This window comes from Flavivirga rizhaonensis, assembly GCF_004791695.1.
In the GTDB taxonomy this organism is placed as follows: domain Bacteria; phylum Bacteroidota; class Bacteroidia; order Flavobacteriales; family Flavobacteriaceae; genus Flavivirga; species Flavivirga rizhaonensis.
In genome coordinates, this window is the sequence record NZ_SRSO01000025.1 from 1 (window position 1) to 57,671 (window position 57,671).

Annotated in this window: 40 protein-coding genes (1 of these 40 running past the window's edge); 8 read left to right on the forward strand and 32 right to left on the reverse strand. The window is 32.8% G+C overall.

Translation table 11 applies throughout. From position 1 onward, the window contains the following. Positions 1-354: 354 nt before the first annotated feature. Complete coding sequence (locus EM932_RS15870) at positions 355-3,291, reverse strand: FAD-binding and (Fe-S)-binding domain-containing protein (protein ID WP_135878187.1); 2,937 nt, start codon at positions 3,289-3,291, stop codon at positions 355-357. A gap of 158 nt (positions 3,292-3,449) precedes the next feature. Between EM932_RS15870 and EM932_RS15875 the strand changes: the two genes are divergently transcribed. Beyond that, the gene (locus EM932_RS15875; RefSeq protein ID WP_135878188.1) at positions 3,450-3,941 is read left to right on the forward strand and encodes an outer membrane beta-barrel protein; all 492 of its coding nucleotides are present in this window, start codon (positions 3,450-3,452) and stop codon (positions 3,939-3,941) included. A gap of 150 nt (positions 3,942-4,091) precedes the next feature. Here EM932_RS15875 and bshA read toward each other — a convergent pair whose 3' ends face one another. The 8 genes from bshA to EM932_RS15915 form a co-directional block, all read right to left on the reverse strand. Continuing rightward, positions 4,092-5,228: an N-acetyl-alpha-D-glucosaminyl L-malate synthase BshA gene (bshA, locus tag EM932_RS15880; protein WP_135878189.1), complete on the reverse strand. Its 1,137-nt coding sequence runs from the start codon at positions 5,226-5,228 to the stop codon at positions 4,092-4,094. 82 nt (positions 5,229-5,310) lie between these two features. After that, positions 5,311-8,229: a glycoside hydrolase family 3 N-terminal domain-containing protein gene (locus tag EM932_RS15885; protein WP_135878190.1), complete on the reverse strand. Its 2,919-nt coding sequence runs from the start codon at positions 8,227-8,229 to the stop codon at positions 5,311-5,313. Between the two features lie 497 nt (positions 8,230-8,726). After that, positions 8,727-9,950 (reverse strand): phosphoserine phosphatase SerB, encoded by a 1,224-nt coding sequence (serB, locus tag EM932_RS15890; protein WP_135878191.1) that lies wholly within the window; start codon positions 9,948-9,950, stop codon positions 8,727-8,729. 519 nt (positions 9,951-10,469) lie between these two features. Beyond that, complete coding sequence (locus EM932_RS15895) at positions 10,470-10,955, reverse strand: ABC transporter ATPase (protein WP_135878192.1); 486 nt, start codon at positions 10,953-10,955, stop codon at positions 10,470-10,472. Between the two features lie 47 nt (positions 10,956-11,002). Next, complete coding sequence (locus EM932_RS15900) at positions 11,003-11,794, reverse strand: (Fe-S)-binding protein (RefSeq protein WP_135878193.1); 792 nt, start codon at positions 11,792-11,794, stop codon at positions 11,003-11,005. A gap of 45 nt (positions 11,795-11,839) precedes the next feature. Further along, on the reverse strand, positions 11,840-13,147 hold the full coding sequence (locus tag EM932_RS15905) for a (Fe-S)-binding protein (RefSeq protein ID WP_135878194.1): 1,308 nt from the start codon (positions 13,145-13,147) through the stop codon (positions 11,840-11,842). Between the two features lie 5 nt (positions 13,148-13,152). Then, entirely contained in the window at positions 13,153-14,085 is a 933-nt protein-coding gene (locus EM932_RS15910; RefSeq protein WP_135878195.1) for an MlaD family protein, read from the reverse strand. Positions 14,086-14,134: 49 nt separating this feature from the next. Next, complete coding sequence (locus EM932_RS15915; RefSeq protein WP_135878196.1) at positions 14,135-15,232, reverse strand: N-acetylmuramoyl-L-alanine amidase family protein; 1,098 nt, start codon at positions 15,230-15,232, stop codon at positions 14,135-14,137. A gap of 168 nt (positions 15,233-15,400) precedes the next feature. Here EM932_RS15915 and EM932_RS15920 point away from each other — a divergent pair, with 168 nt between their 5' ends. After that, positions 15,401-18,178: a putative LPS assembly protein LptD gene (locus EM932_RS15920; protein ID WP_135878197.1), complete on the forward strand. Its 2,778-nt coding sequence runs from the start codon at positions 15,401-15,403 to the stop codon at positions 18,176-18,178. A 63-nt stretch (positions 18,179-18,241) separates the two neighbouring features. After that, positions 18,242-18,622 carry a RidA family protein gene (locus EM932_RS15925; protein WP_135878198.1) on the forward strand — a complete coding sequence of 127 codons (381 nt, stop codon included), beginning with the start codon at positions 18,242-18,244 and terminating at the stop codon, positions 18,620-18,622. A 451-nt stretch (positions 18,623-19,073) separates the two neighbouring features. Here the strand turns inward: EM932_RS15925 and EM932_RS15930 are convergent, their stop codons facing one another. The 9 genes from EM932_RS15930 to EM932_RS15970 form a co-directional block, all read right to left on the reverse strand. Continuing rightward, a complete protein-coding gene (locus tag EM932_RS15930) occupies positions 19,074-20,180 on the reverse strand; it encodes an ATP-binding protein (protein ID WP_170179823.1) in 1,107 nt (368 codons plus the stop codon). A gap of 677 nt (positions 20,181-20,857) precedes the next feature. Further along, positions 20,858-21,718, reverse strand: coding sequence for an N-acetylglucosamine kinase (locus tag EM932_RS15935; protein ID WP_135878200.1), 861 nt, complete (start codon positions 21,716-21,718; stop codon positions 20,858-20,860). A gap of 74 nt (positions 21,719-21,792) precedes the next feature. Continuing rightward, positions 21,793-22,794 (reverse strand): type I glyceraldehyde-3-phosphate dehydrogenase, encoded by a 1,002-nt coding sequence (gene gap / locus EM932_RS15940; RefSeq protein ID WP_135878201.1) that lies wholly within the window; start codon positions 22,792-22,794, stop codon positions 21,793-21,795. 17 nt (positions 22,795-22,811) lie between these two features. Further along, on the reverse strand, positions 22,812-23,798 hold the full coding sequence (pfkA, locus tag EM932_RS15945; protein ID WP_135878202.1) for a 6-phosphofructokinase: 987 nt from the start codon (positions 23,796-23,798) through the stop codon (positions 22,812-22,814). A 172-nt stretch (positions 23,799-23,970) separates the two neighbouring features. Further along, positions 23,971-24,801: a CvfB family protein gene (locus EM932_RS15950; protein WP_135878203.1), complete on the reverse strand. Its 831-nt coding sequence runs from the start codon at positions 24,799-24,801 to the stop codon at positions 23,971-23,973. A gap of 135 nt (positions 24,802-24,936) precedes the next feature. Then, positions 24,937-25,275: a DUF2853 family protein gene (locus tag EM932_RS15955; protein WP_135878204.1), complete on the reverse strand. Its 339-nt coding sequence runs from the start codon at positions 25,273-25,275 to the stop codon at positions 24,937-24,939. A 93-nt stretch (positions 25,276-25,368) separates the two neighbouring features. Then, complete coding sequence (gene menD / locus EM932_RS15960) at positions 25,369-27,123, reverse strand: 2-succinyl-5-enolpyruvyl-6-hydroxy-3-cyclohexene-1-carboxylate synthase (protein WP_135878205.1); 1,755 nt, start codon at positions 27,121-27,123, stop codon at positions 25,369-25,371. A 48-nt stretch (positions 27,124-27,171) separates the two neighbouring features. Beyond that, entirely contained in the window at positions 27,172-28,290 is a 1,119-nt protein-coding gene (locus EM932_RS15965) for a chorismate-binding protein (protein ID WP_135878206.1), read from the reverse strand. Continuing rightward, a complete protein-coding gene (locus EM932_RS15970; RefSeq protein ID WP_135878207.1) occupies positions 28,290-28,718 on the reverse strand; it encodes a PaaI family thioesterase in 429 nt (142 codons plus the stop codon). Before EM932_RS15970 ends, EM932_RS15965 begins: the two co-directional genes overlap by 1 nt. A 296-nt stretch (positions 28,719-29,014) precedes the next feature. Here EM932_RS15970 and EM932_RS15975 point away from each other — a divergent pair, with 296 nt between their 5' ends. Then, positions 29,015-29,650, forward strand: coding sequence for an alpha/beta hydrolase (locus EM932_RS15975; protein ID WP_135878208.1), 636 nt, complete (start codon positions 29,015-29,017; stop codon positions 29,648-29,650). A gap of 68 nt (positions 29,651-29,718) precedes the next feature. On the opposite strand, the gene EM932_RS21440 is transcribed toward EM932_RS15975, so the two are convergent. Continuing rightward, positions 29,719-29,820 carry a hypothetical protein gene (locus tag EM932_RS21440; RefSeq protein WP_211344301.1) on the reverse strand — a complete coding sequence of 34 codons (102 nt, stop codon included), beginning with the start codon at positions 29,818-29,820 and terminating at the stop codon, positions 29,719-29,721. A gap of 176 nt (positions 29,821-29,996) precedes the next feature. On the opposite strand from EM932_RS21440, the gene EM932_RS15985 reads away from it, so the two are divergent. The 4 genes from EM932_RS15985 to EM932_RS16000 all read left to right on the forward strand — a co-directional run bounded on the left by EM932_RS15985 (position 29,997) and on the right by EM932_RS16000 (position 33,571). Further along, the gene (locus EM932_RS15985) at positions 29,997-30,605 is read left to right on the forward strand and encodes a DUF4159 domain-containing protein (protein WP_135878244.1); all 609 of its coding nucleotides are present in this window, start codon (positions 29,997-29,999) and stop codon (positions 30,603-30,605) included. Positions 30,606-30,691: 86 nt separating this feature from the next. Further along, positions 30,692-31,192, forward strand: a complete 501-nt coding sequence (locus EM932_RS15990) for a TrmH family RNA methyltransferase (protein WP_135878209.1) — start codon at positions 30,692-30,694, stop codon at positions 31,190-31,192. A 98-nt stretch (positions 31,193-31,290) separates the two neighbouring features. Then, the gene (locus EM932_RS15995; protein WP_135878210.1) at positions 31,291-32,379 is read left to right on the forward strand and encodes an AI-2E family transporter; all 1,089 of its coding nucleotides are present in this window, start codon (positions 31,291-31,293) and stop codon (positions 32,377-32,379) included. A gap of 10 nt (positions 32,380-32,389) precedes the next feature. Next, positions 32,390-33,571 carry a THUMP-like domain-containing protein gene (locus EM932_RS16000; protein ID WP_135878211.1) on the forward strand — a complete coding sequence of 394 codons (1,182 nt, stop codon included), beginning with the start codon at positions 32,390-32,392 and terminating at the stop codon, positions 33,569-33,571. Between the two features lie 34 nt (positions 33,572-33,605). Here EM932_RS16000 and EM932_RS16005 read toward each other — a convergent pair whose 3' ends face one another. From EM932_RS16005 to EM932_RS16070, 13 genes are all read right to left on the reverse strand, one after another. After that, positions 33,606-35,519 carry a coiled-coil domain-containing protein gene (locus EM932_RS16005; protein WP_170179824.1) on the reverse strand — a complete coding sequence of 638 codons (1,914 nt, stop codon included), beginning with the start codon at positions 35,517-35,519 and terminating at the stop codon, positions 33,606-33,608. Positions 35,520-35,691: 172 nt separating this feature from the next. Beyond that, on the reverse strand, positions 35,692-37,035 hold the full coding sequence (locus tag EM932_RS16010; RefSeq protein ID WP_135878213.1) for a GntP family permease: 1,344 nt from the start codon (positions 37,033-37,035) through the stop codon (positions 35,692-35,694). 2 nt (positions 37,036-37,037) lie between these two features. Then, the gene (gene gndA, locus EM932_RS16015; RefSeq protein ID WP_135878214.1) at positions 37,038-38,915 is read right to left on the reverse strand and encodes an NADP-dependent phosphogluconate dehydrogenase; all 1,878 of its coding nucleotides are present in this window, start codon (positions 38,913-38,915) and stop codon (positions 37,038-37,040) included. Positions 38,916-38,920: 5 nt separating this feature from the next. Beyond that, the gene (locus EM932_RS16020; protein ID WP_135878215.1) at positions 38,921-41,164 is read right to left on the reverse strand and encodes a glycoside hydrolase family 3 N-terminal domain-containing protein; all 2,244 of its coding nucleotides are present in this window, start codon (positions 41,162-41,164) and stop codon (positions 38,921-38,923) included. Positions 41,165-41,236: 72 nt separating this feature from the next. After that, positions 41,237-43,372, reverse strand: coding sequence for a beta-glucosidase (locus tag EM932_RS16025; RefSeq protein ID WP_407925221.1), 2,136 nt, complete (start codon positions 43,370-43,372; stop codon positions 41,237-41,239). A gap of 47 nt (positions 43,373-43,419) precedes the next feature. Next, positions 43,420-44,319, reverse strand: coding sequence for a carboxylesterase family protein (locus EM932_RS16030; RefSeq protein WP_135878217.1), 900 nt, complete (start codon positions 44,317-44,319; stop codon positions 43,420-43,422). 246 nt (positions 44,320-44,565) lie between these two features. Continuing rightward, complete coding sequence (locus tag EM932_RS16035; protein WP_135878218.1) at positions 44,566-47,847, reverse strand: VCBS repeat-containing protein; 3,282 nt, start codon at positions 47,845-47,847, stop codon at positions 44,566-44,568. A gap of 254 nt (positions 47,848-48,101) precedes the next feature. Further along, positions 48,102-49,652, reverse strand: a complete 1,551-nt coding sequence (locus EM932_RS16040) for a RagB/SusD family nutrient uptake outer membrane protein (RefSeq protein ID WP_135878219.1) — start codon at positions 49,650-49,652, stop codon at positions 48,102-48,104. Positions 49,653-49,662: 10 nt separating this feature from the next. Beyond that, complete coding sequence (locus tag EM932_RS16045) at positions 49,663-52,893, reverse strand: SusC/RagA family TonB-linked outer membrane protein (protein WP_170179825.1); 3,231 nt, start codon at positions 52,891-52,893, stop codon at positions 49,663-49,665. 229 nt (positions 52,894-53,122) lie between these two features. Further along, complete coding sequence (locus EM932_RS16050) at positions 53,123-53,335, reverse strand: hypothetical protein (protein WP_135878221.1); 213 nt, start codon at positions 53,333-53,335, stop codon at positions 53,123-53,125. Positions 53,336-53,456: 121 nt separating this feature from the next. Next, positions 53,457-54,005: a sigma-70 family RNA polymerase sigma factor gene (locus tag EM932_RS16055; protein WP_135878222.1), complete on the reverse strand. Its 549-nt coding sequence runs from the start codon at positions 54,003-54,005 to the stop codon at positions 53,457-53,459. 3 nt (positions 54,006-54,008) lie between these two features. Beyond that, positions 54,009-56,816, reverse strand: coding sequence for a Kelch repeat-containing protein (locus EM932_RS21090; protein ID WP_211344302.1), 2,808 nt, complete (start codon positions 56,814-56,816; stop codon positions 54,009-54,011). 3 nt (positions 56,817-56,819) lie between these two features. Next, positions 56,820-57,671, reverse strand: partial view of a glycoside hydrolase family 5 protein gene (locus tag EM932_RS16070; protein ID WP_246041115.1) — the 3' portion only. It continues 282 nt past the right edge of the window; only the last 852 of its 1,134 coding nucleotides appear in the window; its start codon lies off the right edge, out of view; it ends in the stop codon at positions 56,820-56,822.

Below are 57,671 nucleotides of genomic sequence, written 5' to 3' on the forward strand. Positions count from 1 at the left end.
AGTCTGGGATGTAGGTTATTAAAGAAATAGGGCAAAAAAAAATCGGAACTCAGATTTGTTCCGTAGGCTTTTATTGCAATAAAATAACATAATAATGCCTTTTTATTTGGTTTTTAACATAGAAACTCACGTTATTTAAGAAAGAGAACGACCTGTTCAAAAAGGTTTCTAAGCATCACGTTTCTAGTTTTTTTTGAGATTTCTAAATAATTATGTATACTAACATATCATTACAATGAGATTCTACTTTTGATACTTATTACTGTTTAGGGGTTATATTTCTGGGTATACCATAGCTTACTGAAATACGCTTATTTTAAGTCACTGTTATTAATATAGTTAACAGCTAAAATATCATATTGAAGTCACGTTAATCAACGCTTCTTTTAAAATAGTAACTGGGTGTTTTGCTTCTCGTTGTGTGCCATCTTTTATTTGATGCCTGCAACTAGTCCCATTTGCTGCAATAATAACATCCTTAGGTGCTTTTCTAACAGCAGGAAAAAGCGTTTGCTCTCCTATTTGCATGCTCACATCATAATGTTCTCTTTCATAGCCAAAACTTCCAGCCATACCACAACAACCACTAGGTATGATGGTTACTTTATAGTTTCTTGGTAAGTTTAAAACGGCAAAACTAGATAATTGATTCCCCATCGCCTTCTGGTGGCAATGGCCATGAAACTTAATAGTTTTTTCTTCTAGTGTAAATTGCTCTTGGGTTATATGACCTAACGTTATTTCTTGCTGAATAAATTCTTCTATTAAAAAAGTAGATTTCGCTATACTTTCTGCAGAGGTTTTATCGTCAGCTAATTTTAAATATTCATCTTTAAAAGTTAAAATAGCTGATGGCTCAATTCCTAATAATGGCGTGCTTTCTGAAACTTTGTCTTTAAAAATATCAATGTTTTTATTAGCAAAATATTTAGCTTGTTTTAGTAATCCTTTTGATAAAAATGCACGCCCGGACTCAACATTATCAATGATTTCTACAAAGTAATTTAAACGCTTTAAAAGCTCTAATGCGTCTACACCAATCTTAGCATCTAAATAATTGGTAAACTCATCATTAAACAAATACACTTTTTTAATATAATTACCTCTGCGCCTTTTTATTTTAAACATGTCGTAATAAGCGTTCAAACTACGTTTGGAAATTAGCGGTAGTTCTCTGCTTTTAGCGATTCCAAAAGATTGCTTTAAAATGGCGGATGTTAGCCCATTAGAAAATATAAAATTAGTAAGCTTAGGCAATTTACTTCCCAAGCTATTTAACTTATTATTATAAGCAAATAATTTTGTTCGCAATGATACACCATTTGCTTTTTGATATTGGTATTGAAATTCGGCTTTTAAGCTTGCAACATCTACACTACTAGGGCATTCACTAGCACAGGCTTTACAACTTAAACATAAATCGAAAACCGACTTTAGTTCTTTATGGTTAAATCGATTTGCTTTATCTGAATTCGTTAAAAACTCACGTAATGCGTTGGCTCTTGCTCGGGTTGTATCTTTTTCATCTCTTGTGGCTCGATAACTAGGGCACATAGTACCTCCAAATTCAGGAAGTTTTCTGCAGTCTCCAGAACCATTGCACTTTTCGGTTTCTCGTAATATACCTTGAGATTTTGAAAAATCAAGTAGTGTTTCTATTTCTGGTTCTTCTCTGTTGGAAACATAACGCAACGAGGCATCCATTGGAAGTGCATCAATAATCTTCCCCGGATTAAAAATGGTATCAGGATCGAATGCTGCTTTTATTCGTTTTAATATATCATAATTATCAGCTCCAATCATCATTGATATAAACTCAGAACGTACAATACCATCTCCATGCTCTCCACTCATTGAGCCTTTATAAGATTTCACCAAATGAGCTACATCTGTTGTTATTTTTCTAAACAACGCTACGTCAGTTTGCTTTTTTAAATCTAAAATTGGACGCAAATGAATTTCTCCGGCTCCTGCATGGGCATAGTATACGGCTTCTTGATTATAGTCTGCCATAAGTTTTGCAAAATCCATAATATAATTAGATAAATCTGGCAACGCCACTGCCGTATCTTCAATACAAGCAACTCCTTTTTTATCGCCAACTATGTTCCCTAAAAGTCCTAATCCTGCACTTCGTAAATTATTTGCTTTGTTAATATTATCACCTTCAAGTACTGGAAATGCATAACTTAAACCTGAAGATTTTATAGCTTCCAATAAGTTTTTTACTAAAACTTCTACATCGTTTTTATTATCTGCTCTAACTTCACACATTAAAATAGCCTTGGGATCTCCTTCAATAAAACGTCTGTTTTCTTGTTGTGTTTTATTATGTTTTGTACAATCTAAAATGGTTTTATCCATCATTTCACAGGTGTACAAATTATGCTTCATAACAGGCTCAACTGCTTTTAAGCAGCTTTCTATGCTATTAAAATGCGCCGCTACCATAATGCCTTCTTGTGGCGGTAATTTATCTAGTTTTAAAGTTATTTGTGTAGTAAAAGCCAATGTACCTTCACTTCCCGAAAGCAATTTACACATATTGAATTTCTCTGAAGTATCTGTAAACACTTCAGATTTTATTAATTCATCTATAGCATACCCTGTATTTCTTCGGTGAATTTCTGGGTTTGGAAAATTGTCAACAATCGTCTTTTGAGTCGTTTCAGAAATAAGTTCTGAATGTATCATTTTATAAATATGACCTTCTAATGACTGTTCTTTTGTTTTATTAATAAATTCATCTGAAGACATTTCTCCAAATATAGCATCGCTCCCATCACTTAAAACTGTTTGTAATTCCAGAACTTTATCACGTGTCACCCCATATTGTATTGATGTGGTTCCTGATGAGTTATTACCAACCATACCCCCTATCATACATCTGTTAGAAGTAGACGTATTTGGTCCAAAAAATAAGCCAAAAGACTTTAAATAGTTATTTAATTTATCGCGTACTACACCAGGTTGAACAGTAACAGTTTGCGCTTTTTCATCAAGACCTATAATCTTTGTGAAATATTTAGATACATCTACCACAATACCTTCTCCTACACATTGCCCTGCAAGCGATGTCCCAGCTGTTCTGGGGATTAAAGACGTCTTGTGAGTTTTAGCAAAGGTTATTAAAAGCTTTATATCTTCTTTGTCTTTAGGATATGCAACTGCCAAGGGTAATATTCTATACACGGAAGCATCTGTTGCATATATTGATTTTATTAAATCGTCATAATATAGCTCACCAGAAAGCTTATCTTTTAATCCTTGAAAATGTGGACTCAACACCATGTTTAATAAATATGTTTATAAATCTAAAAAGATGTTAAATATAAATACAATTTTGGCGTTATTTTTGTTTAACCGATCAAATCTTAATAGAATAATCTTTTTAATTAAAAATATCGTATATCAATCATATATCATTAATCAAATTAAACTTTAAACTTATGAAAAAATTACTTTTATTGTCAGTTGCCATTTTTGGATTCACTTTTATTTCAAACGCTCAAAGCATTTCAGATAATGCTATAGGGTTACGATTAGGAGATAGTGATGCTTTTGGTGCCGAAGTATCTTATCAGCGTGCTCTAGGTGATAATAATAGATTAGAAGTGGATTTTGGCTGGAGAAACGGAAGAGACTATGATGGTTTTAAACTTGCTGGATTATATCAGTGGGTATTTCCTTTAGATGGTTCTTTCCATTGGTATGTTGGTGCGGGTGGTGGCCTTGGATCTTATAGCATTGACCTTTCTAACAATAGAGACGAAACGGATACCTTCCTTTTTGCTGCTGGTGATATTGGTATTGAATATAATTTTGAAATTCCATTATTGATTTCATTAGATGCCAGACCAGAAATTGGTTTTGGTGATGATGCTTATGATAATGATGACTTAGATTTTGATATTGCTTTAAGTGTTCGTTATCAATTCTAAACTAGGAAAAACATGAGGTCTAAAAAGTGATTAATCTTGTCATTCAGAGCAACGCGAAGAATCTTATTCCACTCATAATCAGAGACATTTATTTTAAAGAGATTCTTCATTACATTCAGAATGACACTTTTTAGACCTCAATTATACTTTTTACAACACCAAGCACTTCGTTAAAGTATCTTCATAAATAGCTTCATACTGCGGCACTATAGCATGTAAATCGAATTTTAAAGCTTCTTTTCTTGCTTTGTCCTTAAAAGACTGCAACCTTTTTTCATCGCTTAAGATATGAAGGGCATTCCTTGTCATATCTTCTACATCTCCTACATTGCTTAAAAATCCAGATAAACCATGCGCATTTACTTCAGGAATCCCTCCTGTATTACTAGATATAACGGGTACATGAGACGCCATAGCTTCTAACGCAGCCAAACCGAAACTCTCCGTTTGAGAAGGCAGCAAAAACAGATCACTAAAGCACAGTATTTTATCTATTTCGTTACTTTTTCCAAAGAAAATAACTTTGTCCAAAATACCTAATTCTTGGCAACGGCGCTCTATTTTTTCACGTTCTGGTCCCTCTCCAACCAGCATCAATTTAGCTGGTATTTCTTTTTGAATATTATAAAAAACAGAAATAACATCCTGAGCACGTTTTACAGGACGTAAATTACTAATATGCGTAATTATTCTTTCGTGATCGGCTGCCATCATACCGCGTTGACAATCTGTAAAATCATGTTTATATTTATCTAAATCAATAAAGTTTGGTACAACATGAATATCATTTTTAATATTAAATAACCTCAATGTATCGTCTTTTAAACTTTGTGATACTGCTGTTACTGCATCTGATTTATTAATACTGAATGTGACTGCTGATTTATAAAATGGATGACTTCCTACAAGTGTAATATCGGTTCCGTGCAATGTTGTTACTATAGGCACATAAATACCTTCTTCTTGTAACATTTTCTTAGCCATATAGGCAGCATAAGCATGCGGAATAGCATAATGAACATGTAAAATTTCTATTTTATGAAGCTTTACCATGTCTACTAATTTACTCGACAAAGCCAGCTCATAGGGCTGATAATGAAACAACGGATATTCTGGAACGTTTACCTCATGGTAATGCACATTGTTACTTAACAATTCCAACCGTACCGGTTGTTTATAAGTAATAAAGTGAACTTCGTGCCCTCTTTTAGATAATTCCAAACCCAGTTCTGTGGCAACAACCCCACTTCCTCCAAATGTTGGATAGCAAACAATTCCTATTTTCATATTTTTTAATTCTGTATATATAAAGTTATAATAGTTTAAGTTTTTCAACTTTAAATACTATTAATTTAACTTTAAGTACTTTTTAATCTTCTATCGCTTCGTAAATCAAGCGTTGTATTTCGGTTCTAATATTTTCTCTCAACAATAAATTTTTCCCAGCTTTAGGATATGTTCTATTTGCTAAGAAAACATATACGATTTCTTCTTCTGGATCAGCCCAAGCATAGGTTCCTGTAAAACCTGAATGCCCAAAGCTTGTCATAGATATACAACCACATGTTGGTCCTTCCTCTCCCAACTGCGGCTTATCAAAACCAATGCCTCTTCTATTTCCTTCGCTACAATAATAACACGTATTGAACTTATCTATAGTTTCTGGTTTTAAATAACGTTTACCTCCATAAAACCCTTTTTGCAAGTACATTTGCAAAATTTTTGCTACATCGTTGGCATTACTAAAAATACCTGCATGTCCTCCAACACCATTTTGCATAGCAGCTCCCATATCATGAACAAAACCATGTACCTTTTGATGTCTATAATAATCGTCTACTTCTGTAGGTACAATTTTCTTACTACTTATTTTATAGTATGGGTTATACAATGTATAATTGGCTCCTAATGATTGATAAAAATGGTCTTGCACTAATTTATCTAGTGTTTTGTCGTAATGATCCTCTATAAATTTCTTTAAAATATAATATGGAAAGTCACTATACCTATATCTTAGTGTTGTTAATAATTCTGAGTCCTTAATAATGCCATTTATAGAGTCTTTATAATCAGACCTTAAGTATAAATTCTTAGTGACTTCTATATTGAATTTATTGGTTCTTTTTCCTCTATAATATTTTTTGCTTGGTCGTTTAGTAACGGTATCCAAAGTATGATAATAAAATGGTTCCCATGGTCTTAATCTCGCATAATGAGATAACATACTTTTTATTGTTATATCCTCTTTATTTGAGCCTTTGTATTCTGGTAATATTTTTGAAAGTTTGCTATTTAATGATACAATACCATTCTCTTCTAATTCCATTAACAATGGCAACGTAGCTAATATTTTCGTTAAAGATGCTACATCGTAAATATCATCAAACTGTACTTTGTTTTTTGCATTATAAGTATGTTTACCAAAATTCTTGTTATATATAACTTGTCCTTTTCTTGCTACCAATAATTGAATTCCTGGTGTCATTTTATGATTTACTGCATGCTGCGCAATAGAATCTAATCGTTTTAACTTCTGGGAACTCATACCTACACGTTCTGGAATTGTATACCCTAGTCTTTTAATAGTATTAATATTCAATCCATCGCCTTCATTAAAAAATGCTCCAATTGATACTGGTAAATGCCCTTTGGCAGGAATAGCGCCAAAAATGAGTTGTGCAGATTTTTGTTGTGCTATATCACTATTTTGATAACTAACTACTATACTCTCTATATTCTCAATACTCTCTATTTCTGAAAGTGCATAAGGTTTAACAAAAGCATCTAAAATAACGGTATGAGTTTGAGCTATTTCTTGTAGCCAAGCTAATTCCTTTTTGGTAAATTGATACTTCTTCCACGGGCTATCATTAGAACGATGCAAACCAATAATTACTGTGTTATATACACGAAGTTTTTTACTTAAATCGCTTAATTTTTCTGCCTCAATATGATGTACTTTTGCATACTTTTTTAATTCATTAAAAAATGTAGAACCACTATCATCTCCCAAATTAACATAAGCAATCGTTTTGGTTTCTAACTCCCTTAAAGGTATAAAATGCCTATCATTTTTCACAACAGTAATAGCATTTTCAATCAATTCTTCATATAAAATATCATCTTCTAACCTATTCAAATCTTTTGTTAAATTATATAGACCAATAGGTTTATAATCATACAATCCTACTTTATATTTTGCCTGTAATATCTTTTTAACCGAATGAGCCAAACGTTCTTCTGTTATATCTCCTTTATTGCAGGCTTCTATAATTTTAGAGGCCCCTATACCAACATCTTCGGACATTAACATCACATCGTTCCCTGCATTAAAGGCAGCTAAATCTATATCACCTGTTTCACTAAAGTCTGAAGCGCCTTTCATTGTAAGAGCATCAGTAAATATAAGCCCTTGAAAACCTAAAGAATCTTTTAAAATATCTGTAACAATATGTTTTGATAATGATGAAGGATACCCTGGGCGGGATTCTAAACTAGGCACATTTAAGTGTGCTACCATAACACTAGATAATCCTTCTTTAATAAGTTTTTTATATGGGTATAATTCTATAGAATCAATACGTTTTTCATTAAAATTTATAGTTGGTAATGTTTCGTGTGAGTCTTGATCTGTATCTCCATGACCCGGAAAATGTTTTGCGTTAGCCAAAACACCAGCCGTCTGCATACCTTTCATAAAAGCAGATGCCTTTTCGGTTACATTATCTCTATCTTCACCAAAAGATCGATTGCCTATTATTGGGTTTTTAGGGTTTGTATTAATGTCTACAACCGGAGCGAAATTAAAATGAACACCTAAGCGCTTGCAATGCTCACCTATCTTTCTCCCTGTTTGCTCTATAAGATCGTTATCTTTTATAGCTCCAAGCGTCATATTCCATGGAAATGAATAAGTGGAGTCCAAACGCATACTTAACCCCCATTCTGCATCCATTCCAACTAATAATGGTGTTTTAGAAAACGATTGTAATTCATTATTCAATTTTGCTTGTCTAACTGGACCTCCATTTGAATAAATTAAACCGCCTATATGATAATCTTTAATTAACTGAACAATTTTATTTTTTGAAGCAGCGTCTTGGTCGGACATGACTTGCACCATAAATAATTGTCCTACTTTCTCGGCTAAAGTCATGGATTCATAAATACTATCTACCCATTTTTTTTGAGCTGCTAAATCTTCAGCTAATAAAGGGTTTTTAGTTGTTTGACTAAACGTAGGTAAAATTGTAAAAAGGAAAGTTATTATATAAAAAACACGGTGCATAAAAGAATGAATTAGAGGCTTTAATAGCAATTAATTTGTCACTTACAATAATGCCAAATTAACACTTTTAAAGAGAAGATAAAAAGACTTTTAGAGAGTTTTTTAAAGAAATAGTAATCTCCTATTTTTAAACGTAGCTAAATTAGCATTTGTAAACAATAACTTACACGCCTTATTTGAACTCAAAACTATATTTTAAATATAACCGTTATGAAGACTATATTTTATAAACTAGAGTGTTTACTTCTTTATTTTGGGAGGTCAATAAAAAATTCTTGTAACCGACGATCCTCGAGACGAGCCATAGGGGTATTTCGTCAGTTTCATACCCAATCAAATTGAGCATAGATTTTGACTTTTAGGTCAAAAATTGAAATTTTGTATTTTTCCTCTCCCAGAACTGCCAAAAAAGACAGTTCTGACCTCTCTGAAGGAAAGGTGAATAGGAAACCCCGACACAAAGGTCGGAGAATTTTTAGAGTAAAGTATTTTGCCATCTAATCTATTAAATCTATATGCCTATCGTGATAGCCTAACAAATACAACACCCCGTCTAATCCTATGCTAGAAATAGAACTTTGCGCATTGTCTTTTACCGTTGGTTTAGCATGAAAAGCAATCCCTAATCCTGCAAGGTTAAGCATTGGTAAGTCATTTGCCCCATCACCAACAGCTATGGTTTGGCTAATATCTATATCTTCATTTCTAGCAATTTCTTTAAGATACTCTGCTTTTTTATTGCCATCAACAATATCACCAAGGTAGCCACCAGTTAAAACACCATCTTTAATTTCTAATTGGTTAGCATACACATAATCCATACCTAATTTTTCTTTTAAATAGTGTCCAAAATATGTAAATCCACCAGAAAGAATAGCTGTTTTAAACCCATAGCTTTTTAAAGTATCTATAAGTCTTTTTGCACCTTTAGTAATAGGTAAATTTACGGCGACTTCTTGAAGTACTTCTTCACTTAAACCTTTTAAGAGTTTCATACGTCTTTTAAAACTTTCTGTAAAGTCTATTTCACCTTGCATGGCAGATTCTGTAATGGCTCTTACTTCATCACCAACTCCAGCTAACTCGGCTAATTCATCAATAACCTCTGTTTGTATTAATGTAGAATCCATATCAAAACAAACTAAACGCCTGTTTCTTCTGTATATATTATCTTCTTGAAATGCTATATCTACATCTAATTCGCTTGAAATCTGCATAAATTTCTCAGTAAATTCAGACTTATTATCTATTTTTCCTCTAATAGAAAGTTGTATACATGCCCTAGGATATTCTTCCTCTTTAACAAGAGATAAACGCCCAGTAAGCCTTTTTATAGAATCTATATTTAAATTCTTTTCAGATACTATTTTTGTTACTTCAGATATCTGCTCGGCAGCCAGTTTTTCTCCCAAGATAGTAACAATATATCGATCCTTACCTTGTAGCGTTACCCAATTTTCATAATCATCGTGGGTAATTGGTGTAAACTTTGCCTGAATACCAAGTTCATAAGCTTTAAAAAGTAAATCTTTTAATACGGCTGCAGATTTTTTCCCAGATTCTATTTTAAACAGGATCCCTAATGATAATGTATCGTGTATGTTTGCTTGTCCAATATCTAAAACTTTGGCGTTATATTCTGCCAAAACAGATGTTAAACTAGATGTTAATCCTGGTTTATCTTGCCCTGAAATATTTAATAAAATAATATCGTTAGCCATAATTGCATGTTTACGCTTTAGAAGCATAAAAATCATTATTCTATTTGATATATGAAAGTTTTTTGAGGTTTAATACCTATACCTTCCCGAATTTTGTAGTTATCTTAAATTTTAAGATTTACTTTTAAAAATTAATTAGACATTCAATAAAAAATCGAAAAGAATAGCAATCCAGGTAAGGTATAATAAAATAACGTTAGTTTCTATTTATTTTTTTATAAAAACAACATTAAAGATATGATTTTCAAGTGTTTGTCATTTTTACAGAGCGAAGTATGAGCCTTTCGACTTTAGTTTATGCTGAGCGTAGTCGAAGTACTCAAGATAAACTTTCGAGAAATCTCATAAGGATGGGATTCCTCTTCAATAGCTACGCTATATACGTTCAAGTAAAATATATTTTACCCTCCATAGCATTCGGAATGACATAGTTTCTTTATTAAAACAATTAAACAACTGATTGTTAGGTTTTAATATATCTCACGTTAAAATATTATTCAAACCTACGAAAGCATTGAGCTATTTAATAAATCTGCTGTGCCAGCTTTCACTTGCAGGAACCTCCCAGTTTTCTTTAAATTCTGAAATATTTGTTACTAAATTGTTGAAGACAATAGTGTTTTTAGAAACCGCCTTATCCTTTGCCATTCTCTTAAAGTCAACAAGTGGCTTATATGCAATATATTCTCCTTGTTTGTAAGATACATTCATTTTGTCCATTAAATCGACATTATACTCTTTTTCTAATTGTTGAATAAAATGAACTGAAGCATCAATAGAGCAACCTGTTGCAGTATTCAAATTTTGATTTAAACCTATAATTATAAATCGTTTATACTTTATTAAATGTCCTGCTTGTAAATCACTTCCGTGTGCAGTCCAGTTTTCAATAAACATGTTTAATTTTGATTGAATTTCTTCTATCTCTTGCTCTGTAAATGAGCGATTGGCCTGGTATATCCAAACTCGTGATTCTTCTGGTAATGTATTGAAGTCTACTAACATTTTAGTCAATTAAATAAAGTGAATTCCTATTTGCTCTGCAATTAAAACTATAAATCCTGAGCATTAGCAATTAATTCTGCAATGTCCATAACGGCTACATCGGCTTCTTTTTCTTTAGCTTTAACACCATCTGTCATCATGGTATTACAAAACGGACAGCCAGCAGCAATGATTTCCGGCTTGGTTTCTAAAGCTTGTTCGGTACGCTCTACATTTACTTCTTTATCACCTTTTTCAGCATCTTTAAACATTTGAGCACCTCCTGCACCACAACATAAACCGTTACGTCTGCAATTTTTCATTTCAACGAGTTCTGCTTCTAATTTTTGTATAAGCGCTCTTGGTGCTTCATAAACATTATTGGCTCTTCCTAAATAACATGGGTCATGAAATGTAATACGTTTTCCTTTAAATTGTCCGCCTTCTACAGTTAAGCGCCCTTCATCCAACAACGTTTTTAAAAACTGCGTATGATGCATAACCTCATAATTGCCTCCTAATTCTGGATACTCATTCTTTATGGTGTTAAAACAATGCGGACAGGCTGTTACTATTTTTTTTACTTCATAGGCATTTAAAACCTCTATGTTAGTTACTGCCTGCATCTGAAATAAAAACTCATTCCCTGCTCTTTTAGCTGGGTCTCCAGTACAACTTTCTTCTGTTCCTAATACTGCAAATTCAACATTGGCTTTGTTTAATAGTTTAACAAATGCTTTTGTTATTTTTTTTGCTCTGTCATCAAAACTACCTGCGCAACCAACCCAAAATAGTACTTCTGGTTGTTTGCCTTGAGCCATAAATTCTGCCATTGTTGGCACTTTTAGTAATTCGCTCATCTTTTATTTTGATTTTTTGTATGATACACTTTAAGCATAAGTAAACTATTCATTTTTCCAATTTAATCGATCCATTTGATTGTATGGCCATGGTGCGCCATTGTTTTCAATATTAGTCATCATATTATTTAACTCTACAGGGGCAGCAGACTGCTCCATAACTAAATAACGACGCATCTCTAAAATGATTGATAGTGGATCTATACTTACAGGACAAGCTTCTACACATGCATTGCATGAGGTACATGCCCAAAGCTCTTCTCTTATTATATAATTATCTAATAATTGGTTTCCATCTTCTACAAATTCACCTTTATTGGCATCAATGTTTTTACCGACTTCCTCTAAACGGTCTCTGGTATCCATCATGATTTTACGAGGTGACAATTTCTTACCTGTTTGATTTGCTGGACACTCACTAGTACAACGTCCGCATTCTGTACATGTATACGCATTTAACAACTGAACCCAACTTAAATCTTGTACATCACTTGCTCCAAACTTAGAAGGCACTTCACCTTCTGCTTCTTCTGCTGGTGCTGCAAATGGATCAACGTTAGGATCCATCATCATTTTAACTTCTTTTGTAACGGCTTCCAAATTATCCATCTGTCCTTTAGGCTGTAACTTTCCGTAATATGTATTTGGAAATGCTAACAGGATATGTAGATGTTTTGAGTAGTAGAGGTAGTTTAAGAAAACTAATATACCAATAATGTGTACCCACCACGCCCCTCTTTCAATAAAATGCAATGTAGTATCTGATAAACCACTAAACCAAGGTGCTATAAATTGACTAATTACATTGCCTGAATTGATATCCTGAAAATGAATATCTGTAGCGTTCATAACTAAAAACAGGGTCATCAATACCATTTCAAAATACAGAATATAATTCGCATCATTTTTTGGCCAGCTTGTCATTTCCGATTTCCAAAAACGCTTCAATTTTATAATATTTCTTCTAATCCAAAAAAGGGTTACAGATACAAAGACTAAGACTGCCAATATTTCAAAAGCTCCTATTAAAACGCCATATAAACTTCCTATGGAAGCAAAAACACGATGTGTACCAAATAAGCCATCAATAATGATCTCTAAAACTTCTATATTGATGATTATAAAGCCAATATATACTACAAGGTGCAGAAAACCAGCAATAGGACGGCGTACCATTTTACTTTGCCCCAAGGCAATCATCGTCATGTTTTTCCATCTCTGCGATTTATTATCACTAACATCCACATCACGACCCAACTTAATATTTCTGGCAAGTTTTTTTACGTTCTTAACAAAAAAACCAATACCAATTATTAGTACAATAGCAAAAAGAATATTAGGTATATAATGCATATGGCTTATTTAGTTTCTTCCTCTTTATATGGAATTTCTTTTTTTGATAAAATCCTGAAATAACGCTTCGGGTGTAGTTTGATATCTTTTAACAACGCTTCCATTTCTTTAGTTGCTCCTTCTAAATTATTGTATAAGGTTTCATCTTTAAGAAGTTTTCCCATAGAGCCTTCTCCTTTATTAAGAGCTGCTAACATACCGTTTAAATTGTTAAGCGTTTTATTTAAAGTCTCTACAGTCGTACCTATATTAGCATTTTTTAATTCGGTACTTAAAGCAGCCAAGCCTTCACTGGTTGTTTTAAATTTTTCAAGAATACTAGCTAAATTCTTATCATTTTTAGAAAGCACACTATTAACTGTATTAGAGGTTGTTTTAAAGGATTTTAAAGTTTCGTTTAATTCTTTGATAGTGCTTTTTAATCCTGCTTCAGAATTATCATTAATAAATTCATCTAAACTAGTAAATAGTGTATCTGTAGCTCTTAATGTAGAATTTAACTCACTGCTAATTCCTGAAAAGTTTTTGGAAAGACTAGATACTAAGCCTGCTTCTACCTCAGATTTTAAAACATCACCCGATTTTGCAATGTCCCCATCTTTAGCTAATACTATGGCTATGGCATTCCCTCCCATTAAACTAGTTTCATAAAGTCTAACGACACTATTTTTAGAAAACTTCAACTCTTCATTTACAAAAAATGATACTCTGGTTTTTCCTGTTTTAAAGTCATAAGTAATGTCTTTAACTTTCCCTACAGGGTTACCTCGAACTGTGACTACAGACGATTGGTTTAAGGCATTATAATCAAACTCGGTGTAATAAACATTATTAGAATCGAATAGATTTTGACCTTTTAAATAATTAAATCCAAAAATAAATAGGATGATTCCTAATATTAATAAAATGCCTGTTTTAACTTCTTTTGATATTTTCAAACTAAAATGTATTAGAAAACAAATTTAAAATAAATTTGAAAGAAACCGCTTAATTGGTAGCTGTTTTTAAAGCGTCAACTAATGCTATCTTTTTTCCGTTTTTAAAAGCTACTATAAAACTAGAAGTATATCCTTTTTTTGCAGCTTCTGCTTCCAAGCCTTTTATTTTATCATAATTGGACGAAGCTCCATAAAAATATTTATAAACATTCCCATCCTTTAAACGAGAAACACCTTCTAATCCCTTAAAGTTATAGGGCTTTGTTTCAAGGGGGTTGGCACCTGCCGCAATCTGAACTTTAAAAATGATATCGCCTGTTATCAATTCAACAGGTTTTGTAGTATCATTTACAATAGAATAATCGTTCACATTTTTATCTAAGCTGTTTTTATATTCTAAAATAGCCTTAACTATAGAACTAGACATTTGTTGTTGTCCTTTTTTTGAATTTAAATAAGCCCCTTCTTTTCTATATGATAGAAAGCCTGTTTCAACTAAAACACTTGGCATGACAGTTTGATGCAAAACAATAAATCCAGCCTGTTTAACACCTCTGTTTTTACGTTTTAATGAATGCGTAAATTTATCCTGTATTAAGCTTGCCAGCATAATACTTTGATCTAGGTATTCTTCTTGACTTAGTAAAATACTCATAACAGATTCCGGTGAATTAGGATCGAAGCCTGCATAATTTTTTTCATAGTCATTTTCAAGAAAAATTACCGAATTCTCCTTTTTTGCAACTTCAAAATTTGTTTCGTTTCTATGTGTTCCTAACACAAATGTTTCTGTTCCGTGGGCTTGGGATTTATGCGAATTACAATGTACAGACACGAATAAATCTGCATTAGCTTTATTTGCTATCTGTCCCCTAACAAACAAATCAATAAACACATCTTTCTTTCGTGTATAGATTACTTTAATATCAGGATTTTTCTCAAGTTGCCTCCCTACTTCTAAAACAATTTTTAAGGCAATATCCTTTTCTTTATAACCATTACCTAAATTACCTGGATCATGTCCACCATGACCCGCATCCAAAACAACAACAAACTTTCCATTACCAAAATCCTCACCTTTTTTAAATGACGAAAATGTTAATACTATTATAAAGGATACGAAAAGTAATACTCTGTGCGTTTTCATGTGGTATATATAATTAATTTTAATCAAAAACATGCAACAACCTAATAATAATTATTATTGTTTTAACAAGGATACCAATGAAGGCTTCATCGATTAAAAAACTCAGTTTATTTTAATTTTAAATTTTTAATTGATTATTAAATCAATCACAGAAAAATATATGTAATTTTGGCTTTTCAAAAACCGAGCCATACTTTTACAAAAATACATTTAAAAGCGTTGCATACAAACAACTTTAAAATACTTTTTGCACTAAGTTTTACAGTGTTTATTAACACGTTAAGCTTTGCTCAAGATATTCCAAAAAAGGGTAAAACCATCAACCGAAGTATTAAGGATAGTGTGGTTGTTAAGACTGACAGTCTACTTATTCCTGAAACTTCTGAAAAAGCTCAAGATTCTACATTAACAGATTCTGTCGCACCTAAAAAAGAACTTTTAGAGCACATAGTTACTTATCATGCAGATGATTACACAAAATTCAATCAAAAAAAACAAAAACTCTACTTATACAATAATGCCAAGATTGACTATGGAGATATGAATATTACTTCTGGTAATATTGTTATTGATTATACTAAAAATACAGTATATGCAAAAGGAATAACAGATTCTATTGAAGGGTATACTCAAAAACCCGTTTTTACCCATGGAAATAATGTCGTAGAGCCCGATTCAATTATTTTTAATACTGAAACAAAAAAGGCTCTTATATTTAATTCTAAAACGGAACAAGGTGAAGGGACGGTAATTGCTCAAATTACAAAGAAGGAGAATGATTCTGTTTACTTCTTAAAAAATGCTAAATATACAACTGCTGAAGATCTTGAAGACCCCGAGTATTATATAAAGCTTCGAAAGGCAAAAATTGTTCCTGGTAAAAAAATAGTTACGGGATTAGCCAATTTATTTATATATGATGTCCCTACTCCTATTGGAGTTCCATTTGCTTTTTTTCCACAAACTGAAACACACACATCTGGAATTATAATACCAACTTTCGGTGAGCAAAATGACCGTGGGTTCTTTTTACAAAATGGCGGGTATTACTTTGCCATTAGTGATTATGTAGATTTAGCGGTTATAGGCGATTATTATACCAATGGCAGTTATGGTACGCGCTTGGAAAGCACATACTCTAAACGTTATAAATTTAGAGGTAATTTAGGTTTTAGATACGAAAACATAATTAATAGCGAACGTGGTTTTCCTGACTATTCTAAAAGTACTATTTATAATATACGTTGGTCCCATAGCCAAGATGCTAAAGCAAATCCTAACTCACGATTCTCTGCTTCGGTTAACTTAGGGAGTAGTACCTATTATCGTTCTTCGGTAAATCAAATTAATACCGGAGCCTTTTTAAATAATACATTATCATCGTCTGTGTCGTACTCTAAAACATTTCAAGGAGAGCCTCAGGTGAATTTTAGTTTAACGGCAACACATTCGCAAAACACAAATACTGAAGTAATAAACATGACGCTTCCTACATTTCAAGGGAGTGTTGGCAGAATATACCCTTTTGCTTCAAAATCCGGATCTAAAAAAGGGATTATTCAAAATATGAACTTGCAGTACAATATAAGGGGAGAAAATAGAATTCAAACAACTGATGAATTTTTCTTTAAAAAAGAAATGTTTGAAGATGCAAGTGCTGGTTTTCAACATTCTATTCCATTAAGTACAAATTTTAAAATATTCAAGTATTTCAGCCTTAGTGCTTCTACTAATTATAATGAAGTCTGGACTTTTAAGACTATTGATAAAACTTATGATGTTGAGGAACGTAATTTTGTAAACGATACCATTAAAAAGTTTGATGCTTTTAGAACTTACAATTTCAGTACTAGTATAGGTACAACTGTTTACGGAATGTTTGATTTTGAAAAAGAAGGTAAAGATCGAAAAATAAAAGCTATTAGACACGTTGTTAGACCTTCTGTCAGCTATAATATAAATCCTGCTTTTGACAAATATTATGAAAATGCCGAAGTTGTAAATGCTGATGGCTTGACTGAAGGAGAATTGGATGTTATTTTAGATAATGTGAATTTAGAGTATACGCGTTTTCAGCAGGCATCTATTTTTGGAACACCTAATAAAAACTTCTCGAGTTCTATGGGCTTATCCCTATCTAACAATCTAGAAGCCAAAGTTCGTGATAAGGATAGTACAGCCACAGAACCAAAAAAAGTGGTTTTATTAAATAACCTGAATTTTTCTACTTCTTATAATTTTGCTGGTGATTCGTTGCAATGGAGTCCAGTTAGAATGAGTGGTGGTACACAGCTATTTGATGGCAAGATGAATGTGAATTTTGGTGCCACTTTTGACCCTTACGCACTGGACAACAATAACAATAAAATTGACAAATTTAATATTGACAATGGCGGTAGCCTTTTTAGGCTAACAAGTGCAAACCTAACTACTGGTTGGTCTATATCTAGTAAAAAAGGGGGCAAAGAAAAAGATAAAAATCTTGAAGAGAATTTGCGAAGCGGTGGCCGTGCTGATGATCTGTTTGGCGTTTCTGAAGATTTTGCTAACCAACAGATCGATAGTAAAAAGGATGGTGATAAAGAAGAACCCCCAAGCGAGCACTATAATTATAAAATTCCTTGGAATTTGCGTATAGCATATGCCGTAAACTATTCAAATTCCAGACGCCAAAATGAAATTTCCTCGCATTCTCTTATGTTTTCCGGAGAATTAGAGTTATCACCCAAATGGTCTATTGGAGCTTCATCGGGTTATGATTTAAAAAATGCTGGGTTTACTTATACACAACTGCGTTTTGAGCGTGATTTACTAAGTTGGCGCATGAACTTTAGTTGGGTTCCTTTTAGTTCAAGAAGTTCTTGGAATTTCTTTATTGGTATTAAATCAAGTATTTTACAAGATTTAAAATATGAAAAACGTAGACAGCCAGATATTCAACTCTAGATATTAAGTTTAAATAAATTATTATAAGATTTCCGCTTTGCGGAAATGAAAAATATATTTTTTATGAAAAAGATAATTACTACACCTAAAGCCCCTGCTCCTATTGGCCCTTATAATCAAGCTGTGTTAAGTGGCAATACATTATATACTTCGGGACAAATTGCCTTAAACCCAGAAACAGGAGTGCTTATTTTGGATGACATAAAAACTGAAACGGATCAAGTCATGCAAAATTTAAAAGCAGTTTTAGAAGCGGCAGATATGACTTTTGAGCATGTTATTAAAACATCTATTTTTATTAGTAATATGGACAATTTTACTCAAATTAACGAGGTTTATGGCAGTTATTTTAATGATGAAACTGCTCCAGCTCGAGAAACTGTACAAGTTGCCAGACTTCCTAAAGATGTTAATGTAGAAATTAGCATGATTGCTGTTAAGTAAAGGTTTACGTTTTATTTATTATTTACTTTTCTTTGCGCGTCCAAAGAAAAGTAACAAAAGAAAAGACGCCCCTTCGATAGGAATTTCTTCTCTTAGCTTACGCTTGAGAAGAACCAAGCACAAAACTTCGACGTCGCGCCAATGCGACATCCTATACTACGCTCCTGGCTTTTGAAGCTTTTGTACTTTATTCTTACGAAGGGTCGGGGATTGCCTGATGGTCATTTCTTAACGAGCAGCTTAAACCCTTTTTTTAATCTTATAATCATCTATTTAGGTGAGAACGACCTGTTCAAAAGGTGTTAACATTTTCGGTATACTTAGCTATCGATAAGGCAAGTTTACGAGAATGACAATTTCAACGGAAATCCTGCTTTTGCCAGTTTACCAAGTCATAGGCATGGCAGGCTGACCCGAGGCTCTGCGGGGAGTTCTTTTCGATTAAAACATCTTAAGTCGAAGAATTTTTCTTAGAGTATTTAACTAATAACTCCTTTAGTCTATCTGTTTCTATTGGTTTTGCCAAAAACTCATCAATTCCTGCTGATTTTGCGTGATTAATGTCTTCTTCAAAAGCACTTGCAGAAACAGCAATTATAGGTGTATTATTTTTAATATATTTTTCAGTCTCTTGAATAGCTTTAGTTGCCTGATAACCATCCATATCTGGCATATAAATGTCCATAAAAACCATATCGAAATCTAAAATTTTATATAAATCTACAGCTTCAATACCGTTTTTTGCAAATGTACAATCGGCTCCTTGGCGCTCCAGTAAAAATTTAATTACTTTTTGATTCATCCGGTTATCTTCTGCAACTAAAACACTAAATTTATCTAAAAGGATTGGTTGTTGCTCGGTATTCTCTGTTTTTATATTCAATGTCTTTTTTAACTGTAAGCTAAAGTAGAAAGTAGATCCTTCATTTTCTTTACTTTCTAATTTTAAATCACCACCCATTAATTTTACTAATTGATGTGAAATGGAAAGTCCAATTCCCCCTCCTTTATAATACCGCATCATAGATGCATCATATGGGCTTGAAGCGTTATTGAAAATGCGTTTAATTTCTTCTTGCCTCATGCCTACACCCGTATCTTTAATATAAAACGTAACTATTTGATCTTCATCAATACTAACCGTTTGATCAACTATAATTGATATCTTACCAGAATTTGTAAATTTTATAGCATTATTAATCAGATTTATTAATACTTGCTGAATCCTAGCCGAATCTCCTAAAACAGAAAATGTGTCTTTTTCTTCATATAAAAACTTAAAATCGAATTCTAAACCTTTTTCCCATGCTTGATATTCAAAAACTTTAAAAAGATGAAATAAGTCCGATTTTAAATCTATCGCCAATAAATTTAATTGAAGGCTTTCTATTTTCACATCTGCATTATCAGTTACCATATTTACTAATTGCAATAGATGCTTTGAAGAATATTCTGCAATTTCAACCTGTGCTTTTTGGTCACTATCAAGATTTGTTTGCTTTAACATATTCAGCATCCCCAAAACAGTACTAAGAGGTGTTCGAACTTCATAACTCATGTTTGACAAATAGATTGATTTGTGTTCAATCATTCTATCAGATTCCTTCAAACTCGTTTTCAACTCATTAATTCGTAAATTCAAATTTGATTGCCTAGTATCATTTTTTAATTGATTCTTAAAAAAATACTGTAGTACAAAAACCTGAGCTATCGTTAAAAAAAATAAGAATAGCGCTATCGTTTCTAAATCAATTTTCTTTTCAAGAAATAAATAACCTCCTAACAAGATTGTGAGGATAGAAACAAAAATAAAGAAAGATAGTATCCTTCTTTTTTTTATAGATTTAAAAAACTGTGAGAAAAAGCTCATTTATTAGTAAGTTTCAACAAACTTATTCAAATTATATCAAACTTTATAATTCCTTTATTTTTATTTCTCTAAATTCTATACCTGATCTTCTGATTGTAGACTGATATTAATTCTCTTTATTAAAATACAAAAGTCAGTATTTTATATTTCAATAATATCTTTAATTATGACGCGTATAATGGGGACTACAGGTATTATCTACTTCCTAATTAAACTTTTACATGTAGAGGAAATTCATCATTTTTTACAATAAAAACAATGAACATACAGTAATAAGAAAAAATATCCTTTTAGTCATCCGCATTTTATGATTTTTTATCTAAGATGATATATCATAAAAAAGGTTTCGCAAAAAATAATAAAGCTTATAAATTTTTAGTATGAAAAGATACCAAACCTTCAATAGGTCTTCTTTCAAAATTACCGACAGTGAATCCCATCTCCTGGGCTACTTCTTTTATTTCATCTTGAGAAAAGTACGCTATAGATCCCGCAAAATGAACGGGTGCCGTTTTTAGTTCTTCCTTATATTGCATAATCATATTAGTAGCAAATAATCGTATGCCTTTCTTTATAAGGTTTATTGTATATTCTGAATCTTTATGTAAAAACATAAATTCAGCAAAGTTGGCTAAATATGCATTAGGGTTAGGCTGTTTATATAGATTATATTTAATATAATCGGACTCCATGTTAAATTTGCTACCAAAAGCAATTTTAACATCTTCTGGCATATGGTTAAAGTAATAATCTCTAATGAGTTGACGTCCATAATAATTACCTGAAGCATCATCCATAACAGAATATCCTAAAGAGGTAACACGTTGCTCTAGTTGCTCACCATCATAGTAACTACAATTGGATCCTGTTCCCAAAATGCAAACTACGGCAGCTTCCTTGTCGTGGTTAATTGTAGAATAAACCGCCGCCATAGTATCTTCATTAACTTCTATATGAGCATTAATAAATATACTTTGTAATACGCCTTTTAAAAGTTCAACAGGTTTTTCTGTACCACAACCAGCTCCGTAAAAGAAAATATGAGTGACATTATTCTTATGTTCTTTTAATAAACTATTTGATTTAATTATCTTTTTAAGTTTCTTCTCTTCCAAAATAGCAGGGTTGAGCCCTTTAGTGCGTATCTTTTCTAGTAATTGATTTCCATTACCGTCTACTGCTATCCAATCAGATTTTGTAGAACCACTATCAACAATTAAAATCATAAGTTTTTAAATAAAAAGAGTCCACAGAATCACCTTATTATTAATAAAGTGATTCTGTGGACTAAATTAATAATTTATATTGAACCAATATGCTGAGCTAAGTCAACTAATTTAGTTGAATAACCATACTCATTATCATACCAAGATACCAATTTAATAAAGTTATCATTTAATGCCATACTTGCGTTTGCATCGAATGTACTTGTTTTTGGTTCTGATACAAAATCTTGAGATACAACACCTTCTTCAGTATATCCTAAAATACCATTTAATTCATTTTCTGAAGCTTCTTTTAAAGCTGCCTTAACTTCATCAAAAGATGCTTTCTTTTCCAAACGACATGTTAAATCTACTACAGATACATCAACAGTCGGTACTCTAAAAGCCATACCTGTTAATTTTCCATTTAATTCTGGGATTACCTTTCCTACTGCTTTTGCAGCTCCTGTAGATGCTGGCACTATATTGTTTAAAGATGCTCTACCTAATCTGTAATCTTTTCTTGAAGGTCCATCAACTGTAAATTGTGTTGCAGTAGCAGCATGAACTGTAGTCATTAAGCCTTCTGCGATACCAAATTTATCGTTAATTACTTTTGCTAAAGGTGCTAAACAGTTAGTTGTACAAGATGCATTAGATACAATAGTATCATTTGCAGTAATTTCGTTATGGTTAACTCCCATTACAAACATTGGAGCATCTGCAGATGGTGCAGAAATAGCTACTTTTTTAGCTCCGGCAGTAATGTGTTTTTGAGCACCTTCTAAAGTTGTGAAGATCCCTGTACAATCTAAAACAACTTCCGCCCCAACGGTATCCCATTTTAAATCTTCAGGGTTACGCTCTGCAGTAATTCTTATTTCTTTTCCGTTTACTACTAAGTTACCGTTATTAGTGTCTATAGTTCCATCAAACTGCCCGTGAACAGAATCGTATTTTAATAAATATGCTAAATGGTCAACATCTAGTAAATCGTTTATTCCAACTACTTCAATATCTGGTCTAGAAGCTGCTACTCTGAAAGCAATTCTTCCAATTCTTCCAAATCCGTTAATTCCTAATTTTAATTTTGACATAATCTTATTTATAAATGTTAAGTGCTCATAATGTCTGATACACGCAATAATTCTAAGTTAATTTTTGACTTTCCTTTTATGGCTTTTTCTAATGGTGTTAATTCTACTTTATTATCTAATAACCCTACCATATAATTAGTTTCTCCTTCTAATAAAGACTCTACCGCCTTTACTCCCATTCTACTGGCTAAAACACGGTCGAAACATGATGGTGCTCCTCCACGTTGCATATGACCTAAAACTGATACACGCACATCGTAACCTTCCATGTTTTCATCTACATAGTCTTTTAATTCGAATATGTTTTTACCAATTTTATCACCTTCTGCAACTATAACAATGCTTGAAGTCTTACCCGATTTTCTACTTTTATTCAGCGATTCTACTAATCTATCTAATCCTAAGTCTTCTTCTGGGATCAAGATTTCTTCAGCACCACCTGCTATACCTACGTTTAAAGCTATATGCCCTACATCGCGTCCCATCACTTCAATAAAGAATAGTCTGTTATGAGAACTCGCTGTATCACGAATCTTATCTATAGCATCGACTACTGTATTTAAAGCTGTATCGAATCCTAAAGTATGAGAAGTTCCATAAATATCATTATCGATCGTACCAGGAATTCCCATTACTGGAAAACCAAATTCCTGATTAAAAATAAGAGCTCCTGTAAAAGAACCATCACCACCAACAACAACTAATCCATCAATGTGGGCATCAATTAATTGCTTGTATGCTATTTTTCGTCCTTCTTCTGTTCTAAATTCTTTTGATCGTGCAGATTTTAATATGGTTCCTCCTTTGTTTATAATCCCTCTTACGCTACGAGCATCCATAGCCTTAAAATCACCTTCAATCAAACCTTCGTAACCACGATAAACGCCTACACATTCCACCTCATGGTAAGCACATGTTCTAACTACTGAACGAATAGCTGCATTCATTCCTGGAGAATCTCCTCCGGAAGTCAAAACGGCTAGTTTTTTCATTGCTTTTCCCATCAAAATTTATTATTTACAGGTAAAATTAGTAAACAAAATGCACATATCTATAAGCATTTATCTTATTTTAATTATAGTTGTTAAACTATAACGTTTTAGTTAATAAAAAAATACTATTTGCTACTAAAACAGCTATAAATAAAGCAAAAAATGATGTTTTACTTTCTTTTCTTTACACTAAATAAATACCATCTGATTTTATTTCAATCTGTCGTTGTTTATATAAAGTGCCAACGGCTTTTTTGAAATTTTTCTTACTCATTTGAAGTGTTTCCTTAATAACTTCCGGACTTGATTTATCTGTCAATTTTAAATAACCACTATTATCATGAAGTTCATTCAGAATGCGTTCTGCATTAGGCTCAATATTTCTATATCCTATTTGTCCTAAAGCAATATCTAACTTATTTCCTGGACGGATTTTCTTAACTATACCTTTTAATTTATCTCCAACACTAAGGTCTGAAAAAATAGCATCTTTATAAATAAGTCCAGAATGTATTTTATTTACTATAACATTCATTCCTATGTCTGATGGGTGAGATACTATTAAATCAACCTCATCAAATACCTTTACGGTTAATTCTTTATTATTTAAAAACCGATTCGTTTTACTTGATGCCACCAACCTATCGGTTTTTTCATCTAAATAACAATGCACCAAATACCATCCACCTGGTTTCATTTTAAAGGCTTGTTCTTTAAACGGACAAAATAATTCTTTAACCAATCCCCAATCTAAAAAAGCTCCATAATCAGTTATCTGGTTACAACGTAATAAAGCAAAATCATCACGCTTAATATATGGCATGTCTGTGGTAGCGACAGGGCGCTCTTCATTATCCAAATACACAAATACCTCTAGCTTATCCCAAATTTTAAAAGCCTCTGGGACGTATCTATTTGGTAATAAAACTTCATTATCATCATCATCAATTAAATACACTCCATGATCTGTTTCACGAAGTATTTCTAATGTATTTATCTGTCCTAAATGTATCATGTGGCAAAGGTAATGATATTAGACTGAGTATTTTTATTTGAATTTAAACGATTTCCAAATTAAGTATGTGCATATTATACAAAAAAAACGCCACAACAATTGTAACGTTTATGATATCAATATAAAATAGTTCCGCTAGTAAGCTGATTCTTTTTTAAAATGCTTTGTTAATAAATAATATACAACGACTCTATATTTATTGCGATTAGATTGTCCATACTTATCCATTATAGTAGTAATGCCGATATCTAAATCGGTACTATCTTTTAATCCTAACTTCTTAATTAAAAAATTATTTTTTACTGTAGCAAGTTCTGACGAGTCAGAACCAGAAACTGTTGAAGAATCTGCATTGTATATTGATGGACCACAACCAATAGTTATTTTAGTTAGTAAATCCATATCTACATGAACCCCGAATTTGTCTTTTAAATCTGCAGCATACTTTACAATAAGCTCGTCTCTTTTACTCATAATGATATATTTTGTGTGTTTTTAAAATACTGTATTCATAATTAAAGATAACTATTTTTAGACTCAAAGAATAAAATAATGTTACACATTATTCTAACCAATAAATTTAAAATAGTTTAAAAGTACTTCGTCATTTAGGTTTTTTGGTGTAAAAATTTCTAATAATTTAGGTTGATCTCCTTCAGAATAAAATGAATTTAATGATGACTTTAATGACGCTTCATCCAAAACAGATTCATATTTAAAACCATACATATTACACAAATGTTCTGCAGTTAAGTGATGATTGGTTTCAAAATATGTGTCGAAATTTTCAGTGTTTTTATGACCTGGAAGAATTCTAAAAATACCTCCTCCCTGATTATTAATAACAATAACTCTAAAATTACTAGGAATGTAATTATTCCACATGGCATTACTATCATAAATAAAACTTAAATCGCCTGTTATTAAGGTAGTTTGTTTTTTATTTACTACAGCGCAACCAATGGCTGTGGATGTACATCCATCAATACCGCTAGTGCCTCGATTACAAAATACTTTTAATGTTTTATTCAAGTCAAATAATTGTGCATAGCGCACGGTGGAACTGTTTCCTAACTGCAAAATAGTATCATTAGGGATGTTGCTCAATATAACATCAAAAGCTTTTAAATCACTAAAGTCTATGCTGTTTAAATAGTCATCATGTTTAGCAAGTCTCGATGCCTCTAGGTGCTTCCAATACGAATTATAATCACTTTTTAATGATTGTGTTTGGGGTAAAAATTTAGAGAAGAAATAATTTGGTGTTGTCTTTACAAAATTATTTAAGCTAAAAAAAGTATCGTTTGCTTTCTTTAAATCTATATGCCAGTGCTGCTGCGGTCTATATTTTCTTAAAAATGCCTTTACTTTTTTAGAAACAATCAGTCCACCAAATGTGAGTAAAATATCTGGTTGTAATTTTCTAAAATCTTCACTTTTTAATGGAGCTATTAGTTTATCTATACTTGGAAAAAATGTATCGTGATGTAAATTTGATGTTGTTTCAGTAAATACAATAACACTATCATCAGCCGCTAAATTATCTAACCAACGCTTTTCTATTTGATTAGGTTGATTCACTCCTACAAGGATCATTTTTTTAGAAGCAGCGTTCCAGTCTTTAATACAATCTCCTAGAACATTATCATCAATTTCTAATGGTTTGTCTACTGGATTAGTCGGCTTTGGTTTTATTGATAATTCATTTACCATATCATATAATGGTTCATCAAACGGAACGTTAATATGCACAGGACCATTTTCAAGAAGTGCCCTATTTATGGTCGTATCTATCTCTTCTTCGTTATATTCCTGAATAGTTTTCTTTAATCCCAGTAAGGTTTCCACCTTATTCTCCATACTTTTAAAAATAGGCAGCTCCTCTACACTATCAGCACCTTCTTCTTTTAAATCGAGTTTTAAGTTTGATGCATACAGAACATGATTTTCAAACACATTTTTCTGATTAATAGTTTGCCCATCGCCAATACCAATTAAATGTTTTGGTCTATCTGCCGACAATATAATTAAGGGAATATCACTGTAAAACGCTTCGGCAACTGCTGGGTAATAATTTAACAATGCACTTCCTGAAGTACAAACAACCGCCGTTGGTTCTTGTAACTGTTGGGCTATTCCTAAAGCAAAAAAAGCGGCACAACGTTCATCTACAATACTATAACACTTAAAATAATCGTCATTAGAAAAACCAATAGTTAATGGTGCATTTCTACTCCCTGGAGAGATAACTATATGCTTGACACCTTTCGCTTTACATAATTGTATAACGGTTTGGGCCAGTGGAATTTTTGGATAAATCATGCGGTAATAATCTAAGCGCAAAAATAAGAAATAGGTACAAATACCTAACTACAAAACGTTTTTAATTACTAAAGATTTAGATACTGTTTCCTCCCATTCTTTTTCTGGATTAGAATGTTTTGTAATACCTCCTCCTACATAAATAATCGCTTTCGTATCTTTTAATTGCATACATCTTAAGTTTACGTACAGTCGTGTGCTTTTTTTATTTATAGTGTAAGCTCGGTTTTCAATATTGCGTTTTGCAGACCTTGATTGTAATTTGATTTCCATATTTAACTCACCTAAAAAGCCTGTATAAAATGTTCTTTTGTAATGTTCATTATCTAAAATAAACTGCTTTGCTTCAGGCTTGGGTAAACCACAAACTGCTGGTGTGGGATGCAATAAAGAAATAATTTCTTTTAAGTTAGATTCAGGTTTTAACTGCGCAGAAATTATCGTTTTTAAATGCAATAAATTTCCAGCTTTTACAGTTTCTACGTCAGAGACTTTAAAACTCTCTACTGAAGGTTTTAAATTATCTATTATAAAATCAGTAACGAATTGCTGTTCTTGCTTTTCTTTATTTTGCCAAACGACATCTTGTGTCCCTTTATAATCTTGTGTGCCTGCTAATGCCATGATAGAAAACCTATTTCCTTCAATTTTTATTAATGTTTCTGGCGTAGCTCCCAACCACACTCCTACTTTTGGGTGATACCAGCAATATACAAATGCAGATCTATAAGCATTTAAAAGGTTTTTAAAAATTGTTATTGGATTCGGTTCAGAAATTATAACTGTTTCCTCTCTAGATAGAACTACTTTTTTAAATTTATTATCTAAAATAGCTTCAACACCTTTTTGAATTAGATCAATATGCTGTTGCTTTTCGTCGTGATCTTTAACTACTTCTAATTCCTTCTCGTTTACAAACTCCGTATAATGTTCAAAATTTACCTGAATGTTTTCAGAAACCTCAAGAGGTATTATAACTGTTTTTTCTTTATCATCAAATGGAGAAAAAACAAAGCCTTTTTCTGTAAAATTACTTGTAAAATGTAAATCGTTCGTTTCTTGCAATAAGGCATTTATCTTATTTTCATTTGGTTTTCTATAAGAGACAAAGGGTAATTTACTGTTGTATTGTGTTTCAATACGTTTAAAAAAAAATTCCAACGTCATTAACTATTTTTTTTTGGTAAGGCTATAGTAGATAATTTACAGATTGAAATTAAGTTATCTGCTTCATCCGTAACTCGTATATCTAACAATTGTGTTGTCTTACCTTTATGTAAAAAAGTAGCTTTAGCATAAACAAATCCTTCTTTTACACTTTTTAAATGATTGGCCGTAATTTCTATACCGCGTACAAAGAATTTTTCAGTATCAATAAAAACATGCGATGCAAAACTACCAACACTTTCTGCTAAAGCAGCTGTTGCTCCGCCATGTAATACCCCGTCTGGTTGGTGTACTCTTGAAGTTACGGGCATTCTAGCTATTAAAAAATTATCCCCATAGTCTACAACTTCAATATTCAGGGTTTCCATTAAAGTATTTTTACAAGCAGCATTTGCTTGAGTTAAAACTTTTTCTTTAGATAATTGCATAGAATGATTTTGTTTTATTTGCGATTGTAAAAGTACAAAAATGCTTAAATAAACTTATTGGCAAAATGGCTATTATATTTAACAACTAGGTTCTATTTTTAAAACTTTCAAAGCAACATGTATTTAATAAAAATAAAAGCACAGAGCGGTTCTGTATTCAAAAAGTTAATCTAGAAAGTAAAATTGGTCATTTATTTACAATCAGATTTGCTTAAACTAAAACTTTTTCCTTAGATAATAGTATAGAATGATTTATTTTTAATGTTTGAAACAAAAAGTAAAAACTAGCTTAATAAATGAATTCTAGTGAAAAAACAATATCATACCAAACTACAAATACTTATTCTACTTTAAATACGCTAACCAGCAAAACGAAACATATTTGGCTGGTTTATCATGGTATGGGCTATTTAAGTCGGTATTTTTTAAAATATTTTAAACAGTTAAATGCAGAGGAAAACTATATTATAGCGCCACAGGCAAGTAGTAAATATTATTTAGGTTCTAAATTTAAACATGTTGGGGCTAGTTGGTTAACTAAAGAAAATACATTAGCAGAAACCGAAAATGTTCTATGCTATTTAGACGCTGTTTTAAAATCTGAAAACATTCCAAATGATAAGAAACTAATTGTTTTTGGGTATTCTCAAGGCGTAAGTATTGCAATGCGTTATGTAGTTAAAAGAAAATTACAATGTAGTCAATTGATATTACATTCTGGAGTTACCCCTAAAGAATTAGTAGTTGATGATTTAAAATTTTTAAAAGCTAAAGTATCATTAGTTTATGGAACAAAGGACGCCTATTTAAACGAAGAACGCATGAAGATTGAAACTAAAAGAGCTATCGAGTTATTTGGAAATAATGTAAATATTATGCCTTTTGATGGTGTGCATGAGGTTAATGTGGCTTTGATTAATAGTGTCGTTTAATTAATAACAATTTAAAACAAAAAACACTTCCCAAAACCGGAAAGTGCTTATTCCAATAATCTACATAATTAAGACAATGAAATAACCTTATCATAAGAATATTTAGTTTTAACTTCATTTAATAAGTTATCGGCCGATGGACAACTAGAACACACCTGTGAAGTAAACAACTCTAAAACTACAGCAGGTTAAATGTCTCTACTTTTTCCAGTTGAAATAAAAATGATGATATTATTATAGTTAAAGTATCTTTTGCATAGCAATTCTTTTTATTTTTGACTTTATGATACTTAGTTGGGTGAAAATTAAAAATCTTACAAAAATTACCGTCATCAGTATTTCTTTAATGGCTGGTAACTGCATGGCTCAAGATTTAGCTATTTTAAAATATAAAGGAGGCGGTGATTGGTATGGTAATCCTACAGCATTACCTAATTTGATAGCTTTCTGCAACCAAAACATACACACTAAAATAACACCTAAACCACAAACTGTTGAAGTTGGTAGTACCGATATTTTTCAATACCCTTTATTACATATGACTGGGCACGGTAATGTATTTTTTAGCGAAACGGATGCCGAAAATCTAAGAAACTATCTCATATCTGGCGGTTTTTTGCATATAGATGACAATTACGGCATGGAACCTTTTATAACTAAAGAACTTAAAAAGGTATTTCCTGATAAAGATTTAATTGAACTTTCTACAAGTCATAAAATATTTAATACGCCTTATAAATTCTCACAGGGCTTACCTAAAATTCATGAGCATGATGGAAAACGTCCACAGGCTTTTGGTATTTTTCAGGATGACCGATTGGTATTGTTGTTTACTTATGAAAGTGATTTAGGTGATGGCTGGGAGGATACGGAGGTACATAATGATCCAGCTGATGTTAGAGAAAAAGCGCTTAAAATGGGGGCTAATATTGTTAAATATGCTTTTGAAAATTAAGCCTATTTCTCGCAAAGACGCAAAGGCGCAAAGAAAAACTGAGACTGAATACTGAATACTGAATACTGAATACTGAATACTCAAAAATGCAACTAACTCACTACAACACAAACTTTTCAAAGCGCTCCTTCCCTATTACTTTAGTTTGTGATAATGTTACTAATGCTCCTAATATTGGTAGTTTGTTTAGAGTTTCTGATGCTTTTGGGGTTGAAAAGCTTATACTTTGTGGAAACCATATTACGCTTGGAAGAAAAATGACAAAAACTTCACGGGCTACCGAAAAATCTGTTGATTATGAAATTGCTCAATCTGCTCCAGAAGTCATTGAAACTTTAAAAAATAATGGCTATCAAATTATTTCATTAGAAATTACAGATACTAGCAAGCCTATTCATAATTTCAAATTTTCTGTAAAAAAACCTATTGCTTTGGTTATTGGTGATGAGAATTTTGGAGTATCTGATATTATTTTGAATATGTCTGACGCTGTTATTCATATAGATATGTTTGGGCAAAATAGCAGTATGAATGTGGTACAAGCAACTAACATTGTTTTATATGAAATAACGAAGCAATTATTATAAATCACACCAGAATAAAGTGGGTAACTAAATAAAATTAGTGTATCCGATTTCTCTCTTTGGTTCGAAATGACTAGATTTACTATTCTAAATTAATTCAATTGAATTCTAACACAATTTCTAATGGTATTTTAAAAGCTTTAGCCATTATTTTGGGTATTGCTTTAGTTCTTTACTTTTTATATCAAATACAATCGGTTATTGGCTATGTTGCGATTGCAGTGGTGATTTCATTAATAGGAAGACCAATTGTGTTATTTTTAGAACGTCGATTAAAGTTCAAAAATACCATTGCTGTAATAGTTACCATGGTCGTTCTTTTAGGGTTGTTTTTAGGCTTAGTTGGTTTATTTATTCCTTTGGTTATAAAGCAAGGACAAAATTTATCATTATTAAACATTGATGAGTTACAGATTAATATAGAGAACTTATATGTAGAAATTATTAATTATTTCGATTTACATCAAATAGATTTAGAGCAGTCCATTAAGGAATCTAATTTGTTATCTAAAATAGATTATTCACTGATTCCTGATTTCTTAAACTCTGTTGTAAGTGGCTTAGGTAGCTTTAGTATAGGACTGTTTTCTGTGCTTTTTATATCGTTTTTCTTTCTAAAAGATAGTCGATTATTTGAAAATGGTCTTCTAACCTTTATACCAGAAAATAAGGAATCTCGTTGGAAAAACTCATCAACCAAAATTAAAGATTTACTTTCTAGATACTTTGTAGGACTCATTTTCCAAATATTAATCCTGTTTATTATCTATACCATTGGCTTGCTTATTATTGGTGTTGAAAACCCTATCGTTATAGCGTTTCTGTGTGCCTTATTAAATTTAATTCCCTATGTTGGACCTTTAGTTGGCGCTTTATTAATGATAATATTAACAATGACAAGTAACCTTGGAGAGAGTTTTAGCGAGGTTATTTTACCCAAAACATTTTGGGTATTTATTGTATTTGCCATTGGGCAGTTAGTTGATAATTTTGGCAGTCAGCCAGTTATATTTTCAAAAAGCGTAAAATCCCATCCACTAGAAATATTTTTGGTGATTTTAACTACTGGGATCTTATTCGGGGTTATTGGATTAATTATTGCTGTTCCTGCATACACAGCGATAAAAGTAATCTTAAAAGAGTTTTTATCTGAAAACAAAATTGTAAAGAAACTCACAAAAGATTTATAATATTATTTTTTTGAATACCTTAATTTTAAATACTGAAATTCAAGAGTTTATACATAGCCATTTAAATTCTGATGTCATGTCATTACTACTCAAAGGTACGTCATTCCCTGATGTTGAAATCAAAGCTCTTATAGAACAAATTGAGGCGAAAAAGCGCTGCGAAAAGAAGTTGCCAACATGGTTTTATTGTAAAAATATATATTATCCAAATAAGTTAAATATTGAACAAACATCTTCTGAAATAACGGCTCAATATAAAGCTAGTTCGATTAATGGTGATAACGTTATAGATTTAACAGGTGGCTTTGGAATAGATTGTTATTATTTTTCAAAGGTATTTAAAACAGTGATGCATTGCGAAATCAATGAAAGCTTATCAGGCATTGTAAGTCATAATTACAAACAACTAGAGGTCAATAATATTGAAACCAAAAACATAGATGGCATTAACTATTTAAAAACTTCGAGAAAGCAATTTAATTGGATTTATATTGACCCTTCCAGAAGACATGATAGTAAGAGAAAGGTCTTCTTTTTAAATGATTGTCTCCCTAACGTTCCAGAGCATATCGATTTGTTTTTTAATCATTCAAAAAACGTTATGATTAAAACATCTCCTTTACTGGATTTATCTGTTGGTATTAATGAATTAAAGCATGTAAAAACAATTCATATTGTTGCTGTAAACAATGACGTAAAAGAATTGCTCTGGATATTAGAACATGGTTTTGAAGGCGATATAAGTATCAATACTGTAAATATTAAAAAGGAATCGAAAGCGGTCTTTAAATTTTCAATAGAAACTGAAAAAACTTCAGAATCAAAATACCACCAACCACTCTCCTATTTATATGAACCCAATAGTGCTATTTTAAAGGCGGGAGCTTTTCATACTATAAGTAATCGGCTTAATGTATATAAACTTCATAAGCATTCACATTTATATACAAGTGATTCTCTAATTGATTTTCCTGGAAGAGTCTTTAAAATTGAAAATATCGTACCATACAATAAAAAAGCGCTAAAAAGACACAGTATTTCTAAAGCAAATATTACAACTCGTAACTTCCCAGAAACGGTTCAACAGATTCGAAAAAAATTCAATATTAAAGATGGTGGTAGTGTGTACTTATTTTTTACTACTGATCTGGATGATAATAGAATTGTAATTATTACCGCTAAAGTAAATTAAACAACAAGTTTAAATGCTTTCTGAATCATATTATTTATTCAATACATTTTAACTTATCAATAAAAAACTCTTTATAATCTATATCTGTAATATTATGAGTTCCTTCTGTGCCTTTTAATAATATTGATTTAATTGGAGCCTTTTTTAATTGTATAATTTGTGATTTAGAAAGGTTTCCTTTAAACAAAAATGTACCACATTCCATATTCCAGGTATGATAAAAGGTTATTGTCTGATTATTTTCAAGTTTAACTTTTACAGATGACCGATTACGGGTAAAATAACTAACGCAACCTAAATCTTTTTTAGAGTTAAAAAATACATTTACTTGTTGACCATATTTATATAATTCTATGGTTAAATCATCGCTTATTGAATAAGGGTCTGTTCGGATATGATTTTTTTTGTAAAACTCATCATACATATTTATAGTGTAATGACATGTATTTCTATATTTGGTCTTTTCTGAATTAGCACTATCATCTATTTCTGTTGCCACTGAATCTTGCTGTCCTCTAATTTCTTCCTTAGCTTTAATAATAGAGTCTTGAATCCTTATTTTTTCTATTAATTCTGCTTCTCGTTTTTTGGCTTGTATCAATAACTCTTGTTGGTATTTGGAATCTTCCTTAACCTTTTTAATAATAGAATCTTGAACTCTTTGTTTTGCTTTTAATTCCGCTTCCTGTCTGCTGGCTTCTGTTAATAACTCTTGCTGACGCTTAGCTGCTTCTTTTGCCTTTTTAATAGAATCCTGAACCCTTTGTTTTTCTTTTAATTCCACTTCCTGTCTTTTGGCCTGTGCCAATAACTCTTGTTGACGCTTGGCTATTTCTTTAGCTTTGTTAATGGAATCCTGAACCCTTAACCTTTCTTTTAATTCCGCTTCCTGTCTTCTGGCCTGTGCCAATAACTCTTGCTGACGCTTGGCTGCTTCTTTAGCTTTGTTAATGGAATCCTGAACCCTTAACCTTTCTTTTAATTCCACTTCCTGTCTTCTGGCCTGTGCCAATAACTCTTGCTCACGCTTGGCTGTTTCTTTTGCCTTGTTAATGGAATCCTGAACCCTTTGTTTTTCTTTTAATTCCACTTCCTGTCTTCTGGCCTGTGCCAATAACTCTTGCTCACGCTTGGCTGTTTCTTTAGCTTTGTTAATGGAATCCTGAACCCTTTGTTTTTCTTTTAGCTCTGCTTCCTGTCTTCTGGCCTGTGCCAATAACTCTTGTTGATGCTTGGCTGCTTCTTTAGCTTTGTTAATGGAATCCTGAACCCTTAACCTTTCTTTTAATTCCACTTCCTGTCTTCTGGCCTGTGCCAATAACTCTTGTTGACGCTTGGCTGCTTCTTTTGCCTTGTTAATGGAATCCTGAACCCTTTGTTTTTCTTTTAGCTCTGCTTCCTGTCTTTTGGCCTGTGCCAATAACTCTTGCTGACGCTTGGCTGCTTCTTTTGCTTTGTTAATGGAATCCTGAACCCTTTGTTTTTCTTTTAATTCGGCTTCCTGTCTTTTGGCCTGTGCTAATAACTCTTGCTGACGTCTAGCTTCTTCTTTAGCTTTGATAATAGAATCTTGTTTCCTTTTTTCTCTTTTCTCTTTATTAACTATTTCTTCTATTCTTTTCTTTCTATTTTCTTCTTCTTCAATAGCCTTTTCCAGTTCTTTTTTTTCATTAGCATAATATAAATCCATCATTTCCTCATTAATCTCTAAAAAATCAGAATTCACATAACCAACCCATTCTTTATATATTATTTTATATATGTCTTTACCTAAATAAGCTGTAACTATACATCTTTCATTTTCTTTAAATTCAGCTAAAGATTGTGAAAACTCATTGGGCGTTTTATACAAACTACCATCCTCGAAAAAAGTTGTAGGAATAGATACTTCTTGCGAAAAAATATGGCTTGATAATATAAGGCAAACAAGAAGAGAGAAAAATTTCATATAGTAAATTGTAGAACGTGTAAATATAATAACCTGTTAAACTAATAACGAAGAAATACGACCTAATTTGAAAAAAGTCGAGGTGTAGTAATTTTTATCTATTTTTAATGCCAACAAGATCATTAAAATAGATAAAATACCAAAGGAAAATTATATTAAGCCTAACCGATTATCAAAAAAACAGCGATAAAATTGATGCACAAGCAAAGCCCGTAATTGCTAATAATGTGGTCATGACTGTCCAACTTTGAAACGTTTGTTTTTCAGATAACCCCAGATATTTACCAACCAACCAAAATCCACTATCATTTACATGAGACATAATACTTGCGCCTGAAGCTACAGCTATTACTAGTAATGCTTTTTGTGGATCTGAAACAGATTCCATTAAAAGAGGTGCAGTGAGACCAGCTGCGGTAATCATTGCTACGGTTGCAGACCCTTGTAAAACACGAATTACAACGGCAGATAAAAACGCAAATAATAATATACTAACGCCTTTGTTTGCGAAATAATTAGCCAGCATTTCTCCTGCTCCTGTGTTTACCAGCATTTGCTTGAACACCCCGCCTGCTCCTGTTATTAAAATTATCATACCTGCTGGTGCCATGGACTTTGTACTGATATCTAATAATTGATCTTTTGTAAAGCCTCTTCGAATTCCTAATAGATACCAGGCAATCAAATTGGCTATAATTAACGCCGAAAATGGGTGTCCAATCATGCCCATCCATTCCAGTATTTTTTTAGGTATTATATGTCCTCCTACTAACGGACTGTTTAGTATGGTGTTTACAACTATTAGTAAAATAGGAATAGCGATTATACTAATAATGATACCAACTGAAGGAAGGTTTTCTAGTTCTTTGGTTTCAGTAGCCATTTCAATCTGGGATACTTGAACTCTTTTTGAAATAAATTTTCCAAAAATAGGACCACATAGAATGGCTGTTGGAATTCCTGCAATTAATCCAAAAAATATGACCCATCCCAAATCTGCTTTTAAAATATCTGCAACAGCTACTGGACCTGGTGTAGGCGGAATAAATGTATGTGTTATAGCTAATCCTGCCAGTAACGGAATTCCATAAAGTAATATAGGTTTACCTGTCTTTTTTTGAAGGGCGTATACCATGGGTACTAAAATAATAAAGGCTACTTCAAAAAATACTGGAATAGCTACAATAAATCCAGTGAGCATTAATGCCCAGGGAGATCGTTCTACTCCAAACTTAGCCAATAATGAAGTGGCTAATGATTCTGCACCTCCAGAATGTTCCAGAATAGCACCAAATATACCTCCCAAGCCTACAACTAGTGCAACAAAACCCAATGTGTTTCCCATACCTTCCTGCATGGTTTTTATAATTGTTAAGGGTTCCATTCCTGATAAAACTCCCACAAAAATACTTGCAATTAGTAAGGATAAAAATGCCTGTATTTTAAAACGTAAAATTAGTACTATTAATAATACAACTCCTAATATTACTGATGTTAAGAGAGAAAAATCTATCATAATTAATACCAATTAGTGTGAAAAAATTGCTCTTTAGGAGCATCTATTTTTTGATACATATGTGCTCCAAAATAATCGCGTTGTGCTTGAATTAAGTTTGCTGGTAAGTTTTCGGTAGTGATTGCTATCCAATGATTATAAGCAGACCAAAATGTATCAAATGGTACTCTATGTGATAAACTGTAGGCTATACTTTTTGTCATATGGTTTTCTGCTGAAATCAATACTTCTAATAAATCTGTTGTATCCAAATAACTTTCATAATCTTTAAATACATTCACTGATGTTTCCATGAATTCAGAGCGGATGATGCAACCGTTGGTCCAGATACGAGCAATTTCTGATATGTTTAACTGCCAATTGAATGTTTTGGAAGCCAAACGAATCAATTCAAAACCTTGATGGTGATTTATAATTCTTGCAAATCGATATGCTTTTTCTAAACTATTAACATCAAATACATCTGTAACTTTTAAATCACTCTTAATAAACTTAGAGAGGTGTTTTCTTTTTTCTTTAAAAGAAGATATATAGCGGGCAAAAACAGCAGAAGACATCATGGTATTTACAGTTCCCAAATCGAAACCAGCTTTTGTAGACCAGGAACCAGTACCCTTATTACCGGCCTTGTCTAAAATAGTATCAAGCACATACTTTCCATTTTCCTTAGTTTTTAGAATATTAATTGTAATTTCTAATAAGTAACTAGATAAATCTGTGGTGTTCCACTGCGATAAAATAGTAGTGATTTCTTCATTATTATTGGTTATGGATAATAAGGCATAAATTTCTGCCAACAATTGCATCTCGGCATATTCAATGCCGTTGTGAACCATTTTAACAAAATGGCCTGCGCCTTGTAACCCTACATAAGCGCAACAAGCGTTACCCTTTTTATCTTTTGCTGCAATTGCTTCTAAAACTGGTTCTATAATCTGATAACTTTCTTTAGCACCACCAGGCATAATAGAGGGGCCCTTTCTTGCTCCTTCTTCTCCACCCGAAACGCCACAACCTATAAAATGAAGCTGCTTACTTTTTAAATATTCATATCTTTTATTCGTATCTAAGTAATGTGAATTACCTCCATCAATCAAAATATCACCTTCAGATAAAATAGGTATTAACGCTTCGATAACTGCATCAATGGCTTTACCTGCCTTAATCATAATGAGTATTTTTCTGGGACGTTCTAAAGAATTGACGAATGCCTTTAATTCTGTAAATCCCTTAATTTGCATAACCTCATCAGCTTTGTTTAAAAAGTCTGAAACAATATTTTCTTCTCCTGGAGCTATTCTATTATATACAGATAGTGCATACCCCTTTTCTGCAATGTTTAAGCTTAAACTGCTGCCCATAACACCTAATCCTATAACCCCAAAAAACGATTGATTTATATTTTCCAATTTTGAAATGATGTTTTCTGTAATCTTTTCTGGCGATTCGGAAATGTCAGCATGAATTCCATATTCAGGCGTTTCTAAATCCTTAAATTGAGAAGCTAACAAATCTGCATTCATAAAATGTCCACCTCTTTTTTCAATTCTTCCTTTAATTAAATCATGACTACCCGATAAATGAACCCATATAATATCATTATATTTTGAAGACAGTACTACTCTATACCTTTCCTTTAATGCAGAGCAAGCTAATATAGCTCCATTTTCTTCAGCCCATGTTTCAATATTACTTGCTAGTGAAAGTAACCAAGGGCATCTATCATTATCATTTAAAGACATACCCTTTGTCATTTTATCAATATTAGATTTTGGATGAAAATCGTCACCATCAAAAAAAGGAATCCCGGTTTTTTGAGATAATTGTTTTCCTACTGTAGTTTTACCACAGCCGCTGACACCTAATAGCACAATAATCATATACACTACTTTTTAAGATAGAAGGTATCTTTTAAACCAGATTCAGCATCAGAACCTACCCAAATATTAAAATCACCTTCTTCTGCATCACGAATCTGTTTATGATTTGTAAATTCTAACTGTGCTGCCGACACTTTAAAAATTACTTCTTTAGTTTCACCCGCATTTAAACTTACATGTTGGAATCCTTTTAATTCTCTAATAGGCCTCGTAATACTACCCACTATATCTTGCGTGTAAAACTGGACAATCTCTTTACCTTTCTTTTTACCAACATTTGTAACAGAAACTTTGACGATTAATTCTTCGTTGAAACCAATTGTATCCTTAGATATTTGTAAATTATCATATTGAAACTCTGTATACCCCAAGCCAAAGCCAAAAGGAAAATGTGGCGTATACCCAATATCTAAATAATGAGAATCATTTCCTAAGGAGCTCTGCCAAGCACCAATAGGAATATCATACATAGCTACATAGTCTTTTTTATTGGCAGGCCTTCCCGTATTTTTATGATTATAAAAATATGGTAATTGACCTGCAACTTTTGGCCAAGACACTGGTAATCTTCCTTCCGGTTCTCTCAATCCAAAAATAATCTCTTGCAATGCGGTACCTCCCATGGTACCAGGGTGCCAAGACATTAATACCGCATCAACATTATCTATAATATTCGTAATTGTAATAGGCCTACCTGCCATAATCACCAAAACAATAGGCTTGCCTGTTTTAGACAATTCTTTTATTAAGTCTTCTTGTACACCTGGCAAATCTAGGGAAGCTCTGCTATGAGCCTCTCCCGATAGAATAGCTTCTTCTCCTGCAACAAACACAATAACATCGGAATCTTTTACACCATTAGTGGCTTTTTTAAATTGTGCTTTTGATCTGTCTCTGCTATGTGTTAATCCCGTTACATACGTAACATTAACTTTTGCTTCTTTAAAGGCTTTTAAAGGTGTTATGGTATGTTCTTTTTCGCCATCGAATGTCCAAGTTCCCATTTGATCTAATGGCGCATTAGCCAAAGGACCTATTAATGCTACTTTTGTATCACCAGATAAAGGCAATATATTCTTATTTTTAAGTAATACCGAGCTTTTAATTGCTGCTTCTTTTGCTTCTGCTAAGTGTTCTTTTTTATAAAAGCTTGATTCATTATTTTTATCTCGATATGGCATTTCAAAAAGTCCTAGTCGCAATTTTATTCTTAATATGTTTTTTACAAATGCATTTAACTGAGATTCTGTAACTTTTCCTTCTTTTATCAAATCTTTTAGATAATGCTCATAAGCTCTACTAGACATTTCCATATCCATCCCAGCATTTGCTGCCAGTTCGCCTGCTTGTTTTTCATCTTTTGCATAACCGTGAGCAATCATTTCTATAACAGAATCCCAATCACTAACAACAAATCCATCAAAATTTAATTCATCTCTTAAAACGTTTTTTAATAGAAATTCATTCCCTGTTGCCGGTATACCATTTATCTCATTAAAAGATGTCATAACTGTTGCTACTCCTACATCTAAAGCTGATTGAAAAGGTGGTAAATATACATTACGTAGTAATGGTTCGGGAATTATTGTGGTATTATAATCTCTACCTCCTATAACTGCTCCGTAACCAATGTAATGCTTAGCACATGCTGCTATGCTTGTTGGGTTGTTTAAAGAATCACCTTGAAACCCTTCAATATAAGCTTTTCCATAAACTGAAGCTAGATAAGGATCTTCTCCAGGAGATTCTGCTATTCTTCCCCAACGACTATCTCTGGCTATATCTAACATCGGTGCAAAAGTCCAACGAATTCCAACTGAACTGGCTTCTATAGCTGCTATTCGAGAGGAGGATTTTACTATGTCTGTATCCCATGAAGATGCTAAACCAATAGGTATTGGAAATATCGTTTTAAACCCATGAACGACATCTCTCCCAAAAATCAAAGGGATTTTATTCGGACTTTCCTCCACTGCTATTTTTTGGAGTTCGTCTACAAATTCAACCTTCATGACATTTAACAATGCTCCGACTTTACCTTGCTTTACATCTTCTTTTAGTTCGTCTGATAGTGTTTTCGACCTACTGGACGTTCCTCTTAAGTTGGTTTGTCCTATTTTATCATCTATAGACATGGTTGCCAATACACTGTCTATAAATTTTTCTTCAACATTATTATCTGTTGTAGAAACTTTATTTTGAGAACAACCAATTAAGGCGAGTGCTATAATTACTAAGTAATATTTCATTAAAATGCATTTAAATATTTAAGATTTTGAAACGTCATTATTCCCTTTCTTCTTCTTTCTTAAATTCTTTTATTATTCAACTTCAAATTTTATTGTCTTGGAAATATTATTAGATGCATTTCCTATATATGCTATGTAATTCCCTTTTTCTAAATTCCAATCTGAAATATTCTCATCATAGAATGCTAAATCATTTACATTAATGGATATCTCAACAGACTGCGAGATACTCTTTTTCAAAACAATTTTCTTAAATCCTTTTAGTTCTTTAAGAGCTCTTTTTACTTTAGATTTTGGTTTTCCAATATAAACCTGAATTACTTCTGCTCCATTTGTATTTCCTGTATTTGAAACTACTCCGGAGATAACTACTTGCTCTCCTTTTGAATATATTTTTTTGTTTAATTTAAAACCTGATAACTCGAATGAGGTATAAGACATCCCTTCACCAAAGGCAAATAGAGGTTTAATATTTTTTGTATCATGCCAACGATATCCTACTAAAATATCTTCTTTGTAATATTGATTAATACCGTCTCCTGGGTAAGACAGTTCTCCAAAATGATGCGCTGCATTATCTTTTAATTTTGCAGGAAACGAGAATGGTAGTTTCCCTGAAGGATTAACATCTCCACTAATAACATCTGCTAACGCAGCTCCTGCCATACTTCCTAGATACCATCCTTGTATAAGCCCATTAATTTTATCTAACCAGGACATTTCTATAGCATTCCCTGTTAATAGTACTACGCCAACATTTTTATTAACTATCGTAATTTCATCTAGTAATTCATCTTGTCCAAAAGGTAATTCAAATTGTTTTCTATCTGCCCCTTCACAATCTTGAAGGTGACTTTTATTTAAACCACCAAAAAACAACACTATATCTGCTTTTTTAGCAACTTTAATAGCTTCAATTTTTAAGGAGTCTGCATCATACGGTGATGGCAAAACTTCGTCATATACTGATGGCCCCGAAGCAAACCCCATGGCATGAACAATTTTTGCGTTTTTATAACGTGCTTTTAATCCTTCAAGAGGGGATATTTCAAATTTTGGTTTTAATTCTGAAGAGCCACCACCCGCAGTCATTGATCGTATTGCATTTTCTCCAATAACAGCTATTGTTAGTCCTTTTTCATCTTCAATCGGGAAAAAATTATCTTTATTTTTAAGTAGCACAATACCTTCTGTAGCTACATTTCTAGCTACATTATGGTGTTCTACATTATTCATTCTTCCAAGAGACCTGTTGGCACTCATGTTTGTTCTAAACATCAATCTTAGAATACGTCGCACTTTATCGTCAACTACTGATTCTTCTATTTCCCCCTTTTTAATTGATTCCAAGAAAGGTGTTGCCAAATAATAGTTACTGTAGTGATTTAAAGTGGTTGTTCCCAAACCATCTGTTCCTGTACCCATTTCCATATCTAAACCATACAAAGCGGCTTCTTTTGTGGAATGTGCCGAACTCCAATCACTTATTACAACACCATCAAACCCCCAATCTGTTTTTAGTATTTTATGAAGAATTGGGTTATGTGTAGTGTACTTACCTCTAAATTTATTGTAAGCCCCCATAATTGCCCAAGTATTGCCTTCTTTTACAGCTGCTTTAAAGGCTGGTAAATAAATTTCGTATAAGGCCCTATCACTTACTTCAACATTGATTTTATCTCGCAAATGCTCCTGATTATTTAAAACAAAATGTTTTACACATGTGGCAACGCCATTTTCTTGAACCCCTTTTACATAAGGTACTACAAGCTTTGAAGCCAAATACGGATCTTCACCCATATACTCGAAGTTTCTACCATTTAATGGGGTTCTGTACATATTAACTCCTGGTCCTAAAAGCACATCTTTTTTTCTGTATCGTGCTTCCTCTCCAATGCTAAAACCATATTCTTTGGCAAGCTTTGGATTAAAAGTAGACGCTAAGCAGGTTAGCGCTGGAAAGGCTGTAATGGAATCATTAGTCCATTCCGCATACCCCCAGTTGTCCCAATTTATTTCTGCTCTCACACCATGAGGTCCATCAGACATCCATACTTCGGGAATTCCAAGACGTGCTACTCCCGGTGTACTAAATTTAGATTGTGCATGACACATAGCTACTTTTTCTTCTAAAGTCAATAAGGTAAGTATACTATCAATCTTTTTTTCTGTCATTTGATTCTTCTGAGCTTTTACTGTACTAGTCATAAATAATATAAAAACTAAAAAAAGAGGTTTTCTATAAAATTGCTTTATCATAATTTTTCTTGAGATGAATTCATTTTTCTTTTTTTGGAAAAAAGCCAAGGAATCAGTTCTGCTTCGTTAAAAGCTTTTTTGAATGATTCTCGGTGACCTGTATTTGTGTACTCTGTATACCTTACATCTGCATTACTATTAGACAATAGCTTAAACATTGTCCTTGACCCTGCTACTGGGTTCCACTTATCCATATCCCCATGAAATATCCAGAATGAAATATGCTTTATTTTTTCCAGTTGATCTGGATCAGAATAGCCAGCCATAGGTATGGCTCCTGCAAATAAATGTGGTTTTCTGGCTGTGAATTCCCAAGTTCCAAAACCACCCATTGACAGTCCTATGATATAAACTCTGTCTGTATCAATATTTTTATCTTTTATCGTTTGTTCAATTAATTCTAATGCAGCTGCTCCAGATTCGGAAGGCTCGGTACTCATTTTATAAGTGCCATCTGTACCTAACCCTTTAAAAGGTGTTTCTGGTGAATTGCCAATCCATTTTGCCCATTCTTCATTTTCTGTTTTATCTGAACACTGTGGAATTAAAATATGACAAGGGTATTGAGATTGCATTGTGTTTCCTAATAATGAATTTGAATTTATTATTATTCCTGCTTCATGGTATATCTTTGAATCATTATCAACTCCCCGATCTCCTCTTCCGTGTAAAAAAACCACTAAAGGAATTTTTGTTTGAGCCTCATTATTAGGGCTAAACAAACGATAAGGCATCTTTAAACCATTTGAAGACGAAAAAACATACTTTGTTAATAAAGAATCAATTGTCAATTTTTCCATGTTATAAGCCTTCTCACCTAAGGTGTCTTTTTGTGCATTTCCAACTATACAGCTTAGAAAAACAAAAAAAATAAATGGTATAGATAATTTTAACATCTTAACTGTTTCTAAAGGGTTGAAATGCCCCTTATTTAAATCAGGGGCAATCAACACAAAAACTAAACTAATTTGATACTTATTTTTACTTAAGCTCTCTATTATAAAGACCCATAGGAAAGAAAAACGGGTAGCATTAAAATGACAATTATAATTTTAAAAAATAAATGAAAGATTTTTAGAACAGATACAGCCTAAATATTAAGCCATAGATTTTGTGTCCTGCGTTTGTTTTTTCATAAAACATCAATTTATTTTAATAAATTGAGGGGAATCGTTATTTTTGGCTGCAATGATATGTTTGTGACCATTAATACTAATTGAAATCAAATCTTTTACATCCCCTCTAATAGATAAACCACATTTTACATTAGGAACTGGTAAAAAATTGCCTTGCCCATCCCCCTTTAAGTAAGTCCCTATACTTGAATCATTTCTTGGGGTTTCTATTTCTGAAGCATATAAATTTCCAGCAATCACAATATCTTTGTTACCATCGTTATCTATATCAGCAGCAATTATTCTATTTACCGAAGAGAACTGTGTTTCGTTAGGTAATTTGGTCAACTTAAATTTACCGCTTCCCAAATTCTCTATATAACTGCTGGCAAAAGTATGTGCTTTATAGTGTATCTCCGCATTAGCCAATGCCTCTTTACCGTATACCTCTGAAACATCAGCTACTGCAAACGAATTATAATTTTCAAATTTTTTATTCAATGATGGTATTTGTTGTGATGAACATGATTTACCTCGTACTGGAAACAATTTACCGAAATTGTAATAACTTAAAACAATATCTTTTCTTTTGTTATCATCAAAATCATCTGCGTATACCTCAAATGGTTCTTCTATTGTGGCTTTATATTTATAATTTAAGCCAAGATTACCTACTACGTAATCCATGTCGCCATCGTTATCAAAATCATCTTGAGTAATCCCAGACCACCATCCATTAGTATTTTCTAGACCTATGCTTTCTGTAACATTTTTAAACGCTCCTCCGGTATTACTATAAAATAAAATTGGAGTCCACTCACCTATTATTATTAAATCTAAAGTACCGTTAGCATCAAAATCTGTCCAACTAGCATCGGTAATCATACCTAATTTTTCAAAATCTGGCGCTAAATAAGGCGTTACATCTTTAAAAACTCCTTTGTCGTTATTCAAAATATAACTTTTTGTAGGCCACGGGTATTGACCAGCTACTAATCGACCTCCAACAAATAAATCTAAATCTCCATCTTTATCATAATCTCCTGCTTTTACTCTAGAACCACTTGTTATTATTTCTGGTAAATTATTTTCTCCTTTAATAAAGGCTCCTTTTCCTGTGTTGATATATAAACGATCTTGAAAGTGTGATAAGCCATGTATTTTTTCATTACCTCCACTAACTACATACAAATCTTGATCGCCATCGGCATCGGCATCAAAAAATAAAGCGCCCATGTCTTCTTGTTTTTTATCTACCTCCCATACATCTTTATTCGTTCTATTAAATTTGCCTTCTGAGTTTTGAATAAAGAGAGCCCCAGCTTGTTGTGACGCACCTCCTATGTAAAAGTCTTCTAATCCATCACCATTAACATCTGCCACAGCAACGCCCGATCCTAGCATCGATGTTTTATGCGGAAGCAATGGTTCCAAATAGTAATCATTATAATTATTTTCTGTATGTTTAAAATCTACTTCAAGTGAATCTAGCGCTACTGTTTTAAACATTTTTAGGTTTTCAATAGATCCTTTGGTTTGATCTATAGCTGATGAAAAATCAACGACTAAGTTTTGACCTGCTTTTACATTTTTTATTTCAGAAATATGATTATTTGGCCAAACAACTTTAACCTTAGAAATATTCTCAGTCTTTCCCAATCCAAAATGCAATTGAGGTGCTACAGAGGATTGGAAACCTCTGGATAAGGTAAGCTCATTGTATTGTTCTAATGAATCTGTTAATACATAAACTTTTGCTCCAAGACCATTTTTGTTTTTTTCAGGTCCTTTTAAAGTGACTTGTAAATAGTTATTATTATCTAAATTATTGTTTCTGTAAACCGAAGCTTTTTGATCTATATTATTTATAACATAATCTAAATCACCATCATTATCTAAATCTGCATAAACAGCTCCATTAGAAAAGGTTTTTTCTTCCCATCCCCATGCTGTGACCATATTTTTAAAGGTATAATCTCTGGTATTTTTATAAATATAATTGGATACTTTTTCTGAAGGGATCTGTTCTATTTCTTCTGCAGATAACTTTACACCTCCAAAATGATTTCTGGATTTTAATTGTTTAAAATAATCTCTGTTATTAATATCTCTTCGGGTACCATTAGAAATAGTTAAATCTTTCCAACCATCATTATCTAAATCAGCAAAAAGGATTGACCAACTCCAATCGGTTGTCGCTATTCCAGCTAACCTGGAAACTTCACTAAATATAGGATTACCATTTGTATCAATTCCTCTATTGAGTTGAAGACAATTTTGCATGTATTGGTAATTTAGCCCTGCCTTTACCATCTTTGCAAAACCTCTAGGGTTCATACTTGCCATATTTGCTTTAGATCTTCTGTTATCCTCTGGCGTCATATCTACTTGAGCAATATCGATAAGCTTATCATTATTATAGTCGGCTACATCGACTCCCATACCATACTGAGCAGTATGGTTAACAGATTCTGCCGCAATTTCTGTAAAAGTGCTGTTCTTATTATTAATGTATAAATAATCTGCAGAATCAAAATCATTAGATACATAAATATCTTTCCAACCGTCATTATTAAAATCAGCGATGGTAGCACTTAAAGACAGACCAAAGTTTAGAATCCCTGATTCAACGGTAACATCTGTGAAGGAACCATCACCATTATTGCGATATAAAATATCTGATTCCTCTATTTTAGGATGATTTGCTTTTCGTTGATATAATGCTACGGGGCTTTTAAAAGGTGTTGGCGGATAATTTGCAAGATAAAGGTCTAAATCGCCATCATTATCATAATCAAAAAAAGTACTCTGTGTGGTATGCCCATTATCATCTATCCCAAATGCTTTGGATTTTTCTGTAAACGTAGTATCTCCATTGTTTACATATAGTAGGTTATTTCTATTATTTCCTTTTCCTGAAACACTCACATAAATGTCTAAATAGCCATCATTATTAATGTCTACCATGGTAGTTCCTGTAACCCATCTATCATCTCCTGCTACTCCTGAACTATTGGTAATATCTTTAAATACAAAATCACCTTTATTAAGATAAAGTGTGTTGGATTTCATATTTGCAGTAAAAAACAAATCCACAAGACCATCGTTATTAATATCTCCCGCAGATACGCCTCCTCCCATATACATGTAAGGGTAATTGAAGTAGTTTAAACTATCGGATTCAAAAATATCATTTGAAAATAAAATACCTGTCTTGTCTGACGAAAGCAGACTAAATTGCTTTACATCTTGCTTTTTACAAGATAACACTAGAAACAAAATAACAAAACTGGTATAAATAATCTTCATTTTATAAATTTAAGGAAAAAAGAGGCTTTTGAATAAATTCCAAAGCCTCTATCAAATTAAACTAACTCAACAATAAACTTTAATAATACCAATTCTCATTTGAAATAACCTTAATAAAACACCCTTTTTCGCCTTCTACTTCAATAGAAAAAGAAACCGTAACTGAGGCTATGCTTTATTTTTATATTTTGTATAAAGCAAAAAATCATTATTTTATTTTACAGTAATTCCAAACAAGAAATGGTATAAATTAATTAATATCCATCATTTTGTTTAAGATTAGGATTAGCACTTAACTGAGAACTTGGTATTGGATATATTTCACGATTAGCAGGCATATCTAATCCATAATTATCCATGATAAATTTATTAGCTTCTCCTGATCTTCTGATAACCCCCCAAAGTGAGAATTCACCAGCTAACTCGAGTCTATACTCTTTTAGTATACCATCCATATCTACCGTTTTATTAGGAGCAGTACCACCCCAGGCTCTATTTCTTACTCTATCAAAAGCAGCCTGTGCTTTAGCAGTTTGTCCATCTTTTAAAGCAGCTTCCGCTAAACTTAGCAAAGCACCTCCATAGCGCATCCAAATATGACCTTGTCCGCCAAAAAGAATAGATCTTCCCCATCCTTCAATTTCAGGGTCTCTCCAGGATTTAACAGCCCAGTATCCTGATCTTGTTTCTGGCGACCCACCAGTCCATGGTTCAGCAACGGTACCTACTGTATTAATATCAACGCCATCATAATTTATAATATCAATTAATGGATCAGGGTGTTCTTCTCCAGGAGCCAGAACCGTCGCTGATCTTCTTAAATCGCCTGGTTCGAAAGCATCGTATAATTCTTTTGATGGAATCCCAGTAAATCCACCGCCACCAGTAATATCCGTAGGCATCGCAAATAATTGCAAAATATTCACTTCATCATTTCTACCCCAACTTAAATCAGCATTAGCAGCCCATTGTAGTTCGAATATTGATTCTTTACCATTGGGATTTGCTAGCGCATGAATGTCAAGAAAATTATCCTCCAAATCAAGAACCGGACTATCTTCTAATGCTTCATAAGCCGTAACTGCTTCTCCATATTGTTTTAACCACATATGTGCATTTCCTAAAACAGTATAAGCTGTTGCTTTAGTTATTCTTCCTTTTTCAACATCATAAGTCCAGGGGAGCAAAGTTATAGCCTCAATTGCATCTGTTACAATCTGTTGGAATACCATATCTTGGGAATCTCTTGCTTTAAAAGGATCATCAGCAGGGCTAAGCATTAATGGAACATCACCATAAACTTCACATAAATATTGGTAAGAAATACATCTAAGAACCAATACTTCTCCTATTAAACGATTACCTAAATCGGTATTAATACTTCCATTTTCGACTGCAGTTCGCAAACCTTCAAGTGTAATATTTGCTCTACCAATTTGTCTGTAATGGTTAGGCCAAATCTTAACAGCAACATCACTAGAAGATGGGTCTGGATTAAAATTTAAATAAGAGCTAGTTGCTGGATTTTCATTGTTTAAAAAATCTAACCCAGTGCTATTGGCCCATCTATGAATTCCTTTCACATTATATTCATTAGGTATTCCTGGATCTCCTTGTGAGTCATTTTGGAACGCATCATAAACACCTGTCACAGCTGCCAATGCCGTATCATCGGAGCTAAAAACTACTTCGCTAGTTAAATCCTGATTATTGGTATCAACTAAAAAATTATCAGAGCAAGCAACCAATGTACCGACAAGTACAATAGTAATTAAAAGCCCTATTCTTTTTATTTTTATATTCATAACAGTTTATTTAAAATTTCAAATTAAGACCTAAAGTAAATGTTTTAGAAAGCGGATATGCTCCGGCATCAATACCTCTAGTCGTTACGCTACTATTTCCATTAATATCAGCATTTTGACCAATCTCTGGATCAGAACCAGAATAATCGGTTATGGTAAATACATTTTGAGCACTTGCATAAATTCTTAAATTGCTTAATCCAAGCTTTTCAATAACATCAGATGGCAAGCTGTAACCTACGTTAAGATTTCTCAATCTAAAATAGGAACCATCTTCAACAAAATAACTGGAAGCTCTGTTGTTTTGAATATTACCATCGTCTATAAGTGCTCTTGCGAAAGTATTAGAAGAGCCTTCTCCAGTCCAACGGTTGTTAAAATATTCTGTACTTACATTAGAGAAAGAGGCCGAATTTCCATAACCAGAAGCACTTTCTAATTCACGCTTTACCAGGTTTAATATTTCACTACCATATGACCCATAGAAATTAAAGCCTACATCAAAATTCTTATAGTTAAACGTTAAATTTAAACTTCCAAAGAAATCAGGAACCGGGCTACCAATAGTTGTTCTATCATCTCCATTAATAACACCATCATCATTTAAATCTAAAAATTTACGATCACCTGGTGCAGGCACAACATCATTAGCACGAGTAGGAGCAGCATCAACTTCTGCCTGAGTTTGAAAAATTCCATCAGCTACAAAACCGTAGAAAGCGCCTACTTCTCCACCAACCCTAGATCTAGTAACGTCATACCAAAAACCATCTTCATTAAAATCATCTAAAAATTGGTTAGGGAATCTAACTTCTCCTGCAGGATTATTAAGATCGGTAATTTCGTTGTTTATTGTCGTTATATTGGCATTTATGTCAAATGTAAAATCACCATTATTTTTACGATATCCTACTAAAAATTCAAATCCTTTGTTAACTACGGTACCTCCATTTTGTGGTTGTGTAGTGAAACCAGATTGAGCTGGTACGGTTTGGAAAAACAAGAAGTTCCCCGACTCTCTATTAAAGTAATCTGCTGTAAAATAGAGTTTACCATCTAATAATTCACCTTCCAGACCAATATTCGTTTGTGTTTGTGTTTCCCAACTTAAATCAGAATTAGCTAATGCAAGAGGAGCTAAACCTAATGAACTATTTACTGGAGTACCATCAAAAGTATAATTTGTATCATTTGTACCACCTTGCCCAATAAAAAGAGGAAGGTACCCAAAAGGATCTATACCTTCAAAGTTTCCTGTTTCACCCCAACTTGCTCTAAATTTTAATACATCAAAAACACTATCATCCATAAAATCTTCTTCGTCAATATTCCATCCAGCTGCAAAAGAAGGGAAAACACCCCATAAGTTCTGTGGACTAAAAACATTGCCTACTCCATCTCTTCTTATAGTACCTGTTACATAATATTTGCTATCAAAACTGTAGTTTAATCTTGCAAAAGTACTGGCAAGTGTTCTTCTGTCAGAAAAACCAGAAGAATCTTTAATATCATCTGCTGCTGTAATACTTCTTATTGCGTTATTTAAAAAACCAATACCAGTTATATCTATTAATTTTCTAAATCTTCTTTGTGCAGAAACTCCGCCTAAAACATCAATGGTGTGCTTATCATTAAATATTTTCTTATATTTTAAAAGATATTCTGCTAACCATTCATTACTCGTAGACTGGTTAGTACTATATTCTGCATTAACTCTTTGGTCAATATTACCATTACTACGATAGTATGCTGGTTGAAAAAATTCACTAGCAAAATTATCGACTCTTGCACCAACTTTTAATTGAGTTGATACCCCTCCATAAATATCCCATTCTGCATCAATATTAGCTAGAACAGTATTGGTGACATTATCTTGATCGTTCTCTAATGCTCGTGCTACCCAGTTTCTACCATCACGGAAAGCTTCTCCTGTCACATCTGGAAATGCTCCAAAATTACCATTTGCATCAACAGGAAGATCGGTCGGGTTTGTGCCTCCTTCCAGGTTAGCCTCTCCTATAGGTGCTAAGTGTGGTACTGTAGAAAATAAATTTAATAAAGCATCACGCCCTGTACCCAATGGTTGGAAACTTTGAGAGGTGATATATTTTACGTTACTTTTTAAACGGATTTTATCAGTGATGTCAAAAGCTGCATTAAAGCCTAAGTCATATCTTTTATATTTAGATGCAAGAAGGGTACCTTCTTCATCAAATATCCCAGCTGTAAAAGCTATTCTAGATTTTTCACCACCGCCCCTAACACTTAATGTTACACTTTTCATTGCAGCTGAATCAAATATTTCATCTTGCCAATCTATATTTCTCAAAGAACCTGGGTTACTCCAACCAGCGTAAGGTACTGCTACACCACTTACATCATCATCTGCACTACTACTAAGTTCTAATGCTAATGCTGCAAATTGATTGACGTCTAAAACATCAACTCTTTTAGGCTGTGTACGGAATCCCATAAATGAATTCAATTCTACTTGTACTTTTCCTTTTAATCCTTGTTTGGTTTGAATAATTACAACACCGTTACTTGCACGGACTCCATATAGAGCTGTTGCCGATGCATCTTTTAACACAGATAAAGATTGGATCGTGTTCGGGTTAATAAAAGAAATATCATTTGTTGGAAAGCCATCAACAACATACAATGGTGTTGTACTACCAAAAGAACCTACACCACGAATGTTTACAGAAACAGAAGCACCTGGTGCACCTGAATTAGATGTAACTTGTACACCAGCAGTTTTACCTTGTAATGCCTGATCTACCGTTGTTGCAGGAAATGTATTTAGTTCTTCCGCACCAATAACAGCAATTGCACCGGTTAAATCCTTTTTAGAGGCTGTACCATAGGCAACAACGACTACTTCACTTAGAGATTGTGTGTCTTCTTCAAGGCTAATGTCAATAGTAGATCTACCATTAACTGAAACTTCTTGTGTAACGTAACCTATATAACTTACTACTAATGTAGCATTGTCTTCTACATTGGAAATAGTATAGTTGCCATCAAAATCTGCTTGTGCTCCATTGTTAGTCCCTTTAACTACAATATTTGCTCCAGCTAGAGGAATTCCGTTAGTATCTTTAATAGTTCCAGAAATTGATTTCTGGATATTAGAGCTTTCCACATTTCCCGATTCCAAAGTAGTATTCACGTTATCTGAATGTACTATGGTTTGAACCGAAAAAAATGAAATTATCAATAAAAGTAAATTTACCTTCATTTTTAAGTTAATTTTAAGTGAATTGAGCCACAATAGCCCAAAACTTTTAGAGTTTTTCATATCTTTGAAATGTTATTAATAATTAGCTAATCGTTTAGTTGATTATTCTAATCGGGAAGTATTACAGTACTTCTCGATTTTTTTTGTTTTATATTCTAAATTGTAGTTTTCTTTATTTCATATAAGTTTTTTTGATTTTAAGTTAATTTAGTTTGTCTTTAGTGGTTTATTATTCTAGTTTTTGCTTTACATGTTTCCAAGCAAATTCAGTATCTAATTCAATTATTTCTGAAATATCTTTTCCCCTGCTTTTTAAAGCTTCAAGACGATAAAACATAAATTCATTTATATATGACTCGTCCATCCAGCTTCTAAAATCCGCTTCTTCTTTTCCAGTTAAGTTATAATCTAGTTTTCTTATTATCAGTTTTACTATGTCCATTATTATGACGCTACGAAAGCTATTTATAATTAAGACCCATATAGACAGAAAACGGGTAGCGTAAAAATGAGGAAATCACAATAATAAGCTTAAAAAAATATAAATTACATAATCATAAGTGTTAAAAATATGTATTTAGTAATGTAACACGCAATATTTTAAATGCCTTCTTTAAATGAAACTTTACTGTATTTATTGATATTCCTAACGCTTCAGCTGCATTTTTATATTTAGCTCCTTCAAATACACACAATTCGAAAACCCGTTTACTTTGTTCTGATAATATGCCTAATGCATCTTCTATTTTAGCTTTGTTTTCAAAATCAATTAAAAATTCTTCGTGAGATGGTGATAAAGCCTCCAAACTATAATCCTTAATCGGTACTGTTTTTTTTGTACGTTGTATTTTTTTCAGGCTAGTATTACGAACAGCCATACTGATATAATTTTTTAGATCTAAAATCTCAGTATTCTTCTTTCTGTTTAAAATTTTCACAAAAACATCTTGAACCATGTCTTCTGCTTCAGACATATCTTCCATATAGCTATATGAAAGTAAACACCATTCTTTGTAGTGTTTCATAAACATAGCCTCTATTTGAGGTTTTTGACTGATTTTTAAAATGTTACTGCTCAACATATCTATACAATTATTTTCCCCAGAAATCATACGTTAGTCATTTATCTTTTTTATTAAACAAACCCAATCTTGTTGGATAAAATGGTCTTTTGTCGATGGCGGAGTTCCTAACTCGACCACACTTCCTCCCTTTATTTTTTCTTTAGAGCCTTTTTGTAAGGCACCTCCATTTAAAGGGTCATACCAAGCAACACTAAACGCTCCTACTTCGGTTTTTAAATCAATTGTGGGCTTCTTTTGTTTTGGTAGATATACCGCATATACAACTCCCTTTTTATGTAAACAATAGGCGTTTGATGTATTAATTAAAGTATGTTTGGGTGTCATTTCCCAGAACGGCAAATAATTTTGAAAAAACGTTGTGGCATGATTTGTTAACTCCCAAAGCCTATCTCTTTCTCTCCAATCTTCTGAGTTAAGATCATTATGAGGGTGCTTGGCGCCAAAATACCATTCCACTCCTGCGGCTCCAGATAATAGTGTTCCCCAAAGTGCATATTGTCTCAAAGTATCATGGTTTGGGTCTTCACTATCTGGTAAAGCTGCTGTATGCCACATGCCTATTTCATCCATAGTAATCAACCAATCATGATTTTTTGCTTTGGCTTTTGTTCTCCATGTTTTAACGACCTCTGGTGCCAATTCTCTTTTATCTTGCTGAAGTGATAAACCATCTAAATATTGGAATCCTAAAATTGAGTCCAAAATTTTACTACGCAACGGATCATGAGAATGTGTATGTAACAATACAGGGTGATTATAAGGGTCATTGTCTTTTAAAAACCTAGACATATCTTTTCTTTGGCGGTCATTTTGTCCCACAGGAGACCAAGAAGCTGGACCATTTTCTTCACCTAAATTCCAATTAAGTGCTAAATGATGAGCGAAACGAGCAATTAATTCTCTGAAATACAATTGTCGCATAACACTTGTATCCCCATTATCCAATATGGTTTCATTTTCTGTTTCTTGCACTACCATATGCAACAAAATACCTTTGGTCTGCATGTGTTGAAAAACAATTTCCCACTGTTCCAGTTTACTAACATCGAAACGTGAAAAGTCTTCTGGGCTATTATAAGGCCATACATCTTTACCATCTCCAAAAATGTTCATCGTTAGAAAGTATGCAGAATTCATACCTTTAGATGCTAGGTAATTAATGGCTCCGATAAGTGATTTCCCTTTACCGTTTTTCCAACTTGGATCGCCAGATTTCCAGTCTTTTAGATGTGCAGCGTATTTGTGAATTTCATCATTGGTACTGGCTTCTCCTTCTCGACTTGAAGCTTGCATTCTATAAGTACTGTCGAAGTCTACATAACCTAATAAATTTTCAGGACTATTAGTTCCTCCTTTTATCCAGTATTTATCTGAGTCTTGAAACTTATAATATCCTTTGGAAGCATGTAACCTTCCCTTAGCTCTAAAATCCGAACCTTCTTTATCTGAATTAACAACTATAAACTGACCTTCTGAATTTGATAGTTCAATAGACTTTCCTTTCGTCAAATCTTCTTCTAACGCTATACTGTCTTGATGATGTAATATTGCTGTATAATTCCATGTTCCTAGATAATCAGGGGTAAATCTTACTTTCCAAATATTCCCTTTATCTGTACCTGTTTCGGAAGCATTACCATCGGCTGCATAAAAACCTCTAACTCTATATTTTGTTTTTTTATGTATAAACTCAACACTTAAACGGTAATTTAAAAAGGGATTATCTGGATCTAATTCAGAAGTTTCTGGTCCTTCAAAAGGAAGTGTTACAGTATGCCATTGTTTATAAACAGGCATACTGTTTGCCAAATTAACAACATCATTACTAGTTTTAGATGGAAGCTTTAATCGTTCTATAGAAGTAAGTTCTGGGTTTCCTCCTCGATTACCACAACCAGAAGCTATATATAGATAACCACCAACAACTGCAAAACCTGAACCATGACGGCCTTGTTTTAATGATGGCCATTGATTCCACATTTTTGTTTTGCTATTATAGACTTCAACCTCATTATGCGCTGATTCTTGCACGATACTTTCTCCTCCTCCTATAATAATATTATTATTCCATGCAAAGGCAGCATTACCAGCCCGAGTTGTTGGAATCTCCAGATTAGTAGTTACAGCTTCCCATTGTTCTGTTTTAAAACTGTAGACATTTCCATAAGCACTTGTTAATGCCATATCCTGATCTGTAATCTTTGAAGTTCTTCTTCCTGCAAAAGCATATAATTTATTGTTGGTCACTACTGCTTGGAAATGATCTCTTGCATCTGGTGCATCTTCCAAAACACGCCATATTCCTGTTTTTGGATCGTACTCATCTAACCACGTTTTATAACCATTCATATGCCCATTTGTGATACCTCCCACTAAATAAATCTTATTGTTATAAACAACAGCTCCTGCGCCTCCACGTCTTCTATCCTTTGGAATAGAATCTCCAAATACGTATTTATCTTGCTCTGGGTAATAAATCATGATACGTTGTAATGGCTTTTCATTAGGCCATTTACCTGTCATGGCTCCAACAATATATACCGCAGTGTCTATTACTACTGGTTGGAAATGGTGTAATTCAATAGGTGATGGTGATTTAGCAGACCAAGTATTCGTTTTCGTATTATAAGCATTTGTTGGATTGATACGTCTACCTCCTATTAAGAGAATTTCATCTTTATATGCTACAAAACCTGCTTCATGTCTTGCTGTTGGTTCGCCTTTAGCATCTATCGTTTCCCATTGCCATTCGTTGGAATTCAAAGAATCACAACTTTGATACATTGCTGAACTAAATAGCATTAAAAAACAACTAATATGTAAAAAAAGATGTTTCATATTTTAATTACTTCCTAATACAATTGATATGAGGTTTTTATTTTCTGTACCATCAGGGTGAATCAATCCAAAATTGTCGCTTTTGTAATTCCAGTTGGCATATCCAATACCTGTTTCTTCAAAAAGTTTAATCATATCTTCATACCAAATAAGTGTTTCTTTTTGTGGTGCATTAGAAATAATTCCAAACTCTCCACAATACAATGGCAAGCCTAATTCTTTAGCTTTTTTAATAGGTTTTTGCCACATCTCTAGCAATATATCTTTGCTAAACTTTACTCCAGCCCATTTTTCGACTTCTACTTTTATATCCTTTGGAAGGGTTTCAAATTCTTGTTCTGTTAAAATCTCGCCTGGATAATGTACTGGTCCTTTATAATCTTTTAAGCTTGTCCATTCTGCGGCATAGTGACTTAAAAGAAAAGGTTTATAAAAATGGAAGCTTAAAAGGATGTTTTTATCATTTGCAGGCACTCTTAATGCATCAAAGGTTTCTACTGCCTGCCATCTGTTAGACCCTATAACTATGGTACGTTCTTTCTCTAATTCGCGAATGGCTGTAAAAGCTTTGGTTAATAAACTATTCCAGGATTCATGATTATCTGCAACAGCCTCATTCATTAATTCGTAGGCAACTAAATTATTTGGAAAATTTTTTAATGATTTTGAAAGATCTCTCCATAGGTCAAAGAATTTCTCTTGTTCTGCCAGGTCTGTCCATAAAGGCTTCTCTTTTGCATTAAAGTGATGTGATCTTAAAATGTGTAAATCGATAATTACTTTAAGGTTGTTTTCTGCACACCAATTAATACAATTGACCATTAGCTTAAATGCAGCTTGATGTCGATTTCCTTT

Coding starts and splice junctions, on each gene's coding strand:
- EM932_RS15870 (WP_135878187.1), bottom strand. CDS start 3,291: ATGGTGTTGAGTCCACATTTTCAAGGATTAAAAGATAAGCTTTCTGGT.
- EM932_RS15875 (WP_135878188.1), top strand. CDS start 3,450: ATGAAAAAATTACTTTTATTGTCAGTTGCCATTTTTGGATTCACTTTT.
- bshA (WP_135878189.1), bottom strand. CDS start 5,228: ATGAAAATAGGAATTGTTTGCTATCCAACATTTGGAGGAAGTGGGGTT.
- EM932_RS15885 (WP_135878190.1), bottom strand. CDS start 8,229: ATGCACCGTGTTTTTTATATAATAACTTTCCTTTTTACAATTTTACCT.
- serB (WP_135878191.1), bottom strand. CDS start 9,950: ATGGCTAACGATATTATTTTATTAAATATTTCAGGGCAAGATAAACCA.
- EM932_RS15895 (WP_135878192.1), bottom strand. CDS start 10,955: ATGTTAGTAGACTTCAATACATTACCAGAAGAATCACGAGTTTGGATA.
- EM932_RS15900 (WP_135878193.1), bottom strand. CDS start 11,794: ATGAGCGAATTACTAAAAGTGCCAACAATGGCAGAATTTATGGCTCAA.
- EM932_RS15905 (WP_135878194.1), bottom strand. CDS start 13,147: ATGCATTATATACCTAATATTCTTTTTGCTATTGTACTAATAATTGGT.
- EM932_RS15915 (WP_135878196.1), bottom strand. CDS start 15,232: ATGAAAACGCACAGAGTATTACTTTTCGTATCCTTTATAATAGTATTA.
- EM932_RS15925 (WP_135878198.1), top strand. CDS start 18,242: ATGAAAAAGATAATTACTACACCTAAAGCCCCTGCTCCTATTGGCCCT.
- EM932_RS15930 (WP_170179823.1), bottom strand. CDS start 20,180: ATGAGTTATGAAGTTCGAACACCTCTTAGTACTGTTTTGGGGATGCTG.
- EM932_RS15935 (WP_135878200.1), bottom strand. CDS start 21,718: ATGATTTTAATTGTTGATAGTGGTTCTACAAAATCTGATTGGATAGCA.
- gap (WP_135878201.1), bottom strand. CDS start 22,794: ATGTCAAAATTAAAATTAGGAATTAACGGATTTGGAAGAATTGGAAGA.
- pfkA (WP_135878202.1), bottom strand. CDS start 23,798: ATGGGAAAAGCAATGAAAAAACTAGCCGTTTTGACTTCCGGAGGAGAT.
- EM932_RS15950 (WP_135878203.1), bottom strand. CDS start 24,801: ATGATACATTTAGGACAGATAAATACATTAGAAATACTTCGTGAAACA.
- EM932_RS15955 (WP_135878204.1), bottom strand. CDS start 25,275: ATGAGTAAAAGAGACGAGCTTATTGTAAAGTATGCTGCAGATTTAAAA.
- menD (WP_135878205.1), bottom strand. CDS start 27,123: ATGATTTATCCAAAAATTCCACTGGCCCAAACCGTTATACAATTATGT.
- EM932_RS15965 (WP_135878206.1), bottom strand. CDS start 28,290: ATGACGTTGGAATTTTTTTTTAAACGTATTGAAACACAATACAACAGT.
- EM932_RS15970 (WP_135878207.1), bottom strand. CDS start 28,718: ATGCAATTATCTAAAGAAAAAGTTTTAACTCAAGCAAATGCTGCTTGT.
- EM932_RS15975 (WP_135878208.1), top strand. CDS start 29,015: ATGAATTCTAGTGAAAAAACAATATCATACCAAACTACAAATACTTAT.
- EM932_RS15985 (WP_135878244.1), top strand. CDS start 29,997: ATGGCTGGTAACTGCATGGCTCAAGATTTAGCTATTTTAAAATATAAA.
- EM932_RS15990 (WP_135878209.1), top strand. CDS start 30,692: ATGCAACTAACTCACTACAACACAAACTTTTCAAAGCGCTCCTTCCCT.
- EM932_RS16005 (WP_170179824.1), bottom strand. CDS start 35,519: ATGAAATTTTTCTCTCTTCTTGTTTGCCTTATATTATCAAGCCATATT.
- EM932_RS16010 (WP_135878213.1), bottom strand. CDS start 37,035: ATGATAGATTTTTCTCTCTTAACATCAGTAATATTAGGAGTTGTATTA.
- gndA (WP_135878214.1), bottom strand. CDS start 38,915: ATGATTATTGTGCTATTAGGTGTCAGCGGCTGTGGTAAAACTACAGTA.
- EM932_RS16020 (WP_135878215.1), bottom strand. CDS start 41,164: ATGAAATATTACTTAGTAATTATAGCACTCGCCTTAATTGGTTGTTCT.
- EM932_RS16025 (WP_407925221.1), bottom strand. CDS start 43,372: ATGACTAGTACAGTAAAAGCTCAGAAGAATCAAATGACAGAAAAAAAG.
- EM932_RS16030 (WP_135878217.1), bottom strand. CDS start 44,319: ATGTTAAAATTATCTATACCATTTATTTTTTTTGTTTTTCTAAGCTGT.
- EM932_RS16035 (WP_135878218.1), bottom strand. CDS start 47,847: ATGAAGATTATTTATACCAGTTTTGTTATTTTGTTTCTAGTGTTATCT.
- EM932_RS16040 (WP_135878219.1), bottom strand. CDS start 49,652: ATGAATATAAAAATAAAAAGAATAGGGCTTTTAATTACTATTGTACTT.
- EM932_RS16045 (WP_170179825.1), bottom strand. CDS start 52,893: ATGAAGGTAAATTTACTTTTATTGATAATTTCATTTTTTTCGGTTCAA.
- EM932_RS16050 (WP_135878221.1), bottom strand. CDS start 53,335: ATGGACATAGTAAAACTGATAATAAGAAAACTAGATTATAACTTAACT.
- EM932_RS16055 (WP_135878222.1), bottom strand. CDS start 54,005: ATGATTTCTGGGGAAAATAATTGTATAGATATGTTGAGCAGTAACATT.
- EM932_RS21090 (WP_211344302.1), bottom strand. CDS start 56,816: ATGAAACATCTTTTTTTACATATTAGTTGTTTTTTAATGCTATTTAGT.